The sequence below is a fragment of the Sulfitobacter sediminis genome, assembly GCF_040811725.1.
GTDB lineage: Bacteria > Pseudomonadota > Alphaproteobacteria > Rhodobacterales > Rhodobacteraceae > Sulfitobacter > Sulfitobacter sediminis.
Genome location: NZ_JBFNXX010000015.1, coordinates 55,786 through 102,585 on the forward strand (window position 1 = coordinate 55,786; position 46,800 = coordinate 102,585).

Annotated in this window: 46 protein-coding genes (1 of these 46 only partly in view); 27 read left to right on the forward strand and 19 right to left on the reverse strand. The window is 64.6% G+C overall.

The annotated features are described in order from the left end of the window. Positions 1 to 306 carry the 3' end of a hypothetical protein gene (locus AB2B41_RS17470; protein ID WP_367879102.1) on the forward strand. It extends 438 nt beyond the left edge of the window, so only the last 306 of its 744 coding nucleotides appear in the window; the start codon falls outside the window, past its left edge; it ends in the stop codon at positions 304 to 306. Positions 307 to 406: 100 nt separating this feature from the next. After that, on the forward strand, positions 407 to 643 hold the full coding sequence (locus AB2B41_RS17475) for a hypothetical protein (protein ID WP_367879103.1): 237 nt from the start codon (positions 407 to 409) through the stop codon (positions 641 to 643). Here AB2B41_RS17475 and AB2B41_RS17480 read toward each other — a convergent pair whose 3' ends face one another. The 3 genes from AB2B41_RS17480 to ccmI are packed head-to-tail and all read right to left on the reverse strand — an operon-like array spanning position 644 to position 2,582. Continuing rightward, a complete protein-coding gene (locus AB2B41_RS17480; RefSeq protein ID WP_367879104.1) occupies positions 644 to 877 on the reverse strand; it encodes a DUF1289 domain-containing protein in 234 nt (77 codons plus the stop codon). It abuts the gene before it with no gap. Continuing rightward, positions 874 to 1,359 carry a Holliday junction resolvase RuvX gene (gene ruvX / locus AB2B41_RS17485; RefSeq protein WP_367879105.1) on the reverse strand — a complete coding sequence of 162 codons (486 nt, stop codon included), beginning with the start codon at positions 1,357 to 1,359 and terminating at the stop codon, positions 874 to 876. The genes AB2B41_RS17480 and ruvX overlap by 4 nt, the downstream gene beginning before the upstream one ends. After that, positions 1,356 to 2,582 carry a c-type cytochrome biogenesis protein CcmI gene (gene ccmI, locus AB2B41_RS17490; RefSeq protein ID WP_367879106.1) on the reverse strand — a complete coding sequence of 409 codons (1,227 nt, stop codon included), beginning with the start codon at positions 2,580 to 2,582 and terminating at the stop codon, positions 1,356 to 1,358. The genes ruvX and ccmI overlap by 4 nt, the downstream gene beginning before the upstream one ends. A gap of 233 nt (positions 2,583 to 2,815) precedes the next feature. Between ccmI and AB2B41_RS17495 the strand changes: the two genes are divergently transcribed. The 7 genes from AB2B41_RS17495 to AB2B41_RS17525 all read left to right on the forward strand — a co-directional run bounded on the left by AB2B41_RS17495 (position 2,816) and on the right by AB2B41_RS17525 (position 9,625). Continuing rightward, on the forward strand, positions 2,816 to 4,060 hold the full coding sequence (locus AB2B41_RS17495; protein WP_367879107.1) for a sarcosine oxidase subunit beta family protein: 1,245 nt from the start codon (positions 2,816 to 2,818) through the stop codon (positions 4,058 to 4,060). Positions 4,061 to 4,181: 121 nt separating this feature from the next. Next, positions 4,182 to 4,331 carry a hypothetical protein gene (locus AB2B41_RS17500; RefSeq protein ID WP_367879108.1) on the forward strand — a complete coding sequence of 50 codons (150 nt, stop codon included), beginning with the start codon at positions 4,182 to 4,184 and terminating at the stop codon, positions 4,329 to 4,331. A 180-nt stretch (positions 4,332 to 4,511) separates the two neighbouring features. Then, positions 4,512 to 4,844, forward strand: a complete 333-nt coding sequence (locus AB2B41_RS17505; protein WP_367879109.1) for a sarcosine oxidase subunit delta — start codon at positions 4,512 to 4,514, stop codon at positions 4,842 to 4,844. Further along, positions 4,841 to 7,858: a sarcosine oxidase subunit alpha family protein gene (locus AB2B41_RS17510; protein ID WP_367879110.1), complete on the forward strand. Its 3,018-nt coding sequence runs from the start codon at positions 4,841 to 4,843 to the stop codon at positions 7,856 to 7,858. The genes AB2B41_RS17505 and AB2B41_RS17510 overlap by 4 nt, the downstream gene beginning before the upstream one ends. Next, positions 7,851 to 8,420, forward strand: a complete 570-nt coding sequence (locus AB2B41_RS17515) for a sarcosine oxidase subunit gamma (protein WP_367879111.1) — start codon at positions 7,851 to 7,853, stop codon at positions 8,418 to 8,420. Before AB2B41_RS17510 ends, AB2B41_RS17515 begins: the two co-directional genes overlap by 8 nt. 76 nt (positions 8,421 to 8,496) lie before the next feature. Continuing rightward, on the forward strand, positions 8,497 to 8,925 hold the full coding sequence (locus tag AB2B41_RS17520) for a hypothetical protein (protein WP_367879112.1): 429 nt from the start codon (positions 8,497 to 8,499) through the stop codon (positions 8,923 to 8,925). A gap of 100 nt (positions 8,926 to 9,025) precedes the next feature. Continuing rightward, complete coding sequence (locus AB2B41_RS17525) at positions 9,026 to 9,625, forward strand: superoxide dismutase (RefSeq protein WP_367879113.1); 600 nt, start codon at positions 9,026 to 9,028, stop codon at positions 9,623 to 9,625. Positions 9,626 to 9,762: 137 nt separating this feature from the next. Here AB2B41_RS17525 and AB2B41_RS17530 read toward each other — a convergent pair whose 3' ends face one another. Then, on the reverse strand, positions 9,763 to 10,314 hold the full coding sequence (locus AB2B41_RS17530) for an LOG family protein (RefSeq protein ID WP_367879114.1): 552 nt from the start codon (positions 10,312 to 10,314) through the stop codon (positions 9,763 to 9,765). 104 nt (positions 10,315 to 10,418) lie between these two features. On the opposite strand from AB2B41_RS17530, the gene AB2B41_RS17535 reads away from it, so the two are divergent. The 3 genes from AB2B41_RS17535 (at position 10,419) to AB2B41_RS17545 (ending at position 14,304) form a co-directional block, all read left to right on the forward strand. Continuing rightward, a complete protein-coding gene (locus AB2B41_RS17535; RefSeq protein ID WP_367879115.1) occupies positions 10,419 to 12,020 on the forward strand; it encodes a LysM peptidoglycan-binding domain-containing protein in 1,602 nt (533 codons plus the stop codon). An 83-nt stretch (positions 12,021 to 12,103) separates the two neighbouring features. Next, positions 12,104 to 13,954, forward strand: a complete 1,851-nt coding sequence (locus tag AB2B41_RS17540; RefSeq protein WP_367879116.1) for an ABCB family ABC transporter ATP-binding protein/permease — start codon at positions 12,104 to 12,106, stop codon at positions 13,952 to 13,954. Then, entirely contained in the window at positions 13,951 to 14,304 is a 354-nt protein-coding gene (locus AB2B41_RS17545; protein WP_367879117.1) for a hypothetical protein, read from the forward strand. The genes AB2B41_RS17540 and AB2B41_RS17545 overlap by 4 nt, the downstream gene beginning before the upstream one ends. Before the next feature lie 55 nt (positions 14,305 to 14,359). On the opposite strand, the gene AB2B41_RS17550 is transcribed toward AB2B41_RS17545, so the two are convergent. From AB2B41_RS17550 to AB2B41_RS17560, 3 genes are all read right to left on the reverse strand, one after another. Further along, positions 14,360 to 14,815, reverse strand: a complete 456-nt coding sequence (locus tag AB2B41_RS17550) for a DUF302 domain-containing protein (protein WP_367879118.1) — start codon at positions 14,813 to 14,815, stop codon at positions 14,360 to 14,362. Positions 14,816 to 14,902: 87 nt separating this feature from the next. Next, positions 14,903 to 18,778, reverse strand: coding sequence for an efflux RND transporter permease subunit (locus tag AB2B41_RS17555; protein WP_367879119.1), 3,876 nt, complete (start codon positions 18,776 to 18,778; stop codon positions 14,903 to 14,905). Beyond that, the gene (locus tag AB2B41_RS17560; protein ID WP_367879120.1) at positions 18,775 to 20,022 is read right to left on the reverse strand and encodes an efflux RND transporter periplasmic adaptor subunit; all 1,248 of its coding nucleotides are present in this window, start codon (positions 20,020 to 20,022) and stop codon (positions 18,775 to 18,777) included. The genes AB2B41_RS17555 and AB2B41_RS17560 overlap by 4 nt, the downstream gene beginning before the upstream one ends. 215 nt (positions 20,023 to 20,237) lie before the next feature. On the opposite strand from AB2B41_RS17560, the gene AB2B41_RS17565 reads away from it, so the two are divergent. From AB2B41_RS17565 to der, 3 genes are read left to right on the forward strand one after another with little or no spacing between them, the layout of a single operon-like run. Next, complete coding sequence (locus AB2B41_RS17565; protein WP_367879121.1) at positions 20,238 to 20,939, forward strand: hypothetical protein; 702 nt, start codon at positions 20,238 to 20,240, stop codon at positions 20,937 to 20,939. A 49-nt stretch (positions 20,940 to 20,988) separates the two neighbouring features. Beyond that, the gene (locus AB2B41_RS17570) at positions 20,989 to 22,344 is read left to right on the forward strand and encodes a PQQ-like beta-propeller repeat protein (protein ID WP_367879122.1); all 1,356 of its coding nucleotides are present in this window, start codon (positions 20,989 to 20,991) and stop codon (positions 22,342 to 22,344) included. Positions 22,345 to 22,403: 59 nt separating this feature from the next. Further along, positions 22,404 to 23,873, forward strand: coding sequence for a ribosome biogenesis GTPase Der (gene der / locus AB2B41_RS17575; protein WP_367879123.1), 1,470 nt, complete (start codon positions 22,404 to 22,406; stop codon positions 23,871 to 23,873). A 58-nt stretch (positions 23,874 to 23,931) separates the two neighbouring features. Here the strand turns inward: der and AB2B41_RS17580 are convergent, their stop codons facing one another. The 3 genes from AB2B41_RS17580 to AB2B41_RS17590 all read right to left on the reverse strand — a co-directional run bounded on the left by AB2B41_RS17580 (position 23,932) and on the right by AB2B41_RS17590 (position 27,693). Beyond that, positions 23,932 to 24,642, reverse strand: a complete 711-nt coding sequence (locus AB2B41_RS17580; RefSeq protein WP_367879124.1) for a hypothetical protein — start codon at positions 24,640 to 24,642, stop codon at positions 23,932 to 23,934. 273 nt (positions 24,643 to 24,915) lie between these two features. Next, complete coding sequence (serS, locus tag AB2B41_RS17585) at positions 24,916 to 26,208, reverse strand: serine--tRNA ligase (RefSeq protein WP_367879125.1); 1,293 nt, start codon at positions 26,206 to 26,208, stop codon at positions 24,916 to 24,918. 90 nt (positions 26,209 to 26,298) lie between these two features. Continuing rightward, positions 26,299 to 27,693 (reverse strand): pentapeptide repeat-containing protein, encoded by a 1,395-nt coding sequence (locus AB2B41_RS17590; RefSeq protein ID WP_367879126.1) that lies wholly within the window; start codon positions 27,691 to 27,693, stop codon positions 26,299 to 26,301. A gap of 166 nt (positions 27,694 to 27,859) precedes the next feature. On the opposite strand from AB2B41_RS17590, the gene yajC reads away from it, so the two are divergent. The 9 genes from yajC (at position 27,860) to AB2B41_RS17635 (ending at position 34,035) form a co-directional block, all read left to right on the forward strand. Next, entirely contained in the window at positions 27,860 to 28,138 is a 279-nt protein-coding gene (gene yajC / locus AB2B41_RS17595; protein ID WP_367879127.1) for a preprotein translocase subunit YajC, read from the forward strand. 33 nt (positions 28,139 to 28,171) lie between these two features. Further along, entirely contained in the window at positions 28,172 to 29,821 is a 1,650-nt protein-coding gene (gene secD, locus AB2B41_RS17600; protein WP_367879128.1) for a protein translocase subunit SecD, read from the forward strand. 4 nt (positions 29,822 to 29,825) lie between these two features. Further along, a complete protein-coding gene (gene secF, locus AB2B41_RS17605) occupies positions 29,826 to 30,794 on the forward strand; it encodes a protein translocase subunit SecF (protein WP_367879129.1) in 969 nt (322 codons plus the stop codon). A 90-nt stretch (positions 30,795 to 30,884) separates the two neighbouring features. Next, positions 30,885 to 31,238, forward strand: coding sequence for an Mth938-like domain-containing protein (locus tag AB2B41_RS17610; protein ID WP_367879130.1), 354 nt, complete (start codon positions 30,885 to 30,887; stop codon positions 31,236 to 31,238). Between the two features lie 10 nt (positions 31,239 to 31,248). Beyond that, positions 31,249 to 31,866, forward strand: a complete 618-nt coding sequence (gene ccmA, locus AB2B41_RS17615) for a heme ABC exporter ATP-binding protein CcmA (RefSeq protein ID WP_367879131.1) — start codon at positions 31,249 to 31,251, stop codon at positions 31,864 to 31,866. Beyond that, positions 31,863 to 32,519, forward strand: coding sequence for a heme exporter protein CcmB (ccmB, locus tag AB2B41_RS17620; protein ID WP_367879132.1), 657 nt, complete (start codon positions 31,863 to 31,865; stop codon positions 32,517 to 32,519). Before ccmA ends, ccmB begins: the two co-directional genes overlap by 4 nt. A gap of 87 nt (positions 32,520 to 32,606) precedes the next feature. Beyond that, complete coding sequence (locus AB2B41_RS17625; protein WP_367879133.1) at positions 32,607 to 33,341, forward strand: heme ABC transporter permease; 735 nt, start codon at positions 32,607 to 32,609, stop codon at positions 33,339 to 33,341. Further along, positions 33,342 to 33,497: a heme exporter protein CcmD gene (gene ccmD / locus AB2B41_RS17630; RefSeq protein ID WP_367879134.1), complete on the forward strand. Its 156-nt coding sequence runs from the start codon at positions 33,342 to 33,344 to the stop codon at positions 33,495 to 33,497. Beyond that, positions 33,490 to 34,035, forward strand: a complete 546-nt coding sequence (locus AB2B41_RS17635) for a DsbE family thiol:disulfide interchange protein (protein ID WP_367879135.1) — start codon at positions 33,490 to 33,492, stop codon at positions 34,033 to 34,035. Before ccmD ends, AB2B41_RS17635 begins: the two co-directional genes overlap by 8 nt. Positions 34,036 to 34,042: 7 nt before the next feature. Here the strand turns inward: AB2B41_RS17635 and AB2B41_RS17640 are convergent, their stop codons facing one another. From AB2B41_RS17640 to acnA, 3 genes are all read right to left on the reverse strand, one after another. Continuing rightward, on the reverse strand, positions 34,043 to 34,729 hold the full coding sequence (locus AB2B41_RS17640) for an SDR family NAD(P)-dependent oxidoreductase (RefSeq protein WP_367879136.1): 687 nt from the start codon (positions 34,727 to 34,729) through the stop codon (positions 34,043 to 34,045). A gap of 84 nt (positions 34,730 to 34,813) precedes the next feature. Further along, positions 34,814 to 35,146 (reverse strand): TM2 domain-containing protein, encoded by a 333-nt coding sequence (locus AB2B41_RS17645; RefSeq protein WP_367879137.1) that lies wholly within the window; start codon positions 35,144 to 35,146, stop codon positions 34,814 to 34,816. A 147-nt stretch (positions 35,147 to 35,293) separates the two neighbouring features. After that, positions 35,294 to 38,083: an aconitate hydratase AcnA gene (gene acnA / locus AB2B41_RS17650; RefSeq protein WP_367879138.1), complete on the reverse strand. Its 2,790-nt coding sequence runs from the start codon at positions 38,081 to 38,083 to the stop codon at positions 35,294 to 35,296. 232 nt (positions 38,084 to 38,315) lie between these two features. Here acnA and AB2B41_RS17655 point away from each other — a divergent pair, with 232 nt between their 5' ends. Continuing rightward, positions 38,316 to 39,014: a DUF1223 domain-containing protein gene (locus tag AB2B41_RS17655; protein ID WP_367879139.1), complete on the forward strand. Its 699-nt coding sequence runs from the start codon at positions 38,316 to 38,318 to the stop codon at positions 39,012 to 39,014. A gap of 38 nt (positions 39,015 to 39,052) precedes the next feature. Here the strand turns inward: AB2B41_RS17655 and AB2B41_RS17660 are convergent, their stop codons facing one another. From AB2B41_RS17660 to AB2B41_RS17685, 6 genes are all read right to left on the reverse strand, one after another. Beyond that, entirely contained in the window at positions 39,053 to 39,961 is a 909-nt protein-coding gene (locus AB2B41_RS17660) for a lysophospholipid acyltransferase family protein (protein ID WP_367879140.1), read from the reverse strand. A gap of 69 nt (positions 39,962 to 40,030) precedes the next feature. After that, positions 40,031 to 41,107, reverse strand: a complete 1,077-nt coding sequence (locus AB2B41_RS17665) for a flagellar motor switch protein FliG (protein WP_367879150.1) — start codon at positions 41,105 to 41,107, stop codon at positions 40,031 to 40,033. A gap of 61 nt (positions 41,108 to 41,168) precedes the next feature. Continuing rightward, on the reverse strand, positions 41,169 to 41,696 hold the full coding sequence (locus AB2B41_RS17670; RefSeq protein WP_367879141.1) for a hypothetical protein: 528 nt from the start codon (positions 41,694 to 41,696) through the stop codon (positions 41,169 to 41,171). A 176-nt stretch (positions 41,697 to 41,872) separates the two neighbouring features. Beyond that, the gene (locus tag AB2B41_RS17675; RefSeq protein ID WP_367879142.1) at positions 41,873 to 42,034 is read right to left on the reverse strand and encodes an adenylosuccinate lyase; all 162 of its coding nucleotides are present in this window, start codon (positions 42,032 to 42,034) and stop codon (positions 41,873 to 41,875) included. A gap of 150 nt (positions 42,035 to 42,184) precedes the next feature. Continuing rightward, positions 42,185 to 43,489, reverse strand: coding sequence for an adenylosuccinate lyase (purB, locus tag AB2B41_RS17680; protein WP_367879143.1), 1,305 nt, complete (start codon positions 43,487 to 43,489; stop codon positions 42,185 to 42,187). Between the two features lie 184 nt (positions 43,490 to 43,673). Then, positions 43,674 to 44,888, reverse strand: coding sequence for a bifunctional alpha/beta hydrolase/OsmC family protein (locus tag AB2B41_RS17685; RefSeq protein ID WP_367879144.1), 1,215 nt, complete (start codon positions 44,886 to 44,888; stop codon positions 43,674 to 43,676). Between the two features lie 171 nt (positions 44,889 to 45,059). Here AB2B41_RS17685 and AB2B41_RS17690 point away from each other — a divergent pair, with 171 nt between their 5' ends. Both AB2B41_RS17690 and AB2B41_RS17695 read left to right on the forward strand, forming a co-directional pair. Then, on the forward strand, positions 45,060 to 46,214 hold the full coding sequence (locus tag AB2B41_RS17690; protein WP_367879145.1) for a trans-sulfuration enzyme family protein: 1,155 nt from the start codon (positions 45,060 to 45,062) through the stop codon (positions 46,212 to 46,214). Between the two features lie 86 nt (positions 46,215 to 46,300). Further along, positions 46,301 to 46,783: a DUF4399 domain-containing protein gene (locus AB2B41_RS17695; protein WP_367879146.1), complete on the forward strand. Its 483-nt coding sequence runs from the start codon at positions 46,301 to 46,303 to the stop codon at positions 46,781 to 46,783. The last annotated feature ends 17 nt before the right edge of the window (positions 46,784 to 46,800 follow it).

Consider the following 46,800-nt stretch of genomic DNA (forward strand, 5'->3'; position numbering starts at 1 on the left):
GCGCCGCTGATGGTCTGGCCCGGCAGCCAAAGGATCATGGGCGCTGCCTTCCGCGCGGTCATCGGTGAAAGAGAGCCGACAAAGGTGGACCTGACCGAGGCCTATCAGGCCGCGCGGCGCGAGGTTTTCGACAGCATCGCCCCGATGCCGGTAGCGGCCAGACCGGGGCAGGCGATCCTCCTCCACCGCCACCTGCTGCATGGTATGGCCCCTTGGCCCGCCCATACCCCCGGCCCGGCAGAGGGCCGCATGCTGGCCTATTTCCGCCCCCAGTTCAGTGCCGAGGCATGGGTTGCAGACACGTAAGGTCCAGGGAAACAATCAAACAAAGACCCCATCCACGCCCCATTGTTGCCATTTCCGACACGATATTGAACGTCAGGAACACCGGAAAACGGGACCAGACATGGCAGCGATCATGACAGGCACACATGGCACCCTGGCCTATTGGACGGCCGCACCGGCAACGGCACGCGGCCGGGCCTTCGGGCCGGGGGGCGACTTCCGCAAATCCCATCTCAAAAGCTTTGCGCGTCTCAGCGCCTTTGCCGCAAACGGCAATCACGCGGCCAAGGGCTGCGAAGGGGCGGTGACCTGGGACGCAGGCCTCGACCTGCTCTTCCGGATCGCGGGCGGTCGCTAGCTATCCCTGCGCCATCCGCGCCGCGCGCCCGCCACGGCGCTTGCGCAGCTGGCTTACACGCTCCGGCAGATGTTTCATGATCTCGCGACGCTCAACCGGGCTCATCCGCGACCAGCGTGTGATCTCGTCGATGGTGCGCAGGCACCCGGTGCAAAGACGCGCCTCGGGGTGAACGACGCAGATCTTCACGCAGGGGCTTTCGACCTCCTCGCGCTTCCACACCTCGTCGCTCATCCAATCGCTCCCTCGTTCCGCAGGACCCGTAAACGGTCCAGCACGCCCTGCAGGATATAACCCGCCGCAACGTGGTCGATCACCTCCGCGCGACGCTTTCGTGTCGTATCCGCCTCAAGTAGTGCCCTTTCTGCCGCAACCGTGGACAGACGCTCGTCCCAGAAGGTGATGGGCAGGGGCGTCACCCGGTCGAAATTGCGGGCAAAGGCCCGTGTCGACTGGCAGCGCGGCCCTTCCGAGCCGTCCATGTTGCGTGGCAGGCCCAGCACCATGCCGCCGATTTGCCGCTCTTGGATGATCTCGTTCAGCCGCGCGGCATCGACGCCGAATTTCTTGCGCCGGATCGTCTCCAGCGGGGTGGCCACGCTCAGAAAACTGTCGGTCACCGCGACACCGATGGTCTTTTCCCCCAGGTCGAGCCCGACCAGCGCGCGCATGGGCGGGATCGCGGCTGCGAATTCCGCCACGTCCTCGAAGATCATTCGGCGACCCCGGCCTGCTGGCCCGCCGCACGGATCGTGTCGATAGCAGAGGCGTCGTCGGCAAAAACCTCCATCGCGTTGTTGAAGACCGCAAAGGCTTGTTCACGCTCGCCCAGAACACCCAGCGAGGTGATCAGCCGCGCCCAGTCCCGGGGCGGCCCGCCCTCGGTGGCAAGACGGTTGGACAACCCCTCGACCATGCTGCCGATCATGTCCATGCGTTCTTCGGGCGTCATCTCGGCTGCGGCCGCGATATCGCCGGCAGAGGGGCCCGGTGCGCTGGCGGACCCGATCGCGGGCAGGGTGTAGTTGACGCCCGCAAGCTGCGCCACGGTCTCGATCTGGCTCAGGATCGGCTCGATCCAGGGCGCGTCCTCCGGCCCCCGCCGCAACAGCCCGTCCCAGAGCCGGAAGGCGATGTCGGGCCGCCCGGTCTGGATCATCATCAACCCGATGTAATATCGCGCCCGCCCGTCGGTTTCGTCCTTGGCCAATGCCGCGCGAAAGGCCTTTTCGGCCTCGGGTGAAACGTAGCCCCCCGCCGCAAGCACCAGAAACTCGCCATAATCCGCGATATCCTCGGCCGAGATATCGCTGCCCCTGATACGCAGAACGGTTTCCTGCGCCTGCGCGGCAGCGACGAAATTCCCGATCCGCGCCTCGTTCTGCGCAAGCAACCGGTGCCCCTGCAGATCGTCGGGCCGCCCCGCGACCGTCTCGCGGAGCCGCTCCATCAGCGTTGCGAATTCCTCGCTCACCTCCTGCTGCTGTACGAAGGGCGGCAGACTGTCCACCGCGACCTGCTGACCGGGGCGGTTCTCGCGCATCTCCTCGGCAAAGGCGATACGGTCCTCAAGCGCCAGATCGCCGTAGCCCGGCTGCCCGATCCAGGTGTAAAGCGCCATGCTCCCGCCGATCAGCGCCACGCCGATCAGCGCGATCACCAGCTTCGGTGCCACGGGTGCCTTGCCCACTGCGCTGCCGCGATTGGCATCCGCCGCGAGGATGCGCCGTGAAATCTCGGTCCGGGCACGCTCCGCATCCTCCGCCCCGATGACGCCGCGCGCCACATCGCGGTCCACCTCGGCAAGCTGGTCGCGGTAGACCTGCAGGTCATAATCGGCAAGGTCGAGCCCGCTCCTGTCCCCTTTGCCCAGAAGTCCCCGCGCAAGGATGAGGACCACGAAGGCCGAGATGGCAAGGATGATGATCCAGAATGTCATGGGCCGTCCGTATCGCTGTTGGTTGCCCGTATCTAAGGCTTCCGCGCCCGGGACAAAAGGGCCCTTTCCCCCCGCTCTCTGCGGTGCTTCAGCGCAATTGCATCCCATGTCGCAAAATTGATAACAAGTGCCGTGGTCAGTATCCTTTTTTCTGCGCAGCAAGCCAGAACGGGACCACTGGCCCGGCCGGGTTCGAATCCGGGTCATTTCCGCCTGTTCCAAGGAAGCGCCTGATGAAGAAATATTCCGTCTTTGCCGTGGCCCGCGAGGCCATGCGCCACCACACCGGCTGGGACCGCGCGTGGCGCGACGCGCAGCCCAAGGCGCGCTATGACGTGATCATCATCGGGGCAGGGGGCCACGGCCTCGCCACCGCCTATTACCTGGGCAAGAACTTCGGCATCACCAATGTGGCGATCCTTGAAAAAGGCTGGCTCGGCGGCGGCAACACGGGCCGGAACACCACGATCATCCGCTCGAACTACCTGCAGGACCCCTCGGCGGCGATTTACGAAAAGGCCCGCTCTCTCTACGAGACGATGAGCCAGGATTTGAACTACAACGTCATGTTCTCTCCGCGCGGCGTGATCATGCTCGCCCAGACCGAGCACGAAGTGCGCGGCTACAAGCGCACCGCCCACGCGAATGCGCTTCAGGGGGTGCAGACCGAATGGATCGACGCCCAGCGCGTCAAGGATCTCTGCCCCATTATCAACCTCGACGGCCCCCGCTACCCGGTCCTGGGCGGCCTCTGGCAGGCACGCGGCGGCACCGCGCGGCATGACGCCGTGGCCTGGGGCTATGCACGGGCGTGCTCTGACATGGGCATGGACGTGATCCAGAAATGCGAGGTCACCGGCATCCGCAAGGAAGGCGGCAAGGTCACGGGCGTCACCACCACGCGCGGCGACATCGCCTGCGACAAGCTCGGCATCGTCGTTGCGGGCCACTCCGGCCACCTCGCCGACATGGCGGGCTTCCGCCTCCCCATCGAATCCGTCGCCCTTCAGGCGCTTGTGTCCGAACCCATCAAACCCTGCATGGACGTGGTCGTCATGGCCAACACCGTGCACGGCTACATGTCGCAATCCGACAAGGGCGAGATGGTCATCGGCGGCGGTACCGACGGCTACAACAACTACACCCAGCGCGGCTCCTTCCACCATATCGAGGAAACCGTGCGCGCCCTCATCGAAACCTTCCCGATGATCTCGCGCCTCAAGATGCTACGCCAGTGGGGCGGGATCGTGGACGTTACCGGCGACCGCTCGCCCATCCTGTCGAAAACCCCGGTCGAGAACATCTTCATCAACTGCGGCTGGGGCACCGGCGGCTTCAAGGCGATCCCCGGCTCCGGCTGGGCCATGGCCGAACTGATGGCCAAGGGCCGCTCACCGCTGACCGACGACTTCGGCCTGAACCGCTTCACCGAAGGCCGCTTCATCGACGAATCCGTCGCCGCAGGGGTGGCGCACTGATGCACTCCACTTCCTTCGCCCCATCGGCCATTCCCGGCCCAAAACCCCTGCGCGCGCAGAAAACCCTTGTTTTGCGCGCCCCATCGCCCAGACTTTCCCCACTCCACGGAAAGGAGGCGACATGGCACAGAACACCATCCACGACGGCGGATCGCGCCGCGGCCTGGTCATCGCGCTCTTGGTCCTCGCGGTCTTCGTCCTCGGCATCGCGATGCTCGGCAACGGCTCCATGCCCGACGACGTCACACCCACGGCCACAGCGACCGACTAGCGCCGCCCTGCCGGGCTGCACGCTGGCCCGGCCACACACCCCGCGCCACCAAGGCGCCACCCAGAGCTTGAGCGCAAAGCCCAAGCCCCCGGTCTCTTTAGGCACATCACCCGTCATACACGCGTTCGCGCGCCTTATCGCGGCGACCATCCCCCAGACATCCCAGCACGGAGCCGCATCATGCTGAGCATCCATTGCCCCAACTGCGGTGTGACCGCAGAGGAGACGGAGTTCCACGCCCACGGCGAGGCGCATCTCAAGCGCTTCGGCCCCGGCGCGTCCGACGCCGACTTCGAAAGCTATCTCTTCATGCGCAAGAACCCCAAGGGCGTGCATTTCGAACGCTGGCGGCACCAGAACGGCTGCGGCAAGTGGTTCCACGTCGCCCGCTGCACCACCACGCTCGAGGTCTTCGGCAGCTACACCGCCCAGACCAGCGCGCCGCCGCAGGACATCCTCGACCACATCCAGGACCGCCGCCCCGACTGGGACGGCGCGGAGAGCACCAAATGAGCACCCGTCTTGCCACCAAGGGCCGCCTTGTCGACACCTCGAAACCGCTGAGCTTCTCCTTCAACGGCAAGAAGATGCGCGGCTACAAGGGCGACACGCTGGCCTCCGCACTTCTTGCCAACGACCAGATGATGGTGGGCCGGTCCTTCAAGTACCACCGCCCGCGCGGCATCGTCGCCTCCGGCGCGGAAGAACCGAACGGCCTCGTGAACCTCGGTGACGAGGGCCGGTTCGAGCCGAACCAGCGCGTCACCACGACCGAGCTTTTCGAAGGGCTCTCTGCCACCAGCCAGAACCACTGGCCCAGCCTCGAATTCGACGTGGGCGCGATCAATGCGCACCTCAGCCGCTTCCTGCCCGCAGGCTTCTACTACAAGATGTTCATGTACCCGCGCGCCGCGTGGAAGCACGTCTACGAACCATTTATCCGCCAGTCCGCCGGCCTCGGCAGGGCACCGAAAGCGCAGGACGTCGACACCTACGAGCACTTCTACGCCTTCTGCGATGTGCTGGTGATCGGCGGCGGCGTCGCAGGCCTTCAGGCCGCGCTGACCGCGGGGAAGTCCGGCGCACGGGTTATCCTGCTGGAACAGACCGAACACTGGGGCGGCCGCGCGCCGGTGGACGGCGGCACCATCGACGGCGGGTCTGTGGATAACTTCGTGGAAGAAACGCTTTCCGCGTTGAAATCAATGGACAATGTCCAGCTCCGTCTGCGCACCATGGGGGCAGGGGTCTACGACCACGGCTACGCGCTCGGCTACGAGCGTCTGACCGACCACGCCCCCGGCAGCGCAGGTCCCCGCCACCGCCTCTGGCGCATCCGCGCAGCCCAGATCATCACCGCCACCGGCGCCATCGAACGCCCCCTCAGCTTTGCCGGAAACGACATCCCCGGCGTGATGCTCGCCTCGGCCGTGCGCGATTACGTGGTCAACTACGGTGTCTCCGTCGGCGACCGCACGGTCGTCGTCACGAACAACGATAACGCTTACCTTACGGCAATTGCGCTCAAGCATGCAGGCCTCGACGTGCCCGTCATCCTCGACGCCCGGGTGCTCCCCGAGGACCGTGGACTCGTCGAGCAGGCCAAGGCGCTGGGCGTCCGCGTCCTCATGGGCCACGGCATCGCCGCGGTGAAGGGCGGCAAGCGCGTAACCGGCGTGCAGGTCTGTTCGCAGGCTGGCGAGGGCGCGGTGCTGGAAGAGATCGCCTGCGACGCCGTCGCCATGTCCGGCGGCTGGTCGCCGGTGGTGCACCTCTGGTCCCACTGCGGCGGCAAACTGCGCTGGGACACCGCCCACGCCTGTTTCAGCCCGGATGTGGATAACCCGCCGAAGGGGGCAGACGGGATGGGTTTTGTCACCCCCGCGGGTGCCGCCTCGGGCATGTTCGCGCTGGACGATGTGCTGCACGACGCGCACGCCGCCGCCGAGGGCGTGATCACCAGCCTCGGCATGAAGCTGCCCCGCGACGTGACCTCGCCCATCGCCGACCGGCGCGAGGAATCCCCGATGATGCCCGTCTGGCTGATGCCGCAGGGTGCCAGCGCCAAGCTGCGCGAGAAAACCTGGCTCGACTACCAGAACGATGTGAAGGTTTCCGACGTGCGCCTCGCCGCGCAGGAGGGCTTCGTGTCGGTCGAACACACCAAGCGCTACACGACGCTCGGCATGGCCACCGACCAGGGCAAACTCAGCAACATCAACGGTCTGGCGACGCTCGCAGGGGCGCTCGACGCCGATATCCCCGCCGTCGGGACCACCACCTTCCGCCCGCCCTATCACCCCATCTCCATGGGCGCGATCGGCGGCGAGGGGCGGGGCAAGGTTTTCCAGCCGCTACGCCGCACCCCCATGCATCACTGGCACGAGGCCAACGGCGCGGTCTTCGAACCCGTCGGCCACTGGCGCCGCCCCTACGCCTTCCCGCGAGAGCTGGAAAGCACCCATGACGCCGTGATGCGCGAGGTGAAGAACACCCGCGAAAACCTCGGCCTGCTCGACGCCTCGACCTTGGGCAAGATCATCGTCAAGGGCCCCGACGCAGGCAAATTCCTCGACATGCTCTACACCAACATGATGTCGACCCTGAAAGCCGGCAAATGCCGCTATGGCCTCATGTGCTCCGAGAACGGCTTTCTCATCGACGATGGCGTCGTCGCCCGCCTCGACGAGGACACATGGCTTTGCCACACCACCACCGGCGGGGCCGAGCGAATCCATGCGCATATGGAGGAATGGCTCCAGACCGAATGGTGGGACTGGAAAGTCTACGTCACCAACGTGACCGAGCAATACGCCCAAGTTGCGGTCGTCGGCCCCAAGGCCCGCACCGCGCTGGAACGCCTCGGCGGGATGGACGTCTCCAAAGAGGCGCTGGGCTTCATGGACTGGGCCGATGGCGAGCTGGGCGGCTTCAAGGTCCGCGTCTACCGTATCTCCTTCTCGGGCGAACTCAGCTACGAGATCGCCGTCGACGCCAGCCACGGACAGGCCTTCTGGGACGCGCTGCTGGCCGTCGGTGCCGATCTGGGCGTCATGCCTTACGGGACCGAGGCGCTGCACATCATGCGTGCCGAGAAGGGCTTCATCATGATCGGGGACGAAACCGACGGTACCGTGATCCCGCAGGACCTCGGCCTTCACTGGGCGATCTCCAAGAAGAAGGACGATTACCTCGGCAAACGCGCGCAGGAACGCGCGCATATGACCGACCCCAACCGCTGGAAGCTGGTGGGGCTGGAAACCGTGGACGGCTCCGTCCTGCCCGATGGGGCCTATGCGGTGGGCGAAGGCAAGAACGAGAACGGTCAGAAGATTATGATCGGCCGCGTCACCTCGACCTACCACTCGCCCACGCTCGGCAAGGGCATCGCCATGGGTCTCGTCCACAATGGCCCCGACCGCATGGGCGAGGTCCTCAGCTTCCCCGGCACCGATGGCAAGACCTACGAGGCGAAAATCGTCGATCCGGTCTTCTATGACAAGGAAGGGGAGAAGCAGAATGTCTGAACCCGTCACCGCCCTCCACAACGCGTCCAACAGCGACGGCTACATAGCGGTCAGGGAGATCGGCCCCATCGGCATGATCACCCTGCGCGGCGATCTGGACGACAAAGCCCTCGGCAAGGCCGCTGTCGCCGCCAGTGGCGTGACCATGCCCGAAAAGCGTATGTGCGGCACCCAAGGCGAGCACGGCATCGCCTGGATGTCGCCTGACGAACTCCTGATCATGTGCCCCTACGCCGAGGTGCACGCCCGCCTTGCCGACCTGCAGGAGAAACTGACCAAGCAGCACGCCCTCGCCGTCAACGTCTCCGACGCCCGCGCGGTCTTCGAGATCACCGGCGACAAGGTGCGCGAAGTCGTGGCCAAGCTTGCCCCGGTCGACATGGCCCCCGACCACTTCACCCCCGGCATGTTCCGCCGCACCAGATTTGCGCAAGTCCCTACCGCCTTCTGGATGCCTGACGAGACCACGGTGCGCATCGTCTGCTTCCGCTCGGTTGCCCAATACATGTTCGATTTGCTCTGCGTGGCGGCACAACCGGGCTCCGAGGTGGATCATTTCTAGGTGAATATTCCGCTTCGCGGTTGTGGCCGCTGCCCCGTGCGTTAGGTAGGGGGCAGCGACACGCGAAGGGGTAGAGATGATCTCGCAGGGACTACGGCAGGCGCTCTTGATCGCCACGTTCGGCCTTCTGGCCGCGCGCGCAGGGTTTGCCGCCGGGTTCCTCTACGAATGCGACATGGACGATCCCGACCGCGGCCTCGGCTGGGTCTCGCCCAAGATCGCCATCGTCCTGCCCGGTGACGGCAGCGTCACCGTCGTCGACGCGCTCACTATTACCTTCTCCGACGCCCCCGTGTCGGGCCGCATCCTGCGCGACAACGACGCGCGCCTCATCGTTAAATGGACCCTCCGCGACGTGCGCGCCGACACCGGCCGCAGCTTTGCCCATTTCGACTACCGTGCCTCGATCTCGAAACCCACCGGGCGGATCGAGCTGACGGCACAGCCCCGCACCTTCGATTCCGGCCTGCGCAGCGTAGGAAGTTGCCGAAAGCGCACCGAATAAGCGCCTGTGGCCCCGCTTTCGGCCCCGTTGACCTTGACGAGAGGCCCCCGCGCGCTCCATTTGACCCAAGGAAACACCAAACACCAAGGAGGCCCTCACAATGGCTTTTTCACTTCCCGATCTTCCCTATGCCCACGACGCGCTTGCCTCCAAGGGCATGAGCGCCGAGACGCTGGAGTTTCACCACGACAAGCACCACAACGCCTATGTCGTGAACGGGAACAAGGCGATCGAGGGCACCGAATGGGCCGGCAAATCCCTCGAAGAGATCATCAAGGGCACCTATGACCCCAAGGCCGTCGCGCAGAACGGCATCTTCAACAACATCTCGCAGCTCTGGAACCACAACCAGTTCTGGGAAATGATGGGCCCCGGCGACAGCAAGATGCCGGGTGAGCTTGAAAAGGCGATCACCGAAAGCTTTGGCTCGGTCGACAAGTTCAAGGACGACTTCAAGGCCGCAGGTGCCGGTCAGTTCGGCTCTGGCTGGGCGTGGCTGGTCAAGGACACCGATGGCAGCCTCAAGGTCACCAAGACCGAGAACGGCGTGAACCCCGTCTGCTTTGGTCAGACAGCGCTTCTGGGCTGTGATGTGTGGGAGCATTCCTACTACATCGACTTCCGCAACGCGCGCCCCGACTACCTTGCGAACTTCCTCGACAATCTGGTGAACTGGGAAAACGTCGCCTCGCGCATGTAAGCCCCCGGCGCCTCTCTGCGCCTGACGTCAAGAACGGCTTTCAAGCGCCTGAAATCAAAAAGGTCTCGCGGAACATCCGCGAGACCTTTCTTTTTGAAGCACGCTGCGATCTGCTCGACCGTAGATCACGCCAAAGATCAGCCAAGCGCCTTCTTCAGACCTGCAAGCGCTCCATCCGCATCCGCAACCTCTGTCACGTAGCCAAGCAGGCTTGCGTCCGCGAAACCACTCTCAACCACATGCTTCAGTAAATCCATCAAAGGCGTCCAGTAGCCATTTGTATTCATGAGGAAAACAGGCTTCTCATGCAACCCCAGCTGCCGCCATGTCAGTACCTCGAAAAGCTCGTCCAGTGATCCCGCGCCACCCGGCATCACGACGACCGCATGACAGTTCATGAACATCACCTTCTTGCGCTCATGCATCGTCTCTGTGACGACGTAAGAGGTCAGGTCGACCTTACCAACCTCCCATTCCACTAGGTGCTGCGGGATGACACCGAATGTCTCGCCCCCCGCCGCCTGAGCGGCTCGCGCGACGACACCCATCAGCCCGACATCACCCGCCCCGTAAACCAGCCGGTAGCCAGCCTCGGCCAGCCCCAAGCCCAGTTGCTCCGCATTTTCAGCAAACGCGGGGTCCGTCCCACTGCGTGATCCACAATAGACACAAACAGACTTTTGACCCATGGCAGCGCCTTTTATGTTGCAAAACTGTTAAGTTGAGAGAAGGACGTAGTTGGCCCTTGTTAGCCCGCTTGCTATCAAGGCTCAACCAACTGGGGTGGTGGGGAATGCGCGATTTTCTGGCAAGGCTGAGCGGTGGCTCGGGTCTGATTGCTGCAGCGGCGGTGCTGGTCCTGCTGATTGTCGCCGCGTTCTGGGTACAGTCTGGTCGCCAGATCACGAACGTTCCGCAGGAGGCGGCAAGCCTGGCCCCCGCGCCCTCGGCCGAACCAGCGGCAAACACCCCTTCAGCCTCGGGGGACGACCCCCAGACGACCCGGGCAGAGCCGTCAGCGAGCACCCCGGCGGAAACCACAGCCGAGCCGGCTGAAACCGCTTCAGAGGAAGACCCCGCCGAAAAAGAGGGGACACCTTCTGAGATCGCCGAAAGCGCGCCCGCTGCGATCCCCGCACCCGCCTTCGACGAGGCTCGCCGCGAGGCCGACGGCGTGACCGTCATCGCGGGCCGTGCCGCTCCGGGCGCGGAAATATCCGTGCTGCAGGATGGTTTGGAAGTCGCCCGGGCAACCGCCGACAGGACGGGCAAGTTCGCGGCCATCGCGCTTGTGCCACCGGACGGGGCCGGTCACGTCCTGACCCTTCTGCAACGCCTTGACGGATCAGAGACGCCTTCCGAGGACGAGATCATCCTCGCCCCGCTTGCCCCTCCCGTCGTCGTGGCCGAGGCCTCGAAGGAAGAGACGCAAGAGCCGCCGGTCGCGCAGCAGGAAACCGCGCCAGAGGCGGACACGACCGCCGAAGGCGCAACCACCGCCGCCGCCACTGTGCCCCCGCAACCTGCCTCCCCGCAGGAGAGTTCGGCCACCGAAACCACGGCAACCGAAGAGAGCGGAGAGGCCACTCCGCCCCGAACTGATGTAGCGGATACCCAGTCTCCCGAACCAAGTGCCACGGTTCCGCAAACCAGTGACACCTCTGCGATCCCGCAACAGGCCGCCGCTGAACCCGACCAGCGGGATCAGGTCTCTTCTCAGGCGGAGGAACTCACGCAAACGGAGACAACGCCGCCAACCGCCCAGCCTGCGACGGCGCAGGCGGACACCTCCTCGCCATCCGCCACATCCGCATCCGATGCCCCGGCAGAGACCGCACAAAAAACCGTCCCCGCCGAGCCCGCCGCCGTCGCCGTGCTGAAATCCACTGCCGAGGGCGTCGAGCTTCTCAACACCCCGAGCCCCGAGGTCATGGACAACGTTGCCATCGACACGATCAGCTATTCGGATGCGGGCGACGTGCAGCTTGCCGGACGCGCACAGGCGCGCACCGCCAGCGTCCGCGTCTATCTGGACAACAACGCCGTCGTCAGCCTGCCGGTGGACGATCAGGGCCGCTGGCGCGGCGATCTGCCCAACGTGGACGAAGGCATCTACACCCTGCGTGTCGATGAAGTCGCCGCCGACGGCAAGGTTACGAGCCGCGTCGAAACCCCCTTCAAGCGCGAGGCTCCCGAGGTGCTCGCCGCCGCCGCGGCAACCCAGACCGGCCCGCTCAAGGCCATCACCGTGCAAAAGGGCGCCACCCTTTGGGCCATCGCCCGCGACCGCTATGGCGATGGGCTCCTCTACGTGCGCGTCTTCGAGGCCAACCGGGATTCCATCCGTGACCCCGACCTAATCTACCCCGGCCAAATATTCGACCTGCCCGACTGATCCGCACGGGCGAAATCACCCCTCGCGCACTGGCAACTTCCACGGCTCCGGCCTAAGTAAGGCGGAACCCGATTGGAAAGCCCATGTCCGCCGACACGAACCTGACCACCACCACCGGCCCCAGCCAGAAAAAGGCCCACAAGGACACCATCGCCGAAGAGGAACGCCAGTCCGGCCTTCTCGTCCTGCGCAAGGTCGCGCCCTACCTCTGGCCCGCCAACATGCCTTGGGTAAAGCGCCGCGTGGTGCTCGCCATGATTGCGCTGGTGGTCTCCAAGCTGGTCTCCGTCGCCACGCCGCTCTTCTACCGCGACGCCGTCGATGCGCTGGCGGGCGAAGGGGTGCCGATGGTCGCCCTCGGGGCCATCGGCCTGACCGTCGCCTACGGTATGGCGCGCCTGATGACCGTCGGCTTCCAGCAACTGCGCGACGCGATCTTTGCCCGCGTGGGCCAGCGCGCGCTCAGGATGCTGGCGCTCGAAACCTTCGAACACATCCACCGCCTGTCCATGCGCTACCACATCACGCGCAAGACCGGCGGGCTCAGCCGCATCATCGAGCGCGGCGTGAAGGGCGTCGAATTCCTCCTTCGCTTCCTGCTCTTCAACATCGGCCCCCTCGTTCTCGAATTGCTGATGATCGGCGTGGTGCTCACGATCCTTTTCGACTGGACCTACCTTCTCGTCGTGCTGGTCACGCTCGTTCTCTACACGTGGTTCACGTTTTCGGTCACCGAATGGCGCGTCCGCCAGCGCCGCCAAATGAACGAGGCCGACACCGACGCCAACCAGAAGGCCATCGACAGCCTGCTCAACTACGAAACCGTCAAGTACTTCGGTGCCGAACAGCGCGAGGCCGCGCGTTATGACCGCGCCATGGCGGGCTACGAGGACGCGGCGATCAAGACCAGCCTCAGCCTTGCCTTCCTCAACTTCGGCCAGTCCCTGATCATCACCGCGGGCCTCGTGGCAGTGATGGTCATGGCCGCCATCGGCGTGCAGAACGGCACGCTCACCGTAGGCGATTTCGTCATGGTCAACGCTTACATGATCCAGATCACGGTGCCCCTGAACTTCCTAGGCACCGTCTACCGCGAAATCCGTCAGGCGCTGGTCGACATGGGCCAGATGTTCGCGCTTCTCGACCAACCGGCCGAGATCACCGACAAGGACGGCGCCCCCGACCTCAAGGTGAACGGCGGCCATGTCACGCTCGACAACGTTACCTTCGGCTACGACCACAAGCGCATGATCCTCAAGGGCGTCACGCTCGAGGCGAAACCGGGCGAGATGGTCGCCATCGTCGGCTCTACCGGGTCAGGCAAGTCCACCATCGGACGGCTGCTCTTCCGCTTCTACGACGTGGACGACGGCGCGCTCCGGATCGACGGGCAGGACGTGCGCGACGTCACACAGGACAGCCTGCACCGCGCCATCGGCGTCGTGCCGCAGGACACGGTGCTTTTCAACGATACCATCGGCTACAACATCGCCTACGGCCGCGACGGTGCCACACAGGCCGAGATCGAGGAGGCGGCGAAGGGCGCCCAAATCCACGACTTCGTCAAGAGCCTGCCCGACGGCTACAACACCACCGTCGGCGAACGCGGGCTGAAACTCTCGGGCGGCGAGAAACAGCGCGTCGGCATCGCCCGCACGCTGCTCAAGAACCCGCCCATTCTGCTTCTGGACGAGGCCACCTCGGCCCTCGACAGCGAAACCGAAAGCGACATCCAGGATGCGCTGATGCGCGCGGGCGAGGGGCGCACGGTGATCACCATCGCCCACCGCCTCAGCACCATCGCCGACGCGGACCGGATCGTGGTGCTGGAAAAGGGCGAGATCGTCGAACAGGGCCGCCACGAGGAACTTCTGGCGCAGGATGGCCGCTACGCCCAGCTCTGGCATCGTCAGCAGGCCGAAGACGCCGCGTGAGCAAGCCTGCCAAGGACTACCCCCGCACCCCGGACGGGCATTTCTTCGTGTCCAAAGGCAGGCTCTGGCGCTGCACCGATCTATCGCTTGATGACAGCACCCGCCGCGCCGCCGTCAAGGCGCTGATGCAGGCCCGCCGGGCGGTGCGGGAAGCGGAGACCGAAGAAGTAACCCGCGCCGCCCGCAACCAAGTGGACGAGGCCAAACGCCGCCTCGGCGAACGCGGCCCCATATGGTGGGACGATGGCAAACCGGACGAGGGCGGCAAACACCCCCGCAACAGCATCTACGCCGGCTGGTGGTCATCCCTCAGCCCCGAAGAACAGGCCAGGGGTGACCCCGAAAGCTAGGACCCCAAAGACTATTGCAATAGTCTTGCCAATTCTCTTCCAAGAGATTTGCGCCTCACTCCGCAGCCACAGCCTTCGACGTCAGCTTGTCCAGCGCCCCAGTCATCATCTTGATGTACTCAGCATCCGCAGGCAGCCCATGCGCCTCTGCCAAACCGGCCGGATCGTGATAGACCACATGCACCGCCCCCTCCGCATCCGCATAGGCCAGCACCCGCAACGGCAGGTCCCGCCCCGCCGTCTGCCCGTCCAGCATCGCGGGCGTGCCGAGCTTCGGATTGCCGAAAATCAGCAATTCCGTCGGGCGCAACTCCATGTCGACCTTCGCCGCACCCCCCGCGTGATCGACGCGGGCAAAGACCGTCGCGCCAGCACCCTCAACGGCAGCGGCCAGCCGGTCCATGGTCACGGAAACGGAATGCGGGCTCATCTTGTGGATCATGTCGCCCGCCATGGCGGGCAGGGCGAGCGCGGCACTAAGGGCAAGGGTGGCAAGGGAACGGCGGATCATGGTCTCTCTCCTCTTGATGACGAGGAGACACTAGCCCCATTCAGCGCAGTTGTGAGAACACGAGGTCTCACAACCGCTTGATCGGTGTCATTCCGCCGCCGACAGCCTCGGCTTGGCCAGCGGTGCGACGGGGGCCGCATCCGGGTCCCAGATGATCTCATCCGCCTGCATCCGCCGTGCCTCACGCTGCAACGCCCAGTCACGCGCCGCGCGGCTCGCCCGGCCCAGCGACATCTTGGCCAGCAAACGCGCGATCCAATGCACGTATGTCGTCGCCCAGACCCGGATCGCCAGCATCGAGGGCGTGACCAGCAGCGTCAGCACCGTCGCGATCCCAAGGCCAAAGACCACCGCCGTCGCCAGCTGCTTCCACCACAGCGCCGTGGGGCTGTCGATGGTATAGCCGCCCTCGGCGAAGTTCAGGCTGAGGCCGAACATCATCGGCGCAAGACCCGCCATCGTGGTGATCGTGGTCAGCAGCACCGGCCGGATACGCGCCTGCGCCGTGCGGATGATCGCCTCGATCCGCGGCATGTAGCGTTCGTATTCCTGGTAGGTATCGATCAGGATGATGTTGTTGTTCACCACGATCCCCGCCAGCGCGACGATCCCCGTCCCCGTCATGATGATCGAGAACGTCTGGTCCATCACCAGCATCCCGATGAGCACGCCCGTGGTAGAGAGCACCACCGCCAGCAGCACCAGCACGGCGTTGTAAAACGAGTTGAACTGCGCGAGCAGGATGATGAACATCAGCCCCAGCGCCGCCGTAAAGGCCGAACTCAGGAACGCCTGGCTCTCCGCCTGATCCTCCTGATCGCCCGTCCATTCAAAGCTCACCCCCAGCGGCAAAGGCTTTTCATCCAGCCACTTGGTGATCTCCGCGATCCGCTCGTTCGGATTGATCGGAATAAGCCGCAGATCGCCCGAACTGACTTCGCCCGCGATATCAACTCCTTCGCCCGCCTCGGTCCGCTCCGTGATCTTGTAGGCCGTCCCATCGGGCGCACGAACGTCCACATCATTGCCAGCAGGCCGCAACGTCGCCAGCGTGGTGTTCACGTCCTCACCATCCACCCGCGTCGTGCGCACGACTTTCATCATGCCCGGTGCCACATCCGCCTTGACGTCCAGATAGCGCTTCTGGTCGATCCGGTTGATCTCGGCCAGCTTCGGCACGGGTGTGCGGGTGATGAAGTTGCTCAGCGGCACTAGCCCGTCCGAGGTGCGCACCTTCAGCGTATCCAGCGTGCTCAGCACCCGGTCATCCTCGGGCAGGCGCACGCGGATCTCGATCTCCTCGTCCGACGAATCCACCCGCATCGTGTCCAAGAGCAGCCCGCGCGTCACAAGCTGTACCATGGCCCCTACGGTCAACACATCAGCCCCGTAGCGCCCCGCCTTCTCCACATCCACGTCGATCTGCCAGTCGATGCCGGGCAGGGGCCGCGTGTCCTCGATCAGCGTCAGCCCCGGCGTCTGCTCGAACTCTTGCCGCGCCAATGCGGCTGCAGTCAGCAGATCGGCATAGCTGTCCGACTTCAGCCGCAGGTGCACCGGCTTGCCCGAGGCAGGCCCCCGCGACAGGTTGAGGATCTCAATCTTGATCCCCGGGATCTGCGACAGCTGTTCCGTGAGATCGGCCAGCACCACGTCGCCGTCAAAGGCCGGGTCCTGCTCTTCGCGCATCACCGTGAAATTCAGGAAGGGCACCGTGAAAAGCGGCGTCTCCTTGTTGGGCCGTTCTTCCCAGGGGATCGTCTCAAGCTGAATCTGCCCGATGCTGTCCTTGGGCGCCTGCGCGCCCCCCGTGTTGCTGTTCAGCCCCCCTTCACCGGCAAAGGCAAAGGCGGTCTGGATGCCGGGATGCGCCAGCACGATCTTCTCGGCCTCTTCCAGCAGCGCGTCCTTCTCATCCAGCGACAGGTTCCCGCGTGCCAGCACATAGACGATGGCCTGCTCGGGCTCGGACTCAACAAAGAACTCCACCCCTTTGGAATTGTTTCCGAAAAAGATCATGATCGTGCCAACGAAGACAAAGACCGTCCCCGCCATGACCAGGGGCATCACCGGGTTGCCAACGATAAAGGCGATCACCCGGCCAAACCCGTTGCGCCGGTACCCGGCCTCGATTTTGTCGGGTGCCGTGCGAAAGATCTTCGACGCAATCCAGCGCCCGCCGCGCCCCGCGCGTGTGAACATCGCGAAATAGGCCAGCAGGGCCGTCATCGCCCCCGCCAGACCCGCCGACAGCAGTGCGCAAAGCGCCAGGATGCACAGGAACACCACCGCGAAGGTCGGGATCACCGATCCCAGCAGGTCCAGCCCGTCCATCGCCGCGAACTGCGCCGAGATCACACCGAAAAGAGGCTGCGACAGTGCCATGGGCACCATGATCATCGCCAGCGCTACGGGGAAGAGTAGCAGGTGCAGGTACCACCGCAGCTTTGCAATGGATTCCATGTTCTCCGCCATCCAGCGCTCCAGCCGCCCGGTCACCCCGCCCATCACCGGCAGGTAAATCAGCGCCACCACCAACGAGGCCGACAACACGAAGATCAGCGTCACGGGCAGCATCCCCATGAACTCCCCCGGCACACCGGGCCAGAAGAGCATCGGCAGGAAGGCACAGAGCGTCGTCGCCGTGGACGAAATGATCGGCCAGAACATCCGCTTGGCCGCATGGACATAGGCCTGCATCGGCCCTTCGCCCTGCTGCTGCCGCGCGTCGGCGTATTCGACCACCACGATGGCGCCGTCGACCAGCATACCGACCGCCAAAATCAACCCGAACATCACGATGTTCGAGATCGAGATGCCCATCAGCGCAAGGAAGGCAAAGCACAAAAGAAACGACGTCGGGATCGCGAAACCCACCAGCAGCGCCGCCCGGATACCAAGGGCCGCCAGCACCACGATCATCACCAGCGCAATCGCGGTAAAGACCGAACCCAGAAGCTGCTGCACCATGGAATTCACCACGCGGCTCTGGTCGTTCGAGGTGCCCACCGTCACCGCCGCCTGCAACCCGTCCGGCCAGCTTGCCGCCCGCGCCTCGACGATCTCCTTCACCTGGTTGGAAGTGTCGATTAGGTTGAAGCCCTTGCGCTTGACCACCTGCAAGGCCAGCGTCTTCTCGCCGTTGAAGCGCGCCGTGCTGTCGCGGTCCTCGAAGGTCAGGTTGATCTGCGCCAGATCGCCTAGCGTCACCACCCGGTCGCCGTTGGTCTTGACGGGCAGGGCATAGACGTCGCGCGGCTCGTCGAAGGACGAAGGGATCTTGACCGCGAATGTACCCTGCGCGCTGTCGATCTCACCTGCCGCGATCAGCTGGTTGTTGTTCTGAACAACGTTGATCAGTTCTCCGGCCGTGACGTTGTAGGCTTCCAGCCGCAGCGGGTCGATCACCACCTCCAGCATCTCATCGCGGTTCCCGGCAAGCCCGGCTTCCAGAACGGAATCAAGCGCTTCCAGCTCGTCCTGCAAGTCGCGCGCGACCCGCGCAATGGTACGTTCGGGCACGGGGCCGGTCAGGTTCACGATGATGATCGGGAATTCGGAAAAGTTGAACTCGTTGATCGAATACTTCTCGTAGCCATCCGGAAACTGCGCCTCCGCCGTCGACATCGCGTCGCGCACGTCGGCCATCACGCGGCTCTTGTCCCAGCCGAATTCGAACTCCAGCACCACGCCCGCGTAATTCTCCGCCGCCGTGCCGGTCATCGTCTTCAGCCCATCGAGATCGGCGAGCTCCGTCTCCATCGGCTTGACTAGGAGCGTCTCGCTGTCGGCGGCCGAAATGCCGGGAAACTGCACCGACACGAAAAGCGCCGGGATTTCGATGTCCGGCTCGCCTTCCTTGGGGAGGGTGGAATAGGAATATCCGCCGACCACGAGGCTCAGCAGAATGAAGGCCAGAACCATGCGGGCCCGGCCCGCGGCCCAATCGACGATGCCGCTCATTGCGTGACCTCCACGAAGGTCGGTGCCACGGTCACGCCCGCGGTCACGTATTCCTGGCCCACGACGATCACATTGGCGACCTCGGGCAGGCCGGTGACCCAGATGCCCCGGTTGGTGTCGCGCATGATCTCGACAGGGGCAAAGGACACGACAGCCGCCTCATCGACCAGCCGCACGCCCAGCGTCCCTTCATCGTTCAGCGTGAGTGCGGATTGCGGGATCAGGTGCGCCTTCACGCCCGCCGAGGCGATGGCGATCTCGACGGTCTGCCCGTCGCGGATGCTCAGATCGTCGTTCGGCACTTCGATTTCAACGCGGAAAGTGCGTGTCTGCGGATCGGCCGAGCGCGACAGGAACGTTACCTCGCCACGCACTTCCTCACCCCCGGCCGCGAGCCGCGCCCCGGCCATGGCCCCAAGGCTCACCCGGTTCACCTCGGTCTCCGGCACGAAACCCACCAGTTTGATCGGATCGAGCTGGATGATCGTCGCGCAAAGCGCGCCGGGCTGCAAAAGGCTTCCGAGTTCCGCCGTATCGCTCTCCAGCAAGCCGCTGAAAGGGGCCGCAATGGTCAGCCGCTCGATTTCCTTCTCGGCTGCGGCCACGGCAGCGGTGGCGGATTCGATGCCCGAGCGGGCCGCGCGCAAACCTGATGTCGCCGAGCTGACCCCCGCCTTTGCGGCAGCCACGGCGGCGTCCGCGGCAGCCAGGCGGGTCTGCGAGGCAAAGCCGTCCTCGCTCAGCCTTGCGGCGGCGTTCTGGTTGATTTCCGCCTCATCCAGCCGTGCTTCGGCCTCGGACAACCGTGCCTCCGCTTCCGGTACACGCGATTCCGCTTCCGTCAGCCGTGCCTGCGCCTCGGCCAGTGCCGCGCGGCGCGTGCCCGGATCCAGCACGCAAAGGGCGTCTCCCTCCGCCACCTGCGCACCCTTGCGCAGCGGGTCGGAAGCCACGATAGCCGATGTCTCGGATCGCACGTCGACCTGGCGCGCGGCTTCGGTTTCGCCACGCAGAATCACGGCACTGTCGACCTGCTCGGCGCGCACCTTGCGGACCTGAACGCGCACCAGCTCATTGTTCTCGGCAGCGGTGGCCTGCGCCACCTCTTGCGGTGCCGCCGTCTCCTCCGTCTGCGCCGCTTCCTCACCGCCGCCCAAGAGCGCCATCAGCTGCGGACGGGCCAGGATCGACATCGCCAGAACAAGCGTGACAGCCAAAGCTGCAATAATGGAAAAAATTCGCATTGCGATACCTCGCGCCGAATGCGCCGGGGCAATAACCCGACATGATTGCGCTTTATGTAGTGCATCACAACTGAACTGACTAGTTTAGATCGGATGTTTTTTTACATAGGTGGCTTTGCTGCCCAAATGCCGTGCATCCGCTGCGGCACGCGGGTATTGGCTTGCCCCGTCGCCCGCTGTAAGAGGAGCAAAAGCCGAAAGCCGAGGCAGATCGCATGAGCAATACAGACAGCTTTATCGAAGAGGTGAACGAAGAGGTCCGCCGCGACCGCCTTTATGCCCTGCTGCGCCGCTACGGCTGGATCGCGGTTCTGGCGATCATCCTGATCGTCGGCGGTGCCGCTTTTTCCGAGTACCGCAAGGCGCAGGCCCGGGCCGAGGCCGAGGCGCTGGGCGACGGGATGCTGGCAGCCCTTTCCGCCAATGACAGCGCCGCACGGGCCGAGGCGCTTGAGACGGTCGATGCACCGACGCCGATCTCCGCCGCCGTGCTGCGCATGATGAAGGCGGCCGAACAGGCCGACGCGGGCGACACCGCCGCCGCGGTCGATACGCTGAACGCGATCGCCGTCGATGGCGACGTACCGCAGATCTACCGCCAGCTTGCCCAGTTCAAGGCGATCACGCTTCAGGGCACCGATGCCCCCGTCGCCGACCGCCGCCAGGCGCTCGAGGCCATGGCCCAGCCCGGTGACCCGTTCCGCCTGCTGGCGACCGAACAGTTGGCCCTCATCGACATCGAACAGGGCGAGGCGCAGGCCGCGATCGACCGCTACCAGTCGATCCTCGCAGATGCCGAACTCACCCCGGACTTGCAACAGCGCGCCCTACAGGTGATTGTGGCGCTGGGTGGAGAGCCGGAGCTGTCAGGGATCGCCGATCAGGGCGGCAGCGGCCTCACGGCCCAAGGCAATTGACCCAAGCCCAACAGGGCGAGGTGAGCGACAAAAAGAAGTGAGCAGGGCGATGATCCATCCGGCGCATTTTGGGAAACGGGGCTGGGCTGCGGGCCTCTGTGCCACGGTGCTACTGCTGTCCGCCTGCAACGAACGGCAGGTCTACCTGCCTGGCCCCCGTGAAGACATCCGCTCCGTGCTGCAAACGCCGGAACTGGCCGCGCCGCTCGAGGGCGAGGTCGTGCCCGAGAACACCAGCCGGCCGATCTCGCTGCCCGGCGCCACCACCAACGCCAGCTGGACCCACGCGACCGGCACTCCGCAGTACCGCATCGCCCATCCCGCACTGCGCGCCACGCCGCAGCTCGTCTGGTCCGCCGACATCGGCGACGGCGACAGCCGCCGCTACCGCATCACCGCCGATCCGGTCGTTGCCGGGGGGCGCATTTTCACGCTCGATTCCGGTGCGCGCGTTACCGCCACGTCGCTGGCGGGTGAAACCCTCTGGACCCGCGATCTTACCCCGGTCAGCGACCGGCAGGGGCAGGGCAGCGGCGGCGGCCTCGCCGTTGAGGGCGAGACGCTCTATGTCTCCGTCGGCTATGGCGTGCTGGCGGCACTCGACACCGGGACAGGTGCCGTCCGCTGGACGCAGGAGCTTGACGCCTCCGGCACCGGCACGCCGACCGTCTTTGGCGATCTTGTCTATCTCACCGCTGGCGACGACACCGGGTGGGCCGTGGACCGCGCCAGTGGCCGTGTCGAATGGCAGACCGCCGGCACCGCCAGCATCAACAACGTGCAAGGTGCACCGGCCCCGGCATTGACTTCTCAATTCGCGATCTTCGCCTACGGGTCGGGCGAGGTTCAGGCCGTGTTCCGACGCGGCGGCGTGCCCCGCTGGACCGCGGCCGCCGTGGGCAAACGGCCGGGCCGCGCGCTTTCCTCGATCTCTGACGTGACCAGCCCGCCCGTGATTTCAGGCGATACGGTCTTTGCCGGAAACCAGTCCGGCCGCCTCTATGCCCTCGATCTGGGCAGCGGCCAGACGCGGTGGGTTGCGCGCGAGGGGGCGATCACCCCGGTCTGGCCCGCGGGTGGATCGCTTTTCGTGGTGAGCGACCTGAACGAGCTTCTCCGCCTCGACGCAAGCACTGGCAGCCGCATCTGGGGCGTGCCCCTGCCGAATTTCGTCAAGACACGTCCCCTGCGCCAGTCCGAGGTCTTTGCCCACCACGGCCCCGTGATCGCTGGTGGCCGCCTCTGGCTCACTTCCACCGACGGATTGTTGCGCGGATATGATCCCACCGACGGCACGCAGGTCTACAGCGCCGAGATCCCCGGCGGGGCGACAACCGCACCGGTGGTGGCGGGTGGCACGCTTTACGTCGTCTCGCGCAAGGGCCAATTGCTCGCTTTCCGTTGAGCGCGAAATGGGCTAAAGCCCGGGCCTGACCTGGCCCCCATCGGGCCGCAGGAGCGAAAATGTCCTTTACCCTCGCCATCGTGGGCCGCCCGAACGTGGGCAAATCCACGCTGTTCAATCGCCTTGTGGGCAAGCGCCTCGCGCTGGTCGATGACCAGCCGGGCGTGACGCGCGACCTGCGCGAGGGGGCGGCGAAGCTGGCGGACCTGCGCTTTACCGTAATCGACACCGCGGGGCTTGAGGAAGTCACCGACGACAGCCTGCAGGGCCGCATGCGCCGACTCACGGAACGCGCCGTGGACATGGCTGACGTCTGCCTCTTCATGATCGACGCCCGCGTCGGGGTGACACCCTCCGACCTCGTCTTCGCCGACATCCTGCGCAAACGTGCCGCCAACGTTATCCTCGCCGCCAACAAGGCCGAGGGCAAGGCGGGCGTGGCGGGCGTTCTGGAAGCCTATTCACTGGGCCTCGGCGATCCCATCAGCCTGTCAGCCGAGCACGGCGAAGGTCTGCACGACCTCTACACGGCGCTCCTGCCGATCGCCGAAAAGTTCGAAGAGCGGGCCGAGGAAGACGCCCCCGAAACCGATGTGGACCTGACCGAGGAAGAGGCCGAGGACGAAGACTTCGACGCCATCCCCATGCCCACGCGGACCAAACCGCTGCAAGTCGCCGTCGTGGGGCGCCCGAACGCCGGAAAATCAACCCTGATCAACCAGATCCTGGGCGAAGATCGCCTGCTGACCGGCCCGGAAGCCGGGATCACCCGCGACGCCATTTCCCTGCGCACCGACTGGAACGGCGTGCCGATGCGCATCTTCGACACCGCGGGCATGCGCAAGAAGGCCAAGGTACAGGAAAAGCTCGAGAAACTCAGCGTCGCCGACGGCCTGCGCGCGGTGAAATTCGCCGAGGTCGTGATCGTCCTGCTCGACGCGGAAATCCCCTTCGAACAACAGGACCTGCGCATCGCCGATCTCGCCGAACGCGAGGGTCGCGCGGTGGTGGTCGCGGTGAACAAGTGGGACATTGAGGAGAACCGGCAGGAAAAGCTGAAGGAGCTGAAGGAAGCCTTCGAACGGCTTCTGCCGCAGCTTCGTGGCGCACCTTTGATCACGGTCAGCGCCAAGACAGGCCGCGGCCTCGACCGCCTGCACGACGCGGTCATGCGCGCCTACGAAGTCTGGAACCGCCGTGTGCCGACCGCCGCCCTCAACCGCTGGCTCACCGGCATGCTGGAACAGCACCCGCCCCCCGCGCCGCAGGGTAAGCGGATCAAGCTGCGCTACATGACACAGGCCAAGACGCGCCCCCCCGGTTTCGTGGTGATGTGCAGCCATCCCGACAAGGTGCCTGACAGCTATAGCCGTTATCTTGTCAATGGCTTACGGCTCGACTTTGACATGCCCGGCACGCCCATCCGCCTCTGGATGCGCGGCCAGAACGAGGCGAACCCCTACAAGGGCCGGAAAAAGGCGCAGCCTTCCAAGCTGCGCAAGCACACGGAAGGGCGGCGCAAGGACTGAGCGGGCCGCGAAGTGATTAAAGACTTCCGACCGAAGTCTTCGAAAACTTCGGCACCGCTCAGCTCCGAAACGCTTTCAACGTCGGCACCACCAACACCAGCGCCCCGCCGCCCGCCACATAAGCCAGGATCGGTGTTGTCTCGATGTTCTGGACGACCACGGCCACCAGTGCCCAGATCACCGCCACCCCGTAGGTCGGCGCGCGCCCCAATGCCCCCTGCACGAAGCCGCCGATCACGATGGCCAGCCCCACGAACGCCAGCGCCGCCGTCGTCTGGTCGAGATACCCGTATCCCGCCGCCAGCAACCCCAGCGACACGCAGGACGCCGCCGACAGCCACCCGGCATAAAGCCCCACCGGCCATGCGGCCCAGGTCGTGTCCTCCACCGGTGCCAGGAACAGCGCCGCCAATGCGGTCAGCAGCATCACCCAGATCAGCACACTGGCCCAGACCGGACTCATCACCGCCACCGCAAGCCATGTCGTACCTACGGCAAGCGACAGGCACAGCGGCTTGCGCATGTCATGCCACTGCCCGTCCTGCGTCGCCCGCAGCAGCCCCCAGCCCAGCCCGATGATCAGCCAGCCATAGATGATGCCCCATATCGCAAAGGCGTATCCGGCAGGCTGCACGGGCGGGTCGTCTTGCGGGACGGGGAACTGGTTGGGGTCGAAACCGGCGAAGCCTTCGACGAAGAAGGGAGAGGCCGCGAAGGCGATGCTCAGCAGGAAGGCGAGGGCGGCGACGAGGGTGCGGTTGGAAGGCATAGGGCCTCCTGTTTCTGCTCACTTGATGGTGAGGCTAGCACGTTTGCGTGGCCTTTCAATCGGTGTCGTGGGGGCGAGGGGTCGGACAAAGTTGTCCGACCTACGGGGGTGCCAGGGGGTAGGTCGGACATGATTGTCCGACTTAGTGTGCCACATCCGCGCCCGTCACGGGTCGGCGTCGAAAAGGCCGAAAAACGGGCGGCACCTTCCGTACACCCCCTGTACACCCCCCGTACGCCGGCGGGGCGGTTTTGTCGGACAATTTTGTCCGACCTACGCCAGGGTGCCGTCGGCTGTGAGGGTCGTCTTGCCACCCAGATAGGGGGCCAGCGCATCGGGCAATTTCACCGACCCGTCCGCCTGCTGGCCGTTCTCGAGCACCGCGATCAGGCAGCGCCCGACTGCTAGCCCCGAGCCGTTCAGCGTATGCACGAACTGCGGCTTGCCGCCGTCCTTGGGTTTGAACCGCGCATTCATCCGCCGGGCCTGGAAATCGCCCGTGGTCGAGACCGAGGAAATCTCGCGGTAGGTGTTCTGTCCCGGCACCCAGGCCTCGATGTCATAGGTCCGCCGCGCACCGAAGCCCATGTCGCCGGTGCAGAGCACGACCGTCCGATAGGGGATGCCCAGCCGTTCGAGGATGTCCTCGGCGCAGCGCAGCATCCGCTTCTGCTCGGCGTCGCTCTCGTCCGGATGGGTGATCGAGACCATCTCGACCTTCTCGAACTGGTGCTGGCGCAGCATGCCTGCCGTGTCCCGGCCCGCCGAGCCTGCCTCGGAGCGGAAGCAGAGGGTGTGCGCGGTGTAGCGGCGGGGCAGGTAATCCTCGTCTACGATGTGTCCGCCGACGATATAGGTCAGCGACACCTCGGAGGTCGGCACCAGCCACATCCCCTCGCGGGTCTGGTAGCTGTCGCCGCCGAATTTCGGCAGCTTGTCGGTGCCGTACATGGCGTCGTCGTTGACCAGCACGGGCGGGTTCACTTCCGTCAGGCCGTTGTGATCGACGTGGGTGTCGACCATGAACTGCGCCAGCGCCCGGTGGATGCGCGCAACGGCACCGGAGAGCAAGACGAAACGGCTGCCCGACATCTTGGCGGCGGTCTCGAAATCCATGCCCGGTTTCACGCCCTCGATCTCGAAATGCTCCTTGGGCGTGAAGTCGAAGGCGGGCGGCTCGCCCCAGCGGTTCACCTCGACGTTGTCGTTCTCATCCGCTCCGTCCGGCACGTCGTCGGCGGGGCTGTTGGGGATGCGGGCGAGCATGTCCGTGAGCTGCGCGTCGAGCGCATTGGCCTCGGCGCGCATCGCGGCGACCTCGTCCTTTTTCTCGGCCACCAGCGCGCGCAGGCGTTCGAATTCCGCCTCGTCGCCCTTGGCCTTGGCGGCACCGACTTCCTTGCTGGCCTTGTTCTGCTCGGCCTGTGCGGCCTCGGTTGCCGCGATCTTGGCGCGCCGCGCCTCGTCGAGGGCGAGGATCTCGGAGGACATCGGCGCCTCGCCCCGGCGCTTGAGCGCCGCATCGAGGGCTGCGGGGTTGTCGCGGATGGCGCGGATGTCATGCATGGGTCCGGTCCTTGTCGGAGTGAATCGTTTGCGCGGGGTTATGCCGGATTGTGGGAGGGAGGGCTACTGGGGATCATTGAGGTCAAAGCTTTAATCGTATGGCCATCCTTGGAGGTCTAGCGCTTTTCTCGCTTTTCGCAGGAATCTACCGTTCGCAAGGTCTTCGTTGCTGAATGGACTCCAGTACTTAAACTCATTCAAGTCGTCATTTACTTCGTCTTCTAAACTGGCCTCATTCAGCTTATTGAAGATCACTTCTCTTTTTTCGTCTGAGTATCCGGCAAATTGCGTGCCTCTATTTCCTACGGTCAGGTGCTCTCGGAAAGCTCGTTGCAAGAATACGCCAGATAGGTTTGTGCCAAACAGGCAAGCCCCGGTAATCTTCGCTCGATTTATCGAATTGTAGTCGAAGGTCGGCGAAACAGTCGCATCATCGAGCCTTGATCCGGTGAGATCAGCATTCCAAAAGGTTGCGTATCTCAGATTGCAACTAAAGAGCAGGCTGCCGCGCAAATCCGCTTCTTCGAATATGGCACCTTCTAGCTTGGAGCTCTGCAAATTCGCGGCAAAGAAGTTTCCCTTGCTAAAGTCAGCGCCCGATAAGTCGCAGCCTTTCAGATCAAGTCGCTTTTCCTGCGACGCTTCAAGCTGCCGTCCCTCCTCTGATCGTCTGCCTAACACCGTAGTTGCCGCTTGGATATCTATGCGAGGTACCACACGCCTCTCAGGTATATGGCTCGGCAAGAGTTCTTTGCAGGGTGAGTTTTCTCTCACGTAAGAACAAAGGATTTCAACGATCTCGAGGTGGTCTCGCAGGCTGTCTTTAGCAATTCTCTCCAGCGCGTAAATCGCACCGAGCCTCACTTCGAGTACCGGCTCGGAAACGGAGAAGTTCTTCCATTCGGTTCGCTGCAACTCTTCAACTTCAGCTGGAAGGTCGACGGGCTGATCTCTGAACTCAAATTCCCTGTAAAGTTTTCCAGCCGTTACATAGCTCAGGTCCCGGCCCATGCGATAGGATTGTTTCTCTGCCCCCAGACCTTCAACGGCTTTATTCAGCCGATCGGTGATCAAACCCTGCTCTGACAGGTAGACGTCCTGTCGGGTCAAGCCAATGCGTATTAAGGTCAAGGGGAATGCTACAACCGCCCCGAGAACAGCGGTTAACGCAGCCATTTTCGCGAGCGTAAACCGCCAATCTGTCACTGCAATTGTCGTCGAAGGAGAAGCGAACCTAAGTGTATCGACAATAAGCAAAGCTAAACCGAAGAAAAGCAGCAGAAACAGGAACATCCAGAAGATCATTCCAATGAAGAAGATTCCGCCGTTTGCTGTTTCCAAGCCCAAGCGCTTCTGCAAGCGCTCCATGGGCGAACCACGCTCGTCGTGCTGTAGCAGCAACAGGGCACCGACCAAGAAGCTCGCCAGCGCTATTCCCGCCACCCCCAGCCAGAACAGCGGTATCTCCACGCTCACTGTCTGCATCTGCCCTCCCGCGCTCAACCTATCCGAGACTACCGCCCCGCGTCACCCTGTCCAGCCAAAATCCCCTTTCCACCTTGCGCCCATGCCCCCCCGCGCATAGGTTCTGCCAAACTTCGAAAGAGGGCCGTGACGTGCCCTGCGAGACTACCGAAAAAGGACGCACACCATGGGCGGTATTGAACAGTTTATTCCCCTCATCCTGATCTTTGCGATCATGTATTTCCTGCTGATCCGTCCGCAGCAGAAGAAGGTCAAGGAACATCAGGCCATGGTCGCAGCACTGCGGCGCGGGGATCAGGTGGTCACGCAGGGCGGGGTGATCGGCAAGGTCGTCAAGGTCAAGGACGACGGCGAGATCGAGGTCGAGATCGCCGATGGCGTCAAGGTCCGCGTGATCCAGTCGACGATCGCTACGGTCGTCTCCAAGACGGAACCGGCGAAGTAAACCCTCCGATCAGGGCCGCAGAGAGGGCCAGACATGCTTCAGATTGATCTGTGGAAACGGATAATGATCGTGCTGACCTGCGTGGCGGGTCTGTGGCTGGCGCTGCCCAACGCGTTCTATGCGCCGGTCGAGCAGCACAACGATGCGGTCAAGGCGATCGAGTTGTCCGGGTCCACGCCCGAGCTGGAAGAGCAGCGGGCGCTTTGGCCGGAGTGGATGCCGTCGGGGCTGGTGAACCTGGGGCTCGATCTGCGGGGCGGGGCGCATCTGCTGGCCGAGGTGCGGGTCGAGGATGTCTATGCCACCCGGATGGAGGCGCAATGGCCAGAGGTGCGGGATGCGCTGCGGAGCCTGACGCCCGTACGGCGACAGGAGTCTGCGCCGGACGAACTGCGGGTGCGGCTGAACGATCCCGAGGTGATGCCGCAGGCGCTGGAGATCGTACGCGGCCTTGCGCGGCCCGTGCCGACGCTCACCGGGGCGGGGGCCACGGACATCGACGTGCGCGGCGACGCGGGCGTTCTGATCGTCACCCTGTCAGAGGCCGAGCGGCAAGCGACGGACGAGCGCACGATGCAGCAATCGCTGGAGATCATCCGCCGGCGGATCGACGAGGTCGGCACGCGGGAACCCACGATCCAGCGCCAGGGCGCGGACCGCATCCTGATCCAGGTGCCGGGCATCGGATCGGCGGCGGAGCTGAAGGAGATCATCGGCACCACGGCGCAGCTGACCTTCAACCCGGTGGTAAGCCGGGGGACAGACCAGAACGCCAATCCCGGCATCGGCAACAAGCTCGTGCCGTCGATCGACGAGCCCGGGACATTCTACACGCTGGAAGCCGCCCCCGTGGTGACCGGAGAAGAGCTGGTCGATGCGCAGCCCTCCTTTGACCAGAACGGCCGCCCGGCGGTCAACTTCCGCTTCAACACCTCGGGCGCGCGCAAGTTCGGAGACTACACCGCCGAGAACATCGGGGCGCCCTTTGCCATCGTGCTCGATGACGAGGTCATCAGCGCGCCCACGATCCAGAGCCATATTCCGGGCGGATCCGGCATCATCACCGGCAACTTCACGGTGGAGGAATCGACCAACCTCGCGATCCTGCTGCGCGCGGGCGCGCTGCCCGCGGGGCTGGATTTCCTCGAGGAACGGACCATCGGGCCGGAACTGGGTCAGGACAGCATCGATGCGGGCAAGGTGGCGACCATCGTGGCCTTTGCCGCCGTCCTTTTCTACATGTTCATCAGCTACGGGCTTTTCGGGGTCTTCGCCAACATCGCCCTGATCATTAACGTCGCGATGATCTTTGGCCTTTTGAGCCTCGTGGGGGCGACGCTTACCCTGCCGGGCATCGCGGGTATCGTGCTGACCGTCGGTATGGCGGTCGATGCCAACGTACTGATCTTCGAGCGTATCCGGGAGGAACTGAAAACCGCCAAGGGCCCGTCACGGGCGATCTCGCTTGGTTACGAAAAGGCGCTGTCGGCGATCATCGACGCGAACCTCACGACGCTCATCACCGCTGTGATCCTCTTCATGATGGGGTCCGGGCCGGTGCGCGGCTTTGCGATCACCCTCGGGTTCGGCATCGTCACCTCGGTCTTTACGGCGATCTACGTCACCCGGCTGATGATCGCCATCTGGTTCGAACGGGCGCGGCCCAAGACGATAGAGGTATAGCCCCATGCGTTTGCGTCTGTTCAAGGAAGCGCCCAACTTCGACTTCTTCAACCGCTGGAAGCTCTGGCTGGGGATTTCCGGGCTGATGATGATCGTGGCCTTCGGTTCGTTCATGATCCAGGGGCTCAACTTCGGCATCGATTTCCGCGGCGGTACGACGATCCGCACCGAAAGCCCGCGTCCGGTGGACGTGGCCGCCTTTCGGGCGCAGATGGATGTGCTGAACCTTGGCGATATCTCGATCACGGAGGTCTTCGACCCATCCTTTGGCGAGAATCAGAACGTCGCGATGATCCGCATCCAGGCGCAGGACGACCAGGAGGCCGTGTCGGCCGAGACCATCGCGGCGGTGGAGGCGGTGCTGCGCGAGATCCGGCCGGACATCAAGTTTACCTCGGTCGAATCCGTGGGACCGAAGGTGTCGGGCGAGTTAATACAGACGGCGGTGATCGCCGTGGTGGCCGCCATCGCGGCGGTGCTGGTCTATATCTGGCTGCGGTTCGAATGGCAGTTCGCCGTGGGCGCGATCCTGGCGCTGGTGCATGACGTGATCCTGACCATCGGTGTGTTTTCGGAGCTACAGATCCGTTTCGACCTGGCGATCATCGCGGCCCTTCTGACGATCGTGGGCTACTCGCTGAACGATACCGTGGTCATTTTCGACCGGGTGCGGGAGAACCTGCGAAAATACAAGAAACGCGACCTCAAGGAGGTGCTGAACCTGTCGATCAACGAGACGATGAGCCGGACCTTCATGACCTCGGTGACGACGCTGATCGCTTTGCTGGCACTTTTCGTGCTGGGCGGCGACGTGATCCGGGGTTTCGTCTTTGCGATGATCTGGGGGGTGATCGTGGGGACCTATTCCACGATCTTCGTGGCCACGGCGATCCTGCTTTACCTCGGGGTCAAACGGGACTGGTCCAAGCCCGACGCCAATGCGGGCAACCAATACGCCAATATCGACGCCTGAAGGGTGCCGGGCCGGTCCGCACGGCCCGGTCTGTTGCCCGGCCACGGGATCGGTTATCGTCACCCCGCCAGCGCCGAGAAGGGATGAGACATGCACCTGAACGAGATCGTCTTTAACGATTCCCAGCCTGTCGAGGGCTACGGTCCGGGGTTTTTCCGGATCGGTGGCGCGGTGATCGAAGGGCCGGTTATCACGGGGCCGACGGGCACGCAGAGGTGGTCCGGACTGGATCATGCTGATCCGCTGGTCGCGCTGGCCGGGCATATCGACGTGCTTTTCGTGGGCACCGGGGCGGATGTTGCCCATCTGCCCGATGCATTGCTCGACACGCTGCAGGCGGCAGGCATCGGCGTCGAGGCGATGGCATCGCCCGCCGCCTGCCGCACCTACAACGTCCTGCTGAGCGAGGGCCGCCGGGTCGCGCTGGCCCTGATCCCCGTCTGATCCGTCCGCGATGACGCTGAGTGCCACAAACCTGACGCTGGCCCGTGGCGGCGTGCCGGTGCTGACGGGGTTCAGTTTCACGCTGGCCCCCGGCGCGGCACTGATCCTGAGGGGCCCGAATGGCGCGGGAAAGACGACGCTCCTGCGCACGATCGCCGGGCTGCAACCGGCGCTGGAGGGCGAGATCACCGGGGCGGAGGACCGTATCGCCTATGCGGCGCATGCCGACGGGCTCAAGGCCATGCTGAGCGTGAGCGAGAACCTCACCTTCTGGGCGCGGGTCTTTGGCCATGACGACATCACGGCCGCCTTGGACGCCTACCGCCTGCATCCCCTGGCGGACCGGTTGGCGGGAACGCTGTCGGCGGGGCAGAAGCGGCGGCTGGGCCTGTCGCGGCTGCTGGTGACGGGCTGTCCGGTCTGGGTGCTGGACGAGCCGACCGTATCGCTCGATACCGAGGCCGTGGGGATGTTCGCCGCTGCCGTCCGGGCGCATCTGGGGCGGGGTGGATCGGCGCTGATCGCGACGCACATCGACCTCGGGCTAGAGGCCGAGGTGCTGGATATCACGCCCTTCCGCGCCAAGACCACCGCCCGCGTCGGCGCCAGCGACGAGGCGTTCCTGTGATCGCGCTCTTGCTGCGCGACCTGCGGCTTGCCTTTCGGGCGGGCGGGGGATTTGGCCTTGGGCTGGCGTTTTTCCTGATTGTCGTGACGCTGGTGCCCTTCAGCGTCGGGCCGTCGCCGGCGCTCTTGTCGTCCATCGCGCCGGGTGTGCTGTGGCTTGGGGCGTTGCTGGCGTGCCTCTTGTCGCTCGACCGGCTGCTGGCGCTCGATTACGAGGACGGGACGCTCGATCTGCTGGTGACGGCACCACTGCCGCTGGAGGCGGCGGTGACCGTCAAGGCGCTGGCGTATTGGCTGACCACGGGCCTGCCGCTGGTGCTGGCATCGCCGGTGCTGGGGGTGCTGCTGAACCTGCCGCCCCAGGGCTATGGCTGGCTTGTTGTCTCACTGGCGGTCGGCACGCCCGCGCTGTCGGTGATCGGCACCTTCGGGGCGGCGCTGACCGTCGGGATCAAGCGGGGCGGGCTGCTCTTGTCGCTACTGGTGCTGCCGCTTTACGTGCCGACGCTGATCTTCGGGGCCGAGGCCGCGCGGCGCGGGGCGGGCGGTATGGAGGTGGCGACGCCGCTCTTGATGCTCGGCGGGATCACCATGGCGACCATCGCGCTCATGCCCTTTGCCAGTGCGGCGGTGCTGCGGCGGGGGTTGCGGTAGGATGGTGACCGTCTTGCCTGAGGCCGTGGTGCCGATTGCGGCGCTTTGCCCATTGAGACCACCCCGAAGCCCGATTAAATAGCCCTCATGTCGATCTGGTCCTACGCCAACCCCGTCAAGTTCCTGGCGCTCAGCGCCAAAGTGCAGCCCGTGCTCTGGGTCGCCGCCGGGGGCTGCGTCGTGGTGGGGCTGCTCTGGGGGTTTTTCGGCACGCCCGACGATTTCCGTCAGGGCTCGACCGTCAAGATCATCTACCTGCATGTGCCGTCCGCGTTGATGGCGATCAACGCCTGGTTCATGATGCTGGTCACCTCGCTGATCTGGCTCATTCGCCGTCACCACGTGAGCGCGCTGGCGGCCAAAGCGGCGGCGCCCGTGGGCGTGGTGATGACGCTGATCGCCCTTGTCACCGGCGCGATCTGGGGCCAGCCGATGTGGGGCACCTGGTGGGCCTGGGACCCGAGGCTCACGTCCTTCCTGATCCTCTTCCTCTTCTATCTCGGCTATATCGCCCTGTGGGAGGCGATCGAGGACCCCGATACCGCCGCAGACCTCACGTCGATCCTCTGCCTTGTGGGCTCGGTATTTGCGGTGCTGTCGCGCTACGCCGTGCAATTCTGGAACCAGGGTTTGCATCAAGGGACGTCGATCCCCGTGGCAACGGGTGAACGCAGCGTTGCCGATGTCTTCTGGTATCCCCTGCTGATCAGCATGATCGGCTTTGGCCTGCTGTTCCTTGCGCTGGTGCTGTACCGCACTGGCACCGAAATTCGCCTGCGCCGCGCGCAGGCACTTCGCGTCCGGATGGAGCGGGAGTTTTAGATGCCGGATCTAGGGAAATACGCGGTCGAGGTGCTCTCGGCCTACGCGGCCTCGCTGGTGTTGCTGGCCGCTCTGATCCTGCTAACCCTGCGCCGGGGCCGTGCGGCCCGTGCGGCGCTGAAGCAAGTCGAGGCGGAGGCGAAGAAGGATGGCTAAGGTCTCGCCGCTCATGGTGGCACCCCCACTGATCTTTCTGGCGTTCGTGCTGCTGGCCGCCGTGGGGATGTTCCGCGAGGACCCCGAGGGGCTGCCCTCGACACTGGTGGGCCAGCCCGCGCCGGGCTTGCCCGAAGGCACGCTCGACGGCTTTCCGCCCGCCTCGCCCAAGATGCTGGCCAGCGGCGAGGTGACGCTGGTGAACTTCTGGGCCAGCTGGTGCCCGCCCTGCCGGGCGGAGCACCCCAAGCTCTTGGAGATGGCCGCCGAGGGGGTGCCGATCATCGGCATCAACTTCAAGGACAAGGCCGAGAACGCGCGGAAGTACCTGATCGACGACGACAATCCCTTCAAGGGCGTGGCGTTTGACCCGCAGGGGCGGACGGCGATTGACTGGGGTGTCACCGCGCCGCCCGAGACATTCATTCTTGACGGTGACGGAACCGTACTTTTCCGCTTTGCGGGGCCGCTTGTGGGCAGTGATTACGAACAGCGGTTCCTGCCCGCGTTCCGCAAGGCGATGGAGACGCAAGACTAATCAGGGCTTACAGCCGATAGCCACCCGAAACGGTAATCGTCTCTCCCGAAATAAAACCCGCGGCGTCCGATGCCAGAAACCGCACCACCTTAGCGATGTCCACCGGCACGCCGGAACGTCCCAGGGCCGTCATCTCCACGAAGGCTTTGACCAGTTCAGGCGGGCGCGGGCTCTCCACGCGCTCGATGGCCCCCGGCGCAATCCCGTTCACGCGGATGCCCCTCGGTCCAAGTGTCTTGGCCATCCCGCGCGTCCAGGTGTCGAGCGCGGCCTTGCTGGCCGAATAGGAGACAGCGCCCATTGCGGGCAGCACTGCGTTGACCGAAGAGATGTTGATCACGCTCGCGCCGCGCTGAAGGTGCGGCAAGGCCGCGTCCAGCAGGGCACGGGGGGCGGCTACGTTGACCGCGAAGTTCTGGCCCGCGTCCTGATCGTCGGTCAGTAGAGCGCCCGCGTTGTTGACAATTACGTCGATTCGGCCGAAGCGGCGGATGACCTGTACCACGATCTGATCGGCCGCATCAGGTGCGGTCAGGTCGATCTCGATGGCCAGGGCCTCGGGCAGCTTGGCGATAAGCGCATCGGGAGGCGTGCTGCGCCATGTCAGCGCGACGTCGTGGTCCGTGGCAAGCTCTTCCACGATGGCGCGTCCGATGCCACGGGTGCCTCCGGTGACCAGTGCCACATGCCGCATAAGCTTTCCCCTCGCTGAACCACTGCAAACCTAGTTTGCGAGGTCTGGTGCGGAAGGTCCACCGGATGCTTTCGTGTTTGGAGATTAATCGCCACCCATGGCCAGCAGTTCGTTGGTTGCCTGCTGCCGCGTGCCGTGCCGCAGGTTGTCGACCATGCCGGGGATCAGGAATGCATCGACGAGCAGCCAGATGCCGACCGCGATTAGCAGGAAAAGTCCGACTGCGACAGCCAGCGTGAGCCAGCCCAAAACAAAAAGGACAAGCATCGCGATGCCAGATCCGCTGCGGCCAAGATAGAACCGATGCGCCCCCAGACCACCCAGAAAGAACCACAAAAGATAGGCGACGACGGCTGACTTGCTTTCGTTCGTCACCCGTTGCTCCACAAGCATTTGTTGTTGGGTAGACAGGGCCATGACGTTTCCTTTGTTTTCTTTCGCCGGGATAACCCTTCAAAATATTGGTTAACAAAGGCTTAAGGGTTCCGATTACTTTTTTAGAAAAACAAGATGCCCTCGCTGCGCAGCGCAGCGAGGGCATCGGATTGTTTCAAGTCGGAGGCCTTACTCCGCCGCGATGGCGTCGCCCTTGGCCAGATCGCGCAGCACGTAGTGGAGCACGCCGCCGTGTTCGATGTATTCGATCTCGATCGCCGTATCGATGCGGCACTTGATCATGATCTCCTTCACCGACCCGTCGCCCATGGTGATCGTGCAGGGCACTTCCTGCAGCGGCTTGATCGTGTCGAGGCCGGAGATGGAGACGGTCTCGTCGCCCTTCAGGCCCAGTGACTTGCGGGTGTCGCCGCCTGTGAACTCGAAGGGAATGACACCCATGCCGACAAGGTTTGAGCGGTGGATACGCTCGAAGCTTTCCGCGATCACGGCCTTGACGCCCAGCAGCGCCGTACCCTTGGCGGCCCAGTCACGCGACGACCCCGCGCCGTACTGCTCGCCGCCGAAGATCACCAGCGGCGTGCCCTGTTCCTGATAGGCCATGGCAGCGTCGAAGATCGAGGTCTGCTTGCCGTCCGGCCCGAGGGTATAGCCGCCCTCGACGCCATCCAGCATCTCGTTCTTGATGCGGATGTTGGCGAAGGTGCCGCGCATCATCACCTCGTGGTTGCCGCGACGCGAGCCGTAGGAGTTGAACTCGCGCACCGGCACCTGACGTTCTACAAGGTACTGTCCGGCGGGGGTCGTGTCCTTGAAGGAACCGGCAGGGCTGATGTGGTCGGTTGTGATCATGTCGCCCAGCACCGCAAGGACGCGCGCGCCCTCGATGTTGGTGATCACACCCGGCTCTGGCGACATGCCCTGGAAGTAGGGCGGGTTCTGGACGTAGGTCGACTGGGGCGGCCAGTCGTAGGTCTTGGCCTCGGTCGTCTCGACGCCCTGCCATTTCTCGTCGCCCTTGAAGACGTCGGCGTATTTGGTCTGGAACGCCTCGCGCGTCACGGTCTTTTCGACCAGCTCGGCGATCTCGGCCTGGGAGGGCCAGATGTCCTTGAGGTAGACGTCGTTGCCGTCCTTGTCCTGGCCCAGCGGGCTGTTCGCCAGATCGACGTTCATGTCACCCACCAGCGCATAGGCCACCACCAGCGGCGGGGAGGCGAGGTAGTTGGCGCGGACGTCGGGGCTGATCCGGCCTTCGAAGTTGCGGTTGCCGGACAGGACAGAGGTGGCGATCAGGTCATAATCGTTGATAGCCTTGCTGATCGGGGCCTCCAGCGGGCCGGAGTTGCCGATGCAGGTGGTGCAGCCGTAGCCCACGAGGTTGAAGCCGATGGCGTCGAGGTCGTCCTGAAGTCCAGCGGCCTCGAGATAGGCCGAAACCACCTGCGAGCCGGGGGCGAGGGAGGTCTTGACCCAGGGCTTGCGGGTGAGGCCCTTTTCACGCGCCTTGCGCGCCACGAGGCCCGCGCCGATCATCACATAGGGGTTCGACGTGTTGGTGCAGGAGGTGATCGAGGCGATCACGATGGAGCCGTCGTGCAGTTGGTAGTGGCCGTCGTCCGTCTTGACGTAACCGCGCTGGTGGTGGCCCTCGTCACCGGGGATCTCCTGCGGCTCGGGCTGGCCGCCTTCTCCTTCCCAGCGGATTTCCTCTTTCATCGAGGCATCCTTGCCCTCGCGCACGCCTCTAACGTAGTCGCTGAACGCCTTCGCCGCCTTGTCGAGCGCGATGTAGTCCTGCGGGCGCTTGGGGCCGGAGATGGCGGGCACGATGGTGCCCATGTCGAGGCTGAGGGTATCGGTGTACACCGGCGCGTAATCCGCGTCGCGCCACATGCCGTTTTCCTTGGCGTAGGCTTCGACCAGCGCGATACGCGCCTCATCGCGGCCGGTGGTGTGCAGGTAGCGCAGGGTTTCGTTGTCGATCGGGAAGAAGCCGCAGGTGGCACCGTATTCCGGGGCCATGTTGGCGATAGTGGCACGGTCCGCGAGTGGCAGCTTGTCGAGGCCCGAGCCGTAGAATTCCACGAACTTGCCCACCACGCCCTTCTCGCGCAGCATCTCCACCACTTTCAGCACGAGGTCGGTGCCGGTGGTACCTTCCATCATCTCGCCCGTCAGCTCGAAACCGACGACTTCTGGGATCAGCATCGAGATCGGCTGGCCCAGCATCGCGGCCTCGGCCTCGATCCCGCCGACGCCCCAGCCGAGGACGGCCATGCCGTTGACCATGGTGGTATGGCTGTCGGTGCCGACCAGCGTGTCGGGGTAGGCGACGTCTTGGCCGTTCTGGTCCTTGTCGGTCCAGACGGTCTGGGCGAGGTATTCCAGGTTCACCTGGTGGCAGATGCCGGTGCCGGGGGGCACCACCCGGAAGTTGTTGAACGCCTTCTGACCCCACTTGAGGAAGGTATAGCGCTCCATGTTGCGCTCGTATTCGCGGTCCACGTTCATCTGGAAGGCGCGGGGGTTGCCGAATTCGTCGATCATCACGGAGTGGTCGATGACAAGATCGACGGGGTTCAGCGGGTTGATCTTTTCCGCGTCACCGCCCAGGGCGACGATCCCGTCGCGCATCGCGGCAAGGTCCACGACCGCCGGCACGCCGGTGAAGTCCTGCATCAGCACGCGGGCGGGGCGATAGGCGATCTCGCGTGGGTTCTTGCCCCCCTTCTGCGCCCATTCGGCGAAGGCCTTGATGTCGTCCACGGTGACGGTCTTGCCATCCTCGAAGCGCAGCATGTTCTCAAGCACCACCTTGAGTGCGGCGGGCAGCTTGGAGAAATCGCCAAGCCCGGCCTCTTGCGCGGCGGGGATCGAGTAGTAGGCGACGGAAGTGCCGCCTGCGGAAAGTGTCTTGCGTGTCTTGGCTGTGTCCTGACCGACTTGGATCGTCATGGGAGGCTCCCTTTCAAGGTCTGTTGGATCGCTGATCTTGGCGCTTCAATGCCACCGTCGCAGGCGCGGATCAACCACCATTCGTGGGTTTTCACGCTTTTTGTATACCATGGTGTACAGAAATTGAAGGGGAACACGCCAGATGACATCGCTTTCAACAAACCTTGATTGGTCAAGCGTGACTTGGAAGGATAGACGGGGGACCACCACAAAGGCGATCAGTCGGAATCATATGAAGCATATTACCATTGCGCTTATTGCCGCCGTGATCGGCCTTGCCGCGCCGCTCAGGGCGCAGGACACGCCTGTCGTGGTCGAGCTTTTCACCTCGCAGGGCTGTTCGAGCTGCCCGCCTGCGGACGCGATGCTGCATGAACTTGCCGCGCGTGACGATGTGATCGCGCTGGCGCTGCACGTGGATTACTGGGACTACATCGGCTGGGCCGATCCATTTGGCAATCCCCGCCATGCCGACCGCCAGCGCGCCTACGCGGCGCGGGGCAACCGCAATTCCGTCTATACGCCCGAGATGATTGTGGGCGGTGTGACGGATATTGTCGGTGCAAAGCCCATGAAGCTGTCTAAAGCCATCACCGACCATGCCCGGCAATCTGCGGGTGCCAGCCTGAGCCTTGCCCGCGAGGGTGACAGCCTGCGGATCGAGGCTATGCCTTTGGGGCAGATCGAGGCACCCGTGACGGTGCATATGCTGCGCTATACGCCGCTGGCCTCGACCAAGATCAAGCGGGGCGAGAACGCGGGCAAGACGCTGGATTATGCCAATATCGTCGAAGGCTGGACGGTTCTGGGCGAATGGGACGGGACCGGACCGCTGGAGATGACGGCGGAGGTGACGGGCGACAAGCCAGTCGTCGTGATCCTGCAGCATGACCGGGTCGGGCCTATCGTCGCGGCTGCGCGGCTGCGCTGAGAGACTTCCTCTAACTTTTTACGCTTGAGGTCCGGGCGTTACGGTTCGTCCGCCCGCCAGCGGCGGTGCACCCAGAACCATTGTTCGGGCATCTCGCGCACCCGCGCCGCAAGGCTGTCGTTGAGGGCCTGCGTCATGGTTGTGGCGTCCGTATGGGGCACCGGGGCCTCGAGCACGCATTCAAAATTGAGCCCGTCCGCCTGCCGGATGCCGTAGAAGGGGATCAAAAGCGCGTCGTAGCGCAGCGCCAGTTCCGCCGCTGAAAGCGCCGTGCGCGCGGGTTCGCCCAGAAAATCGAGGATCGGCGCATACTGCACGTGCTGATCGAAAAGCAGCACCAGTTGGCCGCCGCCCTTGAGGTGCCGCACGAAACCCGCCGTGCCGCGCCTGCCTTGGGGAAAGACCGGGCCGCCGAAGGCTTCCATGGTCTTGACGTAATGGGCGTTGAAATAGGGGTTCTTCATTTCACGGTATAGGCCGCCGATGTCGTACCCGCGTGCCACCAGTGCGGCGCGGGTGGCCTCGTAATTGCCGAAATGACCGGTCACGAGGATCACCGGACGCCCTTCGGCCACCGCCTCTTCGAGCGCCTGCGCGCCAGGACCGTGGGGGGTGACCTTGGCCATGCGGCGCGGGAAGGCGCGGGCGGAGTAATTCTCGATAAAGGTGCGGCCGACGTTGTTGAGACAGCGCGTGGCGATCTCGGCCCGCCGGGCTTCGGGCAGATCGGGCCAGATCATTTCGAGGTTGCGCAAGGCGCGGCGCTTGTAGCCTGCGACAGGGCCGATGATCCGCTCCACGATCCAGCCGACGAAACGCACGCGCAGCGCATAGGGCAGGGCAAGCGCGAGCCGGATGATCCCCACGATGAGGGCGTTGGTCAGGAAATCCCCCAGCTTGCGCGCGGGCTGCGCGTGCGGATCGTCGAGGGCGGATTGTTCTGACATCTGGACCAATGACTTGAGAAATGTCCGCCAGACATAGCCGCTGGGCCGCGCAGCAACAAGACGTGCGCCTCAGCTCTCCAGATCGTCCTCGTCCACCACCAGCAACAGGTCGCCCGATTGCTCCATCTCGCGGATGGTCGCCACGACCTCGGACATGGCGTCCTCGACATCGGCGGTTTTGACCCTGCCCGCTGCTTCCATTTCCTCGCGCAGCTGGTCGGCCATGCGGCCTGACATGTTTTCCAGAATAAAGTCGCGCGAGGCGGCAAAGCCCGCCGCCTCGGCCCCGGCCAGCGCGATGACCAGCCGGTTCTGGTCCACCTCACGCAGGATGCGGGGAATATCGCGCGGGGCAATGCGTGCTGGGATGTTGCCGAAGGTGAAGATCGCCTTGCGCACCGCGTCGGCAAAGCCCTGGTCGGTCTCATCGAGCCCGGTCAGCACGTCGTCGCGGGTCAGCGCGCTCGAGGAATTCAGGATCGCACCCACCCGCTCCACGGGGCCTGCGTCGAAGGCGCGCTTGGGCTGGGCGACGAGTTGCGTGGCCAGGGACAGTCCGATGCGGTCCACCGCCTCGGGCGTGACGGCGGTGGTGAGCGAGACGGCATAGGTGATCTTCCGCGCGCGCGGCCCCGGCAGCCGCCCCAGAAGATCGGCGGCCAGCCCGACAGGCAGCTTCGACAGCATCACAGCGGCGACCTCGATGCTCTCACTCTCCAGCACCGGCAGCAGGGCCTCGGGCCCCAGTTCGCAAATCCGCTTCCAGGGATCGCCGAACTGCCGCACGCCCGCCTCCTTGCGCAGGCGCGCTGCCGTCTGGTGGCTGATTTTGCCGTCGAGCACGTCGAGCGCGCCCGCGATCCCGGGCGGAAAGGACAGGCCCACCCCCTCAAGCGCGCTGGCGAATTCCTCGACCACCGCGCTCAGCGTGTCGCGGTCAACAAGGCGCATCTGGCCCATCTGCTGGGTCAGCACGACCTGCAACTCCTCGGGCAATTCCTCAAGCGGGATATCAGCGCCTTCGTTCAGCAAGAGCCGCACGATGATCGCCGCCTTGGCCCGGCGGCTCAGCCCCGCAGAAGAAGCGCCGCCCCCCGGCAACCCGGGAAGCGGCGCGAAACCCTGCATCGGCACCATGTCGTTCATCTTTGCCAAGCCCCCGTGACGCCAAGGTGTTATGCCGGGCAAAGATGAAGAAAGGTTGAAATCAGTAGCTGTAGGTGCGTCCCGTCGCGATGGCATTGCGCAGCGAGGTTTCGGCCCAGGTGCCGCTGCCGCCCTGAGCACGGATTTCGTGCAGCTGGGCAAGGGCAAGCTGGATTTTCCCCTGCTCGACAAAGCCTTGGCCCATGTAGGAGCGTGCCAGCACGTTGGCCGGGTTCACTGCGAGCGCGCGTTCGTAATAGGTCATGGCCAGATCCATCTGGCCCATCTTGCGGCTGGTGAAGCCGAGGTAGGTCAGTGTCCGGTCATCGTCCTGCGGCATCTGCGCGAGCACCGTCTGCGCGTCGTCATAGCGGCCTGCGTGGGCCAGTTCGCGCAGGTTCTCGTAGAGGCTGTCGATATCGAGATTGCTGTCCTGTGCGTTCACGCAGGTCTTGGTCTTTTTGTCATAGATCTTGCCTTCCTCGCACTTGGGCTTGGGCGGGGCGGTCTCGTTGCCGCCGCCCGCCGCAAGCGCGGCTGTTGCGGCAAAGGGCAGGGCAAGCGCTGAGGCCAGTATGAGTTTTTTCATCGGTCATCTCCTGATGGATGCTTTGAGAAATAGCTTACTTGAAAAATACGCCAAGCCGGAATGCAACTTTTACACGTAGGCGTGAACGGCGTTGCGCGGGCGGACATCCGCCTGAAATGAAAAAGCACAGACCATCGCAGGTCTGCGCCAATGGTATTCGTCTGTGCTTGGCCGTCTCAGGTGTTGACGGGCAGACAGCTGTTGGAGGCGCTGTCGTATACGGTGCCTGCGGCGCAGGACATCGCCTGCTTTTGCTTGCCGTAGCTGCAGCCTTCCGCATAGGCCAGCGCGGGCGCGGCGGTCAGGGCCAGGGCAATCGCTAGGGTCTTGATCTTCATGGTCCGTCTCCTTTCGGTTGATGGATCGAAGGTACACCGATTGCGCAGGATTTCAAACATTCCGGGTGACGCTGCGACAGATTGTGTCGCGGCGGGGGCGGATTTTGTCTGTTTCTTCAGCACTGGCACCTGCCAGCCGGTGTGGGCAGGCTATTCTCCGAACACCCGTTTGAAGATCGTGTCGACATGCTTGGTGTGATAGCCGAGGTCGAATTTTTCCTCGATCTCCTCACGGCTGAGGGCGGCGGTCACATCCGGGTCGGCCAGCAGCTCCTCCTTGAAATCGCTGCGGTGTTCCCAGACCTTGAGCGCGTTGCGCTGCACGTAGGTATAGGCGTCCTCTCGGCTGACACCGGCCTGCGTGAGCGCCAGCAACACCCGCTGGCTCATCACGAGGCCGGGGAACTTGTTCATGTTCTCCAGCATGTTTTCGGGGAAGATCAGCATCTTGTCGACGACAGAGGTCAGCCGGGCGAGCGCGAAGTCGAGCGTAATTGTGGCGTCAGGCCCGATCATCCGCTCGACCGAGGAATGCGAGATGTCCCGCTCGTGCCAAAGGGCGACGTTCTCCATCGCCGGGATCACGGCGGAGCGGACCATGCGCGCAAGACCGGTGAGGTTTTCGGTCAGCACCGGGTTCTTCTTGTGCGGCATGGCAGAGGAGCCCTTCTGGCCCATGGAGAAGAACTCCGCCCCTTCCAGCACCTCGGTGCGCTGCATGTGGCGGATCTCGATGGCGACGTTCTCGATGGACGAGGCGACGACGCCGAGGGTGGCGAAGAAGGCCGCGTGGCGGTCGCGGGGGATGACCTGGGTGCTGATCGGCTCAGGGTTCAGGCCCAGCTTGGCGCAGACGTGTTCCTCGACGCGTGGGTCGATGTTGGCGAAGGTGCCGACGGCGCCGGAGATGGCCCCCGTGGCGATCTCGTCGCGGGCGGTCTTGAGGCGGGCGAGGTTGCGGTCCATCTCGGCGTAGAAGCGGGCGAAGGTGAGGCCCATGGTGGTAGGCTCGGCGTGGATGCCGTGGGAGCGGCCGATGCGCAGGGTCATCTTGTGCTCCATCGCGCGGCGCTTCAGTGCGGCGAGCAGGGCTTCGACGTCGGCGATCAGAATGTCGGCGGCGCGGGTGAGCTGGACGTTGAAACAGGTGTCAAGCACGTCCGATGAGGTCATGCCCTGATGCACGAAACGCGCCTCTTCGGAACCGACGTGTTCGGCGAGATGGGTGAGGAAGGCGATCACGTCGTGCTTGGTCACCGCCTCGATCTCGTCGATGCGGGCGACGTCGAATTCCACGTCCTTGGCCTTCCAGACGGCGTCCGCATTCTCGCGCGGGATCACGCCCAGATCGGCCATGGCGTCGCAGGCATGCGCCTCGATCTCGTACCATATGCGGAACTTGGTCTCGGGCGACCAGAGGACGACCATGTCGGGGCGGGAGTAGCGGGGGATCATGCGGCTCTACCTTGTCCTTGCGGTTGGGTGCTGGGGCGGGGGATAGACCGGGGCGGGGGCGAGGGCAAGGTGGTGCTGTTTTGGGTTGGCCTTGGCGAGGGCAGGCGGGTGTTGCTGGGGGCGCTGCCCCCGTCAGCAAAGCTGACTCCCCCGGGACGTTATAGGGCCAGAAAGAGGGGCGGGGTCAGGGCACCAGTTCCGTGCGGACCTCCGAGACCCTTTCGAGGGTGCGGTGCACGGGGCATTTGTCGGCGATCTCCATCAGGCGTTGGCGCTGGTCGGGGGTGAGGTCGCCGGTCAGGTGGATGCGGCGGTGCCAGACGTCCACCTTGTCGCCGCTGCCGGTTTCGGCATCTTGGGCGTGCACCTTGTCGTGGCTGACGTCGACGCTGACGTGGTCGAGCGGCCAGCCCTTGCGGCGGACGTACATGCGGATTGTCATCGAAGTGCAGGCGCCGAGGCCCGCCGAGAGAAAGCCGTAGGGGGACATGCCCCGGTTGGTGCCGCCATAGGCCTTGGGTTCGTCCGCCAGCGCGTGGTGATAAGGGCCTGCGTTGATGTCCTGCAGGAAGCCGTTCGTGTCGGCTTCGGAGACGCGCACGATGCCTTCGGGTGCGCCGGGGGGCGGGGCGGGGGGCTTGAGGTCGAGATAGCGACTGGCCCAGGTGGCGATGACCTCGGCGGCGTATTCGGCGTCGCGCGCACGGGTGATCAGGTGGTCGGCGTCGTCGAGGGTGACGAAGCTTTTGGGGTGTTTGGCGGCGAGGAAGATTTCACTGGCGTTGTCGATGCTGACCGTGGCGTCCTGGGGGGCGTGCATGATCAGAAGCGCGGCCTTGAGGTTCGCGATGGCGGGGGTCAGGGCGCCTTTGGCGATGTCTTCGATGAAGTCCCTGCCGATCTGGAAGGGGCGGCCGCCGAGGGAGACTTCGGCCACGCCTTTCGAGATGATCTCGGGCAGGGCGTCGGCGAAGTGGTGCGCAACGTGGCCGGGGTCGAAGGGCGCGCCGAGGGTGGCGACGGCCTTGATCTGCGGCATTTCGCTGGCCGCCTTGAGAACGGCGGCACCGCCCAGGGAGTGGCCGATGAGCAGGCTGGGGGGCAGACCCTCGGCGTCGAGGTGCTTGCAGGCGGCGATGAGGTCCTCGACGTTGGAGGTGAAGGAAGTGTTGGCGAATTCGCCCTCGGAATGCCCCAGCCCGGTGAAGTCGAAGCGCATGACCGCGATGCCCATGCCCGCGAGGCGTGCGGCGATGCGGCGGGCGGCGGGGATATCCTTGCCGCAGGTGAAGCAATGGGCAAAGAGCGCCGTGGCCAGGTGCGGGCCCTCGGGCAGGTCAAGGCGTGCCGCGAGCGTGTCGCCCGCGTGGCCGGTGAAGGTGATGCGTTTGGTGGGCATGGGGTCTCCGATGCTGCTGGTGTCAGGGTGGGGGCGCGGGCGCGGTTGTGCAAGCTTTGCGTCCGGGCGGTCACGCAGGCGTGACGTCGCGCGGTCGGGCTTGAGGGCGATTGCCTGTGCCGGGGGGCGGGTGTAGCAAGGCGCGACCCTTGCCATGAAACGAGCCCCGATGTGACCAAGCCAGACCAGACGCGCAACGCCCCGGCCACCATTGCCGCGCAGGCCGCGGGTGCGACGGACCGCGAGACCGCGGGCGTGACCCCCGCCATTCACATGGCGACGACCTTTGTGCGGGGCGAGGATTACGCGCCGGTCAATCCCGAGAACGTCTATCTGCGCTCGCATAATGAGAATGTGCGGGTGGCCGAGCGTCTGCTGTCGCGGCTGGAGGGGGCGGCGGAAAGCCTGCTGTTCCCCTCGGGTATGGCGGCGGTCGCGGCGGTGTTCCGCACCCTGCCGAACGGGGCGAGCGTCGTGGTGCAGAGCCAGATGTACTGGGGGACCACCGCCTGGATCAGGGACTTCTGCGCGCGTCGGGGGATCGCGCTGCATGAGATTGAGTGCTCGGACCTTGGCGCCTTGGAGGCGGCTTGCGAGGCCCATCGGCCCGCGCTGGTCTGGATCGAGACGCCGTCGAACCCCTGGCTGCGGATCACCGATATCGCGGGCGCTGCGGCGGCGGCCCACGGGGTGGGGGCGCTGCTGGCGGTCGACAGCACGGCGGCCTCGCCGGTGCTGAGCCAGCCGTTGCGCCATGGCGCGGATATCGTGATGCATTCGGCGACAAAGGGGATCAACGGGCATTCGGATGTGCTGGCGGGGGCGCTTTGTGTCGCGAATGCGGGCAGCGAGGTCTGGGGCATGATCCGCGCGGACCGCGACATGGCGGGCGCGGTGCTTGGGCCGATGGAGGCCTGGCTGCTGACGCGGGGGATGCGGACGCTGCCGCTGCGGATGGAGCGGATGTCGCAGAACGCGCAGGCTTTGGCGGAGTATTTGTCGGACCACCCGGCGGTGGAGCGTGTGATGTATCCGGGGCTGCCGGATCATCCCGGACATGCGCTGGCCGCAAAGCAGATGTCGGGGGGCTTTGGCGGCTTGCTGTCCTTTGTCGTGAAGGGCGGGGCCGAGGCGGCACTGAGGGCGGCGGGGCGGTTGCGGCTTTTCCACCGGGCGACGTCGCTTGGCGGGGTGGAGAGCCTTGTCGAGCATCGGCACACGATCGAGCCGCATACGGGCATCCCGGAGGGGCTTTTGCGGCTGTCGGTGGGGATCGAGGACGTGGGCGATCTGCGGGACGACCTTGCGCAGGCGCTGGGGCAGTAGGCCCTTGCAATAAACCTATGCGGGAAGGTGCGGGCGGGCTATCCTGAACCGGGCGGCGATCATCGCCGCACGAGAGGGAGACACCGATGAAGAGATTTGCCACGATCCTCAGCGCCGCCATCCTGCTGGGCAGCACCGCCATGGCCGACGGCCACCGCAGCGCCGCACCCGAAGGCGCGCAGGCCTATATCATCTCGCCCGCTGACGGGGCCACCGTGAGCAATCCGGTAACGATCGTCTTCGGGCTGACCGGCATGGGCGTCGCCCCCGCCGGGACCGAGGTGGAGAACACCGGACACCATCATTTGCTGATCAACACCGACCCCGCGACGCTCGAAATGGACACGAGCCTGCCCGCGACGGACCAGATCGTGCATTTCGGCGGCGGGCAGACGCAGGTGACGCGGGAACTGCCTGCAGGCACGCATACGCTGCGGCTGCTCTTGGGCGATCTGAACCACGTGCCGCATGACCCGCCGGTGATGAGCGAGGCGATTACGGTGACGGTGGGCTTTGATGATGTGACCGCCCCCCGACGGCATCTATGTGCCAAGGTGGGTCTGCGATGATCCACAAAGGAGGACGG

Bases quoted from the DNA above. Each gene is read 5' to 3' on its own strand.
- AB2B41_RS17475 (WP_367879103.1), top strand. From the start codon at position 407: ATGGCAGCGATCATGACAGGCACACATGGCACCCTGGCCTATTGGACG.
- AB2B41_RS17480 (WP_367879104.1), bottom strand. From the start codon at position 877: ATGAGCGACGAGGTGTGGAAGCGCGAGGAGGTCGAAAGCCCCTGCGTG.
- ruvX (WP_367879105.1), bottom strand. From the start codon at position 1,359: ATGATCTTCGAGGACGTGGCGGAATTCGCAGCCGCGATCCCGCCCATG.
- ccmI (WP_367879106.1), bottom strand. From the start codon at position 2,582: ATGACATTCTGGATCATCATCCTTGCCATCTCGGCCTTCGTGGTCCTC.
- AB2B41_RS17495 (WP_367879107.1), top strand. From the start codon at position 2,816: ATGAAGAAATATTCCGTCTTTGCCGTGGCCCGCGAGGCCATGCGCCAC.
- AB2B41_RS17500 (WP_367879108.1), top strand. From the start codon at position 4,182: ATGGCACAGAACACCATCCACGACGGCGGATCGCGCCGCGGCCTGGTC.
- AB2B41_RS17505 (WP_367879109.1), top strand. From the start codon at position 4,512: ATGCTGAGCATCCATTGCCCCAACTGCGGTGTGACCGCAGAGGAGACG.
- AB2B41_RS17510 (WP_367879110.1), top strand. From the start codon at position 4,841: ATGAGCACCCGTCTTGCCACCAAGGGCCGCCTTGTCGACACCTCGAAA.
- AB2B41_RS17515 (WP_367879111.1), top strand. From the start codon at position 7,851: ATGTCTGAACCCGTCACCGCCCTCCACAACGCGTCCAACAGCGACGGC.
- AB2B41_RS17520 (WP_367879112.1), top strand. From the start codon at position 8,497: ATGATCTCGCAGGGACTACGGCAGGCGCTCTTGATCGCCACGTTCGGC.
- AB2B41_RS17525 (WP_367879113.1), top strand. From the start codon at position 9,026: ATGGCTTTTTCACTTCCCGATCTTCCCTATGCCCACGACGCGCTTGCC.
- AB2B41_RS17530 (WP_367879114.1), bottom strand. From the start codon at position 10,314: ATGGGTCAAAAGTCTGTTTGTGTCTATTGTGGATCACGCAGTGGGACG.
- AB2B41_RS17535 (WP_367879115.1), top strand. From the start codon at position 10,419: ATGCGCGATTTTCTGGCAAGGCTGAGCGGTGGCTCGGGTCTGATTGCT.
- AB2B41_RS17540 (WP_367879116.1), top strand. From the start codon at position 12,104: ATGTCCGCCGACACGAACCTGACCACCACCACCGGCCCCAGCCAGAAA.
- AB2B41_RS17550 (WP_367879118.1), bottom strand. From the start codon at position 14,815: ATGATCCGCCGTTCCCTTGCCACCCTTGCCCTTAGTGCCGCGCTCGCC.
- AB2B41_RS17555 (WP_367879119.1), bottom strand. From the start codon at position 18,778: ATGAGCGGCATCGTCGATTGGGCCGCGGGCCGGGCCCGCATGGTTCTG.
- AB2B41_RS17560 (WP_367879120.1), bottom strand. From the start codon at position 20,022: ATGCGAATTTTTTCCATTATTGCAGCTTTGGCTGTCACGCTTGTTCTG.
- AB2B41_RS17565 (WP_367879121.1), top strand. From the start codon at position 20,238: ATGAGCAATACAGACAGCTTTATCGAAGAGGTGAACGAAGAGGTCCGC.
- AB2B41_RS17570 (WP_367879122.1), top strand. From the start codon at position 20,989: ATGATCCATCCGGCGCATTTTGGGAAACGGGGCTGGGCTGCGGGCCTC.
- der (WP_367879123.1), top strand. From the start codon at position 22,404: ATGTCCTTTACCCTCGCCATCGTGGGCCGCCCGAACGTGGGCAAATCC.
- AB2B41_RS17580 (WP_367879124.1), bottom strand. From the start codon at position 24,642: ATGCCTTCCAACCGCACCCTCGTCGCCGCCCTCGCCTTCCTGCTGAGC.
- serS (WP_367879125.1), bottom strand. From the start codon at position 26,208: ATGCATGACATCCGCGCCATCCGCGACAACCCCGCAGCCCTCGATGCG.
- AB2B41_RS17590 (WP_367879126.1), bottom strand. From the start codon at position 27,693: ATGCAGACAGTGAGCGTGGAGATACCGCTGTTCTGGCTGGGGGTGGCG.
- yajC (WP_367879127.1), top strand. From the start codon at position 27,860: ATGGGCGGTATTGAACAGTTTATTCCCCTCATCCTGATCTTTGCGATC.
- secD (WP_367879128.1), top strand. From the start codon at position 28,172: ATGCTTCAGATTGATCTGTGGAAACGGATAATGATCGTGCTGACCTGC.
- secF (WP_367879129.1), top strand. From the start codon at position 29,826: ATGCGTTTGCGTCTGTTCAAGGAAGCGCCCAACTTCGACTTCTTCAAC.
- AB2B41_RS17610 (WP_367879130.1), top strand. From the start codon at position 30,885: ATGCACCTGAACGAGATCGTCTTTAACGATTCCCAGCCTGTCGAGGGC.
- ccmA (WP_367879131.1), top strand. From the start codon at position 31,249: ATGACGCTGAGTGCCACAAACCTGACGCTGGCCCGTGGCGGCGTGCCG.
- AB2B41_RS17625 (WP_367879133.1), top strand. From the start codon at position 32,607: ATGTCGATCTGGTCCTACGCCAACCCCGTCAAGTTCCTGGCGCTCAGC.
- ccmD (WP_367879134.1), top strand. From the start codon at position 33,342: ATGCCGGATCTAGGGAAATACGCGGTCGAGGTGCTCTCGGCCTACGCG.
- AB2B41_RS17635 (WP_367879135.1), top strand. From the start codon at position 33,490: ATGGCTAAGGTCTCGCCGCTCATGGTGGCACCCCCACTGATCTTTCTG.
- AB2B41_RS17640 (WP_367879136.1), bottom strand. From the start codon at position 34,729: ATGCGGCATGTGGCACTGGTCACCGGAGGCACCCGTGGCATCGGACGC.
- AB2B41_RS17645 (WP_367879137.1), bottom strand. From the start codon at position 35,146: ATGGCCCTGTCTACCCAACAACAAATGCTTGTGGAGCAACGGGTGACG.
- acnA (WP_367879138.1), bottom strand. From the start codon at position 38,083: ATGACGATCCAAGTCGGTCAGGACACAGCCAAGACACGCAAGACACTT.
- AB2B41_RS17655 (WP_367879139.1), top strand. From the start codon at position 38,316: ATGAAGCATATTACCATTGCGCTTATTGCCGCCGTGATCGGCCTTGCC.
- AB2B41_RS17660 (WP_367879140.1), bottom strand. From the start codon at position 39,961: ATGTCAGAACAATCCGCCCTCGACGATCCGCACGCGCAGCCCGCGCGC.
- AB2B41_RS17665 (WP_367879150.1), bottom strand. From the start codon at position 41,107: ATGAACGACATGGTGCCGATGCAGGGTTTCGCGCCGCTTCCCGGGTTG.
- AB2B41_RS17670 (WP_367879141.1), bottom strand. From the start codon at position 41,696: ATGAAAAAACTCATACTGGCCTCAGCGCTTGCCCTGCCCTTTGCCGCA.
- AB2B41_RS17675 (WP_367879142.1), bottom strand. From the start codon at position 42,034: ATGAAGATCAAGACCCTAGCGATTGCCCTGGCCCTGACCGCCGCGCCC.
- purB (WP_367879143.1), bottom strand. From the start codon at position 43,489: ATGATCCCCCGCTACTCCCGCCCCGACATGGTCGTCCTCTGGTCGCCC.
- AB2B41_RS17685 (WP_367879144.1), bottom strand. From the start codon at position 44,888: ATGCCCACCAAACGCATCACCTTCACCGGCCACGCGGGCGACACGCTC.
- AB2B41_RS17695 (WP_367879146.1), top strand. From the start codon at position 46,301: ATGAAGAGATTTGCCACGATCCTCAGCGCCGCCATCCTGCTGGGCAGC.